The organism is Leuconostoc rapi (assembly GCF_016908715.1).
In the GTDB taxonomy this organism is placed as follows: domain Bacteria; phylum Bacillota; class Bacilli; order Lactobacillales; family Lactobacillaceae; genus Leuconostoc; species Leuconostoc rapi.
Genome location: NZ_JAFBEK010000009.1, coordinates 1 through 56,160, shown reverse-complemented (window position 1 = coordinate 56,160; position 56,160 = coordinate 1). Strand labels below are relative to the sequence as shown.

Here is a 56,160-nt window from a genome sequence, read left to right as displayed (position 1 = left end):
ATTAATTTAAATTCATTTGAATATTTAGACATAGAAAAAACCCAATAACTTTCTGGACATTTTTTTATTTTGTCCAAGTTATTGGGTTCACTTCACCGCAGAGATGCTTTTTTATGTGGTTAATGTTGTTTATGCTGCTTCTGGAACATCCTTGTTAAAGAAGTTAGCGACAAAGGCAGCCAGAACACCACCAAGTAGGTCAGCAACAATGTATACCCAAACATGTCCTAAGGCTTTACCTTGAACAAAGATAGCAGGAGAAAGCGCACGTGCAGGGTTAAAGGCACCACCAGTGATTGGCAAGGCAACGATAATCAAGACAGCCAACCACAAACCAATAATGATTGGTGCTGGAACATTAGCCAATTTTGTGACGATTGAAATAACCAAGATGAACAAGAATGTCAATACGAATTCGAACAAGAAGGCTGACAAAGCTTCACCATCGGCAAAGTTAGTCTGACCTAGACCAGCTAAATTAACGAATTGTGAGACTGTCATTTTTTGACCAGACAAAGCTTGTGAAACGGTTGGGGACTTCAAGTAAGTAGCAACACCACCAAAAACAGCCGCTGAGGCAACAATAGCACCAAGCAATTGTGCTATGACGTAACCACCAAATTCAGCCCATGACAAGCGTTTTTGAATGGCCATTGATAGTGATACAGCAGGGTTAAAGTGTCCACCTGAGATGTGCCCAAAAGCAGCAATGGCAACAGCGAGTGCCAAACCAAATGACAAAGCAATTGTTAATGGTGATGGTGTTGTAGCGGCTGAATAAACAACGCTACCAGTTCCAACGAACACAAGAATAAATGTGCCGAGGAATTCTGCGATATATTTACGCATGAATATATTCTCCTTAATATGTATGTAAAATTACCAATACATATTATTATACACTTTTACATTAACTGACGTTTAAATTATGCAAAAAGGTTAAGTTGTGGTAAATATATTATGATTATTTATTCACAATATTATCAGTTAAAATGAGTGATAACAAAATGGTAGCATTTTGTTTTGACGTATGATAACATAAATCAAGAAAGCGTTTACATATCAAGTAAATAGGTGCTTTTGAACCGAGAACAAGTACGCTAAAGTTGTTTATGACAACAAGCACAGCCAGCGTTTAATCATAGATTGGAGATGATGATATGATGTCATTTGTTGTACTTGCCGTGGGAATTATATTTTTATTATTACTCATTATCAAGTTTAAAATTAATACGTTTATCGCCTTAATTTTAACTTCTGTTGTCGTGGGTGTTGGATTAGGCATGAAATTAGATCAAATCCCAATTTCAATACAAAATGGTATTGGTTCATCGTTAGGTGAATTGGCGATTGTGTTTGGTTTTGGAGCGATATTGGGCCGTCTGGTGGCAGATGCAGGTGGTGCTTATCGTATTGCACATACATTAATTTCAAGGTTCGGTAAAAAACGTGTGCAATTGGCTATTATGGTGGCAGCGTTTATTATAGGAATTGCGCTATTCTTTGAAGTCGGAATGGTGTTGCTAATTCCCATTGTGTTTGCGATTGCTTTGGAAGCCTCAGTGCCATTGTTGTATCTAGGCATCCCAATGGCGGCCGCGTTGTCTGTTACACACGGTTTTTTGCCACCACATCCAGCACCGACCGCAATTTCTGGTGCTTTAGGTGCTAATCCAGGAACGGTTCTCGTTTATGGGTTGATTATTGCAGTGCCAGCAGCGATTATAGCAGGACCGGTTTTTACAAAATTAGCCCAAAAATTTGCACCTGACGCGTTTGTGATTAAACGACAACTGAAAGCTTTTGGTGAGCAAAAGTCGTTTGCTTTGGAAGATACACCCAGTTTTGGCATTGCCGTTTTAACATCGTTATTTCCTGTTTTGATGATGGGGATAACAACTGTTTATACGATTGTCTTTAATGATGGCCAGCCATTTAGCAAACCAACAGGTTTTGATGCTTTTATCACCATGATTGGTAATCCTGTTGCTGCTATGATTATTTCGTTGGTGTTTGCGATGTGGTCAATGGGTTGGCACCAAGGTAGAAAAACCACTGACATGATGGGCACAGTTGAAGAAGCAATCAAATCAATTGCTATGTTATTACTCATTATTGGTGGTGGCGCAGCGTTTAAGCAAATTTTGATTGATGGTGGTATTTCTGAACAAATTTCTAACTTATTTATACATTCAGCTATATCGCCATTGCTGCTAGCTTGGATTATTACTGTGGTATTACGTGTTGCTTTGGGGTCAGCTACTGTTGCTGCGTTAACTGCAGCAGGCCTTGTTCAGCCGTTAATGGTTGCCTCCAGTGTTAATCCAGCATTAATGGTCTTAGTTATCGGTGCTGGCTCATTAGCTGCCTCGCATGTCAACGATGCAGGATTTTGGATGTTTAAAGAATATTTTGATCTAAATGTGAAACAGACCCTGTTGATTTGGACAGTACTAGAAACAATTATTGCTGTTGTTGGTCTTGTTATGGTATTAATATTGAGCCTGATAGTTTAAATTTCTGCAATTTAGTTGTATATCAATAAAGCCGTTGTCTAACACTATGTTAGGCGACGGCTTTATTTGAGTTAGTATTTTAATGTCATGGCATTAAATGCCACAATAATTGTTGAAAGAGACATCACAATGGCACCAACCATTGGATTAAGTGTGATACCGATAGGGGCTAAGATACCGGCAGCTAGCGGGATAGCAATGATATTATAACCGGCTCCCCACCACAAATTTTGTGTTTGTTTTGTAGTTGCATTTTTAATCAAGTGTAAGAAATTAATGATTTTAGGTAATTGATTGGCAATGAGGACAGCATCAGCAGATGCTTGTGCCACCTGTGTTCCTGCACCAATTGCGATGGAAAAATTAGCTTTTGCTAACGCAGGTGCATCATTAATACCATCCCCAATCATCATGACATCCCCGCGCTTTTGGTACTCAGCGACCAAGTCAATTTTTTCTTGTGGTGAAACTTGCGCATGAATATCTGTAATACCTAGGTCATTGCCGACCACATGTGCTGCGTTGTGATTATCGCCAGTGACTAATATCGGTTGAATCCCTTGCTTGATGAGTTGCTTGATAAAGTCAGGCGCGGTGTCTTTAATTGTATCTCCTTGTACAATACCTGCAATAACATGCTGATGTTCTAGTAAATAAGAGATTGAGCCATTATCGTCTAGGGGTGTAAAGATAATGTTGTTTTCAGTTAAGTAACGTGCTGATACTAATAAATAGTGTGCTCCGTTAACCATACCTGATACGCCGTATCCAGCAATATTTTCGACGTGTGTTGCTTGTAACTTTGGTGCTTGACGCGTTTTGGCATAAGCCACAATCGATTTGGCTAGGGGATGAGTGGACTGAGAATCGAGTGCTGAAGCAATTGCGATAGCCTGTGTCTCATCGAAATCATGAGTCACCACACGTGTGACGTTAAATGCGCCATTGGTGAGTGTGCCTGTTTTATCCATTAGTGCGTATTTTAAATGGTTGGCAGCTGTTAATGCTTTACGGTTTTTAATTAGAATACCTTGTGCCGCAGCAATGGCTTTTGTCCGTTGAATAACGAGAGGCACAGCTAAACCAAGTGCATGCGGGCAGGCAATGACTAATACGGTAACAGCAATATTGATGGCAGCGCCAAAGCCAGTGATATTAGTCCAAATAACTAGTGCAGCAAAGGCAAATATTAATGCTAACCAAAATAGGTAAGCTGCTACGCGGTCAGCGAGCGTTTCAACGCGTGATTTTTGATCCTGTGAGGTGGACAAAGCAGATTGTAATTGTCCAATAAATGATTGCGAACCTACTTGAGTCAAACGGACATCCAATGAACCATTTCCGTTTATTGTCCCCCCCACGACACGACTATTTTCAGCTTTGTCGATGAGTTTGCTTTCACCAGTCATGAGTGATTCGTCAACTTGGCTTTGACCAGATATCACCGTGCCATCAGCGGGGAAAGCTTCACCAGCTAGCACTTGAATAACCATATCATTTGTTAAAGTATCAATTGGCATATCCATGACCATATCACCATGTTTGACGTGAGCAATGTTTGGCAGCAGGGCGCGTAATTTATCGGTGGCATCACCTGCTTTCATCGTTGCAGCCATCTCAATGCGATGTCCTAATAGCATGATGACGGTTAGTGTGGCAAATTCCCAGAAGAAATCCATGATATGATCGCCATGAAAGAATTGATTAACCACTAAGGCATATATAGAATACCAGAACGTGACAATTAATCCCATACTAATTAAGCTCATCATTGCTGGCTTTTTTGCTTTGAGTTCGTTTTTTGCACCGTCAAAGAAAGGTTTTGTTCCGACAATGTAAAGTAGAAGTGATAGAAGTGCTGTGAGCCAGATACTACCTGGGAAAGTTAATGTCCATGGCAAAGACATACCCATGAAGGGCGTGATGATAATAATCGGTATCATCACGCCAAATGACCACCAAAAACGACGTTTCATATCAGACATATCCATACTTGCCATGCCGGGATCATCAGACATGTGCATATGATGTGACATACCGCTCATGTTCATACCATCATCGTGTTGATGTTCAGAATTCATTGACATGTCGGCCATATGATCATCATGTTGGTGTTCTTCTGATGGCATTTTGTGTGAATGGTTTGAATCTGTATGATGCTCATGGTTCATGCTGTGATGTTTTGTTGTTGTCATTTTAATTCCTCCCAATGATTAGGCATACAATTACATGCTACGCTTTCAGGTGCCGTGGCATATTTTGCCTTTAATACGTCTTGTAAATTCAAAATATCTCTTTGAGATAATTCTGTTGTTTCTATGACATTTGCCATAGCGTCGCCAACACACATCGCACACATCGCTTGAATTGTGTGATTGAGTGCATAAGTCATAGCGTCATGTTCGTCAACTGTAGGTGTATACAAACGGTCACGCACTGCGCCATTGTCTGTCAAATAACCCTTTTTTTGTAGACGCGTTACAAGCGTTTTGACGGTAGAGGGGGCCCAATCTTTTTTAAGCGTCATCACACGAATAATTTGACGGCTTGTTGCCTCACCTAGTGTCCAAATCACACGCATAATTTCCCATTCACTAGTTGTCATTGTTTGATTATGTTTTATCATACCTATAGTTTACAATTGTAAACTTAAAAAAGCAAGGCATATTTTCCAGTAGGGGGTATGGTAATATAGTTATTAAGAGGTTTTAAAATGGAGAATTGGTTAACAAAACGAGCGCGTCTAACGCCAGCGCGTGTGGCTGTTACTGATGGTCAAAAACAAATGACTTTTTCAGAAGTCGCACAAGCAGCGGCAATCATGGCAGGTCGAATCGCAGCGCTAAAGAGTACACGGACGCACGACCGTATCGCGCTTCTCATGGTCAATAACATCAGCGGTTATTTAGTTATTATGGCATTACAGCAATTAGGCAAAACAATTGTTTTTATAAATCACCGTTTATCTGTAGCGGAGATTAATTATCAATTATCAGATGCAGATATTGATATTCTGTTGACAGATGATGCTTACAAGCAAAAATTATTTGTACAGCAACAGGTGAAATTTTCTGATTTACCGAGTGGTGAGCCAATAACACCTGTTAATGACTATCCAGATGATTTTGTAACAAGCATCATGTATACGTCAGGCACAACAAATCACCCTAAGGGCGTCATGCAAACATATCAAAATCACTTTATGTCTGCAATGGGAAGTGCGCTTAATTTAGGTCTCACTGCAACCGATGCTTGGTTGGCTGTTGTGCCTATCTTCCATATTAGTGGTTTTTCAATTTTAATGCGAAGTCTGCTATATGGGATGCGTGTGGTGCTGGTTGAAAAGTTTGAGGCTTCTAAAATAAATGATTGGCTCATTCATGATACAATCACGACGATGTCGGTTGTGCCAGTGATGCTAAAAACATTATTAGCTGAGTTACCTGATGATGTTAATTACAATGACCATTTTCGAGCGATGTTACTAGGTGGTGGGCCAACTGATCAACAGACATTACAACAAGCACAAGCGCATCACTTACCTATTATTCAATCTTATGGTATGACTGAAACATCTTCGCAGGTCGTGGCACTCGCGCCAGAAGATATTCAATCAAAATTAGGCTCTGTTGGTAAACCGCTTTTCCCTGTAACTGTTGATATACGAGATGATCAAGGACAATCAACGTCAGTTGGTAATATTTGGCTTAAAACGCCAACTTTGACACCTGGTTATTTAAATCATCCCAAGCAATTAAATCACCAAGTGTCATCAGGCTGGTTCAACACTGAAGATTTTGGTTATTTTGATACGGATGGCTTCTTATATATTCAAGGTCGTCAAGGTGATATGATTAGTTCTGGTGGTGAAAATATTTTCCCAGACGAAGTGGAATCAGTGTATGCCAAAATGCCCGGACTAGAAAATATTGTCGTCATTGGCGTTCCTGATGAAAAATGGGGTGCTATTCCTGTAGCTGTTGTATCGGGAACGCATCTCTCGCTAGCTGCTCTCCGTGATTATGGACGCGAACGGTTGGCACATTATAAGGTACCAAAACAATTTTATCGCGCTAAAACATGGTATCGCACTGCTAGTGGCAAAGTACAACGTCACCGTTTTGCACAGGTATTAACTGAATTGCCAGCATTAAAATAATATAGGAGAAATACGTAACGAACTGATGTTACGTTTTAAAATTATGACACGATCACCAAAAAATACTGATGTTCAGGCACTGTTTAATAAAATTGCACCTGAATATGACAAAATGAATAATATTATTTCCTTCGGTACGCACAAGTTGTGGCGCCAAAAAGTGATGTCTAGAATGACATTTCCGATTGGGGCTGACATCATTGATGTCGCAACGGGAACTGCTGATTGGGCGTTGGCGCTGGCAGAAAAGAGCGATGAAACAGCACACGTTACTGGGTTAGATTTTAGTGAAGAGATGTTAGCCATTGGACAAAGTAAGGTTGATATAAGTGATTACTCTGAAAAAATCACCTTGGTTCAAGGTGATGCTATGGCGCTACCTTTTGACGATGCAGCATTTGATATTGTGACTATTGGTTTTGGCTTGCGTAACTTACCAGACCCGGTGACAGGATTAAAAGAAATGTATCGGGTATTGAAACCAGGTGGACAGCTTGTTATTTTAGAAACTTCACAGCCTGATAATCCTATTGTGAAACCATTATGGCAACTTTATTTCGGAAAAATCATGCCAGTGTTTGGCAAGGTATTTGCTAAAGGTAAGTATACTGAATATAAATACTTAGACGAAACGACAGAGCATTTTATGGATTATATGACACTTGGTCAAGTGTTGTTGAAAACAGGGTTTAAAAAAGTGACCATTTCGCGTTTCAATTTAGGTGCGGCAGCGGTACATTATGCCACGAAATGATCGTTGACTATATTTTTTTTGATGTCGTAGAAAAAAGCAATCGTCCGAAAGTTAGCTTGCTTTCGGACGATTGCTTTTAATTTTAATACTGCTCCACCTGGGATCGAACCAGGGACCTTCACATTAACAGTGTGCTATTCTACCGCTGAACTATAGAGCATAAGTTGTTTTGTCAACTATTAAATTATATCAATATTAAAAATAAATGTCAATATATATTTTTAAGAAAGGTAATTTTTAATTTTATCAAGTGATTCTAACAACTGTTCTGTTGGTATTGTTAAGGGCGGTAACAACCGTAGCGTGTTATGTCCGGCAGATAAAGTAATAATATGTTCATTTAACAACCCAGAGACAACATTATTGACAGGAACAGTTAATGTGATACCAGCCATCATACCGAGACCATGAATAGATGTGACAGACGCTAACGTGTTAAATTCGGACAATTTTTGCCAAAAAAGGGCGATTTTGGCATCGAGTTCAGGTAACGTATCTTCTAGGACAGTTAAGGTTGCATTGGCAGCTGACATGGCTAACGGGTTTCCGCCAAATGTTGAACCGTGTGTACCATAGGCTAAGGTAGGTGCCAGTTTGTTTTTTGCGAGCATGGCACCAACAGGAACACCGTTGGCTAAGCCCTTGGCGCTAGTAAAAATGTCAGGTTCAAAGTCATAATTTTCAAAGGCAAATTTTTTACCTGTACGACCGATGCCAGTTTGCACTTCGTCAACAATGATTAAGATGTTGTTTTCATGAGCGAGTTTGACAAGTGCTGCAACGAATTCGGTTTCTGCTGGAATAACACCACCCTCACCTTGAATGAGTTCGAGTATAATTGCTGCAACATCATCGTTAATGAGCGTCTGTACGCTATTAATGTCATTAAAAGTTGCGTAGTTAAAACCTGTTAACATAGGTAACCCAGCATGAATACTGTCTTGTCCAGTGGCCGCCATGGCTGCGTAAGTTCGTCCGTGAAACGAATTTGAAAATGAAATAATCGTTGATTTGCCAGTGGCTAAGCGTGCTAATTTAATTGCTGCTTCATTGGCTTCGGCACCGGAATTGGCAAAGTAAGTGGTGTAGGTATCACCACCAAGCTTTTGGGCGACTGTTTCCTGTAATGGATTTTGGTACAAATTTGGCACGTGCCAAATCTTTTCCGCCTGATTAGTCAAAGCAGTTAGTACTTCAGGGTTATTTGCACCAACATTATAGACACCAATGCCACTGCTCAAATCGCTGTACGTTTGATTATGATCGTCAACCCAAGTGGCATTTTTGGCAGAAATAAATGTGACAGGTGCACGATGATAATTTGGAAATAAAGACATAATGGTTCTCCTTGACTTGTTAGGTTATTACAACGTGATGATTGTACCTGGATGTGTCACTGTATTCGTAATGTGAACATTGTGAACACCGCGTTCAACGGCGTGAATGGCGCTGCTGATTTTTGGCACCATGCCACCAGTAATGACATGTGATTCTTGTAGTTCAAGGGCTTTTTGTGGTGTGATTTTTTGTAAAATATTGCCGCTGACCTTAACCCCTGATACGTCAGTTAATAAGTAGAGTTCGTCCGCCTGCATATACTTGGCAATTGCAGTAGCTGCATGGTCAGCATTAACATTAAGCCATTGCCCATCATTTGATATGGCTAGTGGGGCAATGATAGGCACGAGGTTTTGTTGCCACATCTTCTGAATTAACTGGCTGTTAACTTGGTGAATAGCACCAACATACCCATAAATGTCTTGATCTAACATATGACCTGTTAATAATTGATTACTACCCGCATTTAAGCCAATAGCAGCAACCGCATTTAAACGAAAAGCTTCGACTAAAGCAGGCTGCACTTGGCCAAGTAAAGCCATTTTAGTGATTTCGATACCTTTTTGAGTTGTAAAGCGAATGCCATTAATTTTTTGGACAGGTTCGTTTAATTGTGTCATGAGAGAAGAAATATGGTCACCACCACCATGCACAATAATGATTTTAGCATGCTGTTTTTGCCAAGTTTTGATTGTCTCAAAAAAAGCTGGTGATAGTTGTGTAGCGGCGGTACCGCCTATTTTGATGACGATTTTTTTTGTCATGAATGATTCCCCACGTTAGGTTGTGGTGAGTTCATGATCAGGTTGTGTAGAGTGCATTGATCTTAACATATTCATATGTTAAATCAGATCCCCACGCCTGACCACTAGCTTCACCGGTGTGTAAATTGATATCTATAGCAATATTTTTTTGTTCTAATGCCTTGACCATGTTTTCTTGATTGAAGACGGTTGGTGCGCCAGCTGTCATGACAGGTATGTTGTTGAGTGCAATATCAATGACATCAGGATCAACGGCAACGTCACTGGCACCAATAGCAGCAATAATGCGCCCCCAGTTGGGGTCTTTGCCAAACATGGCAGTCTTAACCAATGATGAGCCCACAACCTTCTTGGCAATCATACGTGCGGCAAGGGATGATTGCGCATTGCTCACCGTAACAGCTAACAACTTGGTAGCACCTTCACCGTCACTAGCCATTGCAATGGCTAGTGCAGTGGTTACAGTATGTAACATGGCTTTAAAGTGATCATAGTCTGTAGAGGCTGTGGTTATTTTTTGATGATTGGCCTGACCATTTGCCAAGACTAGGACAGTATCGTTCGTACTGGTGTCACCGTCAATCGTAATTTGATTAAAACTTGTTTCGACATCTTCTGATAATGCTTGTTGTAGTAATTCAGATGAAATATTAGCATCGGTTGTGATAAACCCAAGCATGGTTGCCATGTTTGGATGAAGCATGCCAGAACCTTTAGCTACGCCACTCATCGTGACAGTTTGATTGCCAATCTGACTTTGGATGGTAATTGATTTTTCCACGGTGTCTGTTGTCATAATTGCATGAGCAAATGCTTTTGAATCACCTGAGATATGAAGTTGGTGGATACCATGGATAACTTTATCAATTGGCAAAACTTGACCAATGATACCAGTTGAGGCGACAGCAACTAAGTTTGCGTCAATGTTTAAGCTATCGGCAGCCGTCTGTTGCATCATTTCAGCGTGTTCATAACCAATTTTGCCAGTGACAGCATTTGCATTACCAGAGTTAACGATAATGGCTTGTAATTGGCCATCTTTGATTGTCGCTTTGTCTAGTTTGACGGGTGCTGCCTGAACTTGATTAGTTGTAAATACACCAGCTGCTGCCGCCGGAACATCGCTATAAATCCAACCAAGATCTTTGGATTTATGTTTAAGGCCGACATGTTGTCCATCAGCGTGAAAACCTAATGGTGCAGCAATATCGGCATCTGCTAACTGCTTAATTTTTTGAAGTGTATCTGTCATAGTTTCCCCTTGTAATGGTTCTGGTATTATGCGTATTGCGCAATGAGTTGTAAGCCTGTTGTTTCATCGAGATTAAACAAGTGGTTCATGTTTTGAATGGCTTGACCAGCGGCGCCTTTAATCATGTTGTCAATGACACTGACGGTTGTGAGGTATTTTGTATCCGGGTTGTAGGTTAGACCAATATCTGCAAAATTAGTACCCACCACTTGTTTAATATTTGGCAAGTGATCTTTTGGCATGATCCGTATAAACGGTTTATCTTGGTAAGTTGTTTCGAAAATATCTTGCAAAGTATCGGCTGATACCTGCTTGTTGAGCTTGACGTAAGCACTGACAAAAATACCGCGGTTAATTGGCAGTAAAGATGTTGTAAATTGAATATGATTAATATCTGGTTGCCATTGTTTGAGTTGTTGTGTAATTTCTGGGATGTGTTGATGTTGATTTGGCTTATACATGCTGAAATTTTCATTGACGTTGACGAAGTGGCTAGATAAATTGAGTGACTTACCAGCGCCTGAGAGACCGCTTTTAGCATCAATGATAATATTTTCTTGGTCTAACAATTGTTGTTGCGCCAGCGGTGCCAAAGCTAACAATGTTGCAGTAGCGTAGCACCCAGGGTTTGCAATATAATGACGATCATTTTGGTAAAAATCAGCGAGACTATAATTGGCTTGATCTAATAAAGCTTGTGTCGCAGGCGCTTTTTTATACCAAGTCTTATAGTCGGTAGCATTGAGTCGAAAATCACCGGAAAGATCAATTACAGGGAAGTTAGATTCAATGAATGGCTGTGCTAAATCCTTGGAAACACCACTTGAAGTCGCAAAGAATACTAAGTCAGCGGACTGCATAATATGCACAGGGTCAAAAGGCGTTGGCGTTATTTTATACATTGATTTGAGATGCGGATAACTGATACTAATATCTTCTGCACTGCTTGAGGTATTATGAATTGACACAACATGAACAGCAGGATGATTATACAATAATCGCAACAACTCAAGACCGCCATACCCCGTGATACCGACGATAGCTACGTTAATTATCTTTGTGTTCATGTGATGTCTCCCCGTTTAGTTAATGTTATAAATATAAACCTATATGTATTTAAATACAATTAATATGCAAAAAATGACTGAATATCGTTTTTTAAATGTATAAAAATACATATGAATTAACCAGTATCGTATACAATTCTAAATAAAAAACACTTCCGAAGAAGTGTTAATTGCGAGCAGGTAGTTCTGAAATAGCCATAGCTAAGACATGACCATTACTTTTGGTGCGTAGTTCGTTGAGAAAAAATCCGTCCGCAATGTCTAATTTTGTGTCTAGCGCGAACACACTGAGGGTATAATTGTGCGTTTGATCTGGTGGCATAGGCCCAATGTAGGCTTGATTAATGTCGGGATTTTCTGGCTCATTAGCTTTTTGAACCATATGCCAGGTTGAATTAGTACCGGAGATACCTTGTTTTGTCGCACGAAGATTTTCAGGAATATTGCTGACAGGTAAGTTAGCGGCCAGCCAGTGAATCCAAGGAAATCCAGTTACCGGTACGGCATCGTAATCAATTAGGCTGACTGATAACGATTGTGTGCCCTCGGGGATGTCAGTAATCGTCACAGGAAAGTTGACGGTTGGCATGTCGTTGGTACGGTAGTTATTAGGGGCAAATTTAGTGTAGTTGTCTGGTATGAATCCGTTCTCTAATGTGACATGAATGTCCATATTATTCTCCTATTAATCTCTTTTTCGTTTGAGCTAAATGCGTGCGAACATCGATATTCATTTGTTTATTATACACGCGTATCTTGCTAATCGCAGTGATAATGGCTGCTGTGCGTTCATCCATATCAGCAATCGATGCTGTTTCAGATTGTATCTGCTTTGCAAAACGATCAATAAATGCGATTTGTAAGGTGGGTTCGTTTGCACGTAGTGTTTCAGCTGCAGCAGTCTTACCATCAGTTTCTAACTGAGCAATAGTATCATGATACCCAGTAAAAAAGTCATCAGGAATCGTTGTATTTTCCCAGGTGATTGGGTCAGATGTTGGTGTTTCGGTATTGGTGTTGTCAGCGCGTTGTGTCTTCTTTTTGAATAAATTAAAAAATGACATATTTTAAACCTTTCGTGTAAAATATTTATAACTTTATTGTACCGAACATTTGTTTTATTTGGTACAATAAATTTAACTTTTAAATCTTGGGGAAAAACATGACAGCACGTAAAACGGTATTTAATGATAAACAACGTATTCTACGACTTTATTCGGCATTGATTAGCCGACGAGCGTTATCAATTGAAGAAATTGAAGATATGTTTTTTATTGGCCGTAAAACAGTGCAACGTGATATTTCCGAAATTCGTGATTTTTTACATGATTTACAGGTGGGGGAGCCGATACAATCTGAGATAGTCTATGATCGCAATTCAAAAAAATACAAATTAACTGAGATGGAGAACCTTTTCCATGTCTTTGATAAAATTAATCAGATTGATGAAGATGAGGGTTGACTAGCTTGCATGGCATTTAAATTTTTGATTCAAAAGTTCATATATATAGCGGCTTTTGTAGATTGCGTCATGTTTTGATATACTAAATATAATTCAAAATAATTGATTACTAGGGGGGAATATTTTGGACGCAGTCAATCAAACAAAATTTAATGCACAAATGGCATTTTTAAAAACAGCAAACTTTGGTCAATATTTATATAAATGGCGTTGGTTTTGCATGACGATACCGTTAATTAGTTTGGTATTTAATTTTGATGCGAACTTAATTGTGTTTAATGTTTTAAGAATGGTGATCATTGAAATTGTTGCACTATGGACCATCTATTCAATGTATCTATTTTTCAAACCTTTGGCTTCAACGCACACGGTAATATTCTCTAAAATGAAACTGTTCTTAATGTATTTTGTTAATATGACAGTGATGTGGTTTCTTTTAAATAGTCATCTCAATACAAGTCACTTCAGTATGCGAAATTTTCTAATTGAATTAGGTATTTCAATCGCCTTTGGTTTAATATTTTCTGGGATTATGGCTTCTTGTATGAATGAAAATATTAAGGTGTTTGTCCGAAATAAGAGGCATCAAATATGAGATGAAAAATGTGTAGACTGGGTAGATATGATTTGCTTTGATAAAAATTTAGCGCACCCAACAAAATGACCATGTATATATTCATACATGGTCATTTTGTTGAGAGAATTTGTTCTAAAGATAGTTTTCGAAGATCGGCCATAAGTAAATTAATTGCTTTTTGTTCAGGTAGTTTGCTTAAAATGATTAATTCTTCTGCTTCTATAGGTATATTTTACGACAATTATACCAGTTTTTATCATATATTGTGAATGTGCCGTTCAATAATTATTTTTTAAAAAGTAAAACCATGCTATATTAGTAAGGTTATTTATTTTTTAGGAGAATAGAGATGATTAAGAAAGTTGTGCTTTTTGTTGTTGTGTTGATTGGTGTGTTTGTGATGGATAATCATAAGGTTTTGGGAGATACGATGGGTGAATATAGTCAAAATTATCATTTGAATGCCAAATCAGGTTTTATGAATGATATTCAAAGTATTATTTTTGATGAAAAAACTCAGGAATACAAGTTCTATTATTTGCATAACCAGGATTTTAATGTTGGTGGTAATGGCACGGAATGGGAAGCAGTGTCTACGAAAGATTTTGTACACTATAATAGCTTAGGAACAGCTATTAAAAAGTATACGACACCCAATGGGGATATAGCCTCCGGAACGATCTATAAAGACTATGATAATACGTTAGGATTTGGTAAAGATGCGTTAATTAGCTACGTCACTAGCTATGGCGAAAAAGGGCAAACACAAAATATTTGGTTTTCTGTAGATAATGGGTTAACTTTTCAAGCTTATAAAAATAATCCCATCATGACACCTGATAATAAAGATGCTAATTTCAGAGATCCGTATGTTTTCAGATTAGATGGTACGTTTTATATGTATCTCGCTGAAGGTAATAAAATTGGTGTTTACAACTCCAAAGATGGGATTCATTTTAATTACAAATCTGGTATTTATAATAAAATTGATCAATTAGGACTGTTAGAGTGTCCTAACTTATTCAAATTAAAAACAACAGATAGTCATGAAGATAAATGGATCATGTTGTTTGGTGGTAATGGTTATCAACGTCAAGAGACCACAGGTACTTATTATGTTGTCGGTAATCTAATTGATGGGGTCTTTCAACCAGAAACTGATGCCAGAAGAGTGGACGATGGTAGTGACTTTTATGGCGCTAAATTTATGCAAACCAACGATCATCAATTGCTTAGCTTAGGGTGGCTGGGTAGTTGGGACTATAATAAGCAGGTGAAAACTAATACCGGCAAGGTCGGTTCTATGAGTATGGCACGTGTCTTGTCATTAACGCAAAAAAATAACTATCATTTAATAACAAATCATTTTTTAACTTCGACTTTATTTAAAAACAAAGTTGATGAGCAAACGGTCTATACAAAAGAGACCACAGCTGATGCTTTAGGGTATAAAACTGTTGTTGATAAAAATATACCATTGAAGAGTTTTGCATTAAATTTAAACACCGTTAAAGATAACGAGAATTTTCCGTCACATATACATATTGAAATCGACAATCAGGACAGTTTTTTCAAATTCGATTTGGATACAACTAATGGTTACTATATGGTCTCTAGAGATGGCACAAACATCAAAAATGAGGAAGGTGCTTATGACCATTATGCCAAAGCGCACGTGGCTAAAATAAATGCGGTTAATCAATTGAACGTGCAATTATTTGTTGATGCAGGTAGTATTGAAATGTTTTTCCCCGAAACTGGGGAAACCTACTCATTAGCTAAGTTTTCTGAGGCATCAAACAATCATGTCACAGTCAAAGTAAATGGTGATACGAGAATAGCTTATAGTGTACTCGAATAAAGTAAGTAGAAGCGCAAAACACGATTTCGTGTTTTGCGTTTTTTGGTTGATAAGAAACTTAAAAAGACAGTAATAAATTTTTAAGTTTCTCTTTTGTTATTTATTGATCAATTTTATAGTATAATTCGTTGTTTATGTGTCTATCTATTTTTAAAGTGTGTCATTTCTATTTGTAAATAAAATAATGTTTTCAATCTAATTAACCGAATAAATGCATTAATATAAGTTTTTCAAGTATTGATGATTTTTAATCACACGGTTTTCATAATTTTTCATGATTTACATTTTAAAACTTTCATGTTAATATAGTTCATATTGATATTGTGATTATTTTATCTATCAAACAATAATATTAATATTTTTTTGCGGAATATAATTTTAATAATTAACGTACCATATTAACTTCAAAACAAGGAATCACTTTCAAAGCGAGAAAGTATGAAGCGAGCATTAAAATTGGCAGTAATCGGATTGTTAGCAGCTGGATGCGTTTATTCAGCTTTTCTCACACGTGCTGAGTATATTGGCACCGGATATATCGCACATGGTAATTAAATATGACTGAACTATTAAGAATAGATGAATTGAGCTATGCGTATAAAAAAGAGACATCTATTTATGAATCCGCACAGATAACTATTGATAGTAATGACGTTATTGGATTTGTTGCGCCCAATGGGGCCGGTAAAACAACATTATTCAAATTATTATCAGGAAATGTTAAAAGTGATGAAATTAGACAGATTAACAAGAAAAATAAAGTGTCTATATCTTATATTGGTGACCAGTCCATACTTTTCGATAATTTTACCGGATTAGAATTCTTAAATTACATGGCTCATGGCACTGATAATCAAAAAGAGAAGCTAGAAAAATTTTTAGCTTTTTTTGATGTTGATTTTCTGAGCAAAAAAATAGGTAAATTATCGTTAGGACAACGACAAATTATTTTTATAATTTCTTCATTTTTAACGTCTGCTCAACTAATATTGTTAGATGAACCTTTTAACGGATTGGACCCTCTAAATACGACTTTGGGTTCTAAATTCATAAAAAAATTTGGTGCAGAATATAACCAAACGATTATTGTATCGTCCCACATTATGTTGGGTCTCTCTGGTCTTGCAAGTAAGGTTTGGACAATAGAAGACAAAAAAATTAGTATACACAATGTAGAAAATTGGAGTGAACAACGGCTAGGAAATTTGTTTATAGAAAGTTACTCCAAATAGAGAGAAAGTGTGTGTAATGGAAACTTATTACGAAATAAAACGAATTTATCGATCCAAAGTGGCTTATTTTCTTATAGCATTACTGGCATTGCTAATTACACTACCTTTTTTTGAATTGCCAGCATCTGAAACGGATGTGATTACTTCACAATATAGCTTACAGTTGAATTCTCAGAAATCTACTTACAATTCTTTAAAAAATGGACACAGTAACGCTGAAAAAGAAGCAGTTAAGAAAGCAAAAGTAAATTATGATTTGATTCAAAAAATATCTGAAAATGCTACAGATGGCCAGATAAAATCAGCAGAAAAAAATATTTATCAATTTGAAAAAAATAATTTAAATGAAATGGAAAACAAATCTATCGTTGGTGGTAATATTTTTGGTCAACAAATGATGGTAGAACAGTACGGAAAAAATATAAAAAATACGGGTAAAATTAATTTACCTGCGCGTGATTTGACTGCTACAGCGTATATTAGTTACTTACTTACTAACCTTTTGCCAAATTCAATGATATATATTGCGTTTGCTTTGATCACATTCAATTTATTTTTACCTACTTCTGGACTATTAGGGAAACGATTAATTTTAAATAGAAAATTTTCAAAAGTGTCATATTTAATAAGCAAGTATTTAGCATCAGTTGGTGTCTTTGTAGGTATCATAGCTGTTATTTTGTCGGCAGTTTTCATCGTAATAGGCATCAAAAATGGTTTTGGGTCGTTTAATGTTGTGTCTGCCTTTACTGTAGACTTTGATAAGGTAGTTATGCTTAATTTTGGGGATGTTATATTTAAATTTTTTGGCATCACTATTTTAAATCTGAGTGTGATGTTCAGTATTGGTTTGCTGTTCCAACAGTTCGCTAATAATAACTTAATTCAAGTTGTATTGGAAATGATGCCATTTTTATTTGTAGGGCAAAAAGAAATATTAGGTTTTCTACAGTCTTTTCTACCAACAGCAAGTTTTGATTTACGTAAAACGGCATTTGGCTATAGTTGGATGGATGCACTTGGAAGTAGTCAAAATATTACTATTGATAACTCAAAAATAATTGTAATTAGTCTTTTATGGATTATCGTGATTGTATTGATTCATTTGTTTTTAAAAAGCCGGACCAGTAAGAAGTTAATTTAGTTTATACACATATTGGATAGGATCACTACACCAAAGCGCACGTGGTTAAAATAAATGCGGTCAATCAATTGAACATGCAATTATTTGTTGATGCTGGTAGTATTGAAATGTTTTTCCCTGAAACTGGGGAAACCTACTCATTAGCTAAGTTTTCTGAAGCATCAAACAATAATGTCACAGTCAAAGTAAATGGTGATACGAGAGTAGCTTATAGTGTACTCGAATAAAATAATTAAAAGCGCAAAATACGGGACAGTGTTTTGCGCTTTTTGATTGGTAAGCAGTCGGAGTTAGGAACACTGTGACTTTCGATATCGTTGGCTTAGAGGTAAATGGTAATGATAGATTTCGTTAAACACGATATAGTCATTATGTTGCAGCACTTTTAGCATGTGTATAAATTCATAGCAATTAGCTTCGTCATTTTTTTGATCTGATCCTAAATAGAGAAAAATGACCAATCTAGCAAAATCCATAGTGAGCTTAGCCGTAAAATCGGTTATTGCACTGTAGTAAGAATTATCAGTAATTTTCCTAAAACTGTTTGAATCATAGTTGAAATTTGTGAGTTCAATTTGAACATAATTAAGAACAATACTAGCGACGCTTTGTTCTATTATATAAGAATATTCTGTGAATTCTTTATATTTTTTATATAAATCATGAACCTTAGTCATACATTCACGTAATTTTACTGGGTCTTTTCTAAAAATAAAAATACCATCAACAAATGCTCTTAATTCGAACACAGACCAATATTTAGTTTCGGTTAAATGTCTTTTTAATGGGTATGCAGGATCGACATCCATTCTTAAAGGGTTATTGCCAATAATATATACCTTGATGTATGCAATAGCAGCGAGAATTTGACTTTCTAGAGATGGATCCTTTTTTAATGCAATATGTTTCTGCATTAACGTGGCTGTTTTCTTCATATTAGCATCACTGTCAATTTGGTTCAAAATGCTATTAAACCGATATTCGGAGTTATTATAGTGAATAAATTGAAATTCATTTGGAGAGACTTCTAATCTTTTGAGAATGGCAAATAATTTTTCGGATTCAACACTGTTATGCCCATTTTCAAATCGTGATGCGAAATTTCTAGACATAATTCCCATATAAACTTCTTTTTGAGTGAGTTTTTTTTGTTTTCGAATTGCTTTAATGGTGTCTCCAAGTGTTTTCATAATTCGTAGTTGTCTCCGCTTATATCCAATAACGTAAACTATACTACACATATTAATAAAATGTCTAGATATATTTGATGATAAATTGGAAACAAGGAAAGGGCGTACGATAATGTTCAATACAATTATAAAGACATCATTAATTAGCCTCGTTTTTAATTTATCGATAACCTCTTTAAATTTTTTTTTCGGATTGTACTTTTTACAAATAACTCGGTCAGCTTTCATTTTTGGAACACTAACAATTATTGGACCATTGGTCAGCCTATTACTGACACCGATTATGACTAGAATTGTAGACACAGTTGCACACAAAAAGATACTATTAACAGCTCAAATAGTTTCGTTAGTATTTCTTTTAGCTTATTGGGTCGTAGTTAGTGATCATTTAGATGTTGGTACACTCGTATATGTCTATATTTTGATGATTATTATTCGGGTTAGTGAGGAATTATTTATCGTCACGTTAAAAGCGTCTACTACACAGTTGGTTGAAAAGCACAAATATCAAAGACTGAATGCATCAGTTCAGTCCGCTACTTCGGTTGCAAATATTCTTGGTCCTATTGTAGGAGGACTAGCATTTAGCTTGCTCACACTGCCATTCTTTGTTTTTCTAATAATTATTCTAGTTGGTGTGTCAATCTTATCCACCAGTACGTTAAAACTAGATCCGTTACATAGGATAGCAGCCACTGGCAAAAATTCCTTTTTGTTGGTTATAAAATTTATTAAAGGCCGGCCAGAAATTTTATCTCTTGTTATTATTGCGATGTTTATCAACTTATTCGCCTCAGCCATAACGATTGGTTTACCTGTACTTGTTATTAACCAATTGTCTCTGTCAAAATTAGTTTACAGTTTTTTGGAAAGTTTAACTAGCGTTGCAATGGTAGTAGGTGGCATCATATTGACTATTCACACCATTAAAGATAACTTAAAAATTATGTATCAGTCAATGTTTTACTTTACTATAATCATTATTTTGTTCGGGTTTCCAGAATTAATAACACATAGTGATTTAATAATTATTGGACTTCTAGGGGGATTAGTAGTTGCTTTCGGACTGATAGTCGTATTTGCTAATACAGCAATGACAACTTATTTACAAATGGAAGTGCCAGAAAATAAGCAGGGTGGTGTTTATTCAATCATCAATGCGGTTTCTCAACTGTTTGTCCCTCTGGGAGGATTATGTTACGGTCTCTTGTTTGATCATTTTGAAAGTTACCAAGTGTTTATTTCATCTGGATTTTTAGCCTTGGTTATTATAATTGGATTATTACTACTGACGAAAAAAAGGATTATTAAAAGGATATAATGGTGCTAGTCTAAAAGCAGTGACGCATAAAAGTCACACAGCTCCCCTCAAAATCCTATACAAATGACAACATTAAAAGACTTGAAAAGCGTGCCTTGAAAGCTGAATTAGAGTTGGATATCTTAAAAAAAATCAGATTTAGTCCAATTCATTGCAGGTTGGTATAATCGCAAACGTATTCACGGGCAATTCCAGTGGCCTTTGAGCAACAATAGCTAGTCAAAGTAGAACGTATATCCAGTTTACTGACTAGTCTCGCGTCATATAGTAGTGTGGTGCTAGTCCTTTTTGTGTCAGTGTGCCAGAAAAATAGTCTTCTACGACTGCTACCTTCAGTTTTTTTTTGTATATAAATTAGGGTATAATAATGTATGGTTGTTGTGTGGTAGCCGCTGAAAGGTGGTGGTGCTTATGGTTTATCCATGTGTGTTGCTACTAGAAAGGTGGCACAATGTCAGGTTACGAAGTAACTATGATTGTGTTAGGCTCTTTGAGTTTAATGCTATCAATGTTGGCATTTGTTGTTGTATTGATTAAAAGTATTAAAAAATAATCAATAAAAAAACAGCCACAATTGAATTTGACCGTTCAAGGCTGTTTCTTTATTGAAATAAGTAGTGGCGGTTATCTCAAGACAACCATGGGACTAGTTAGCGCTAGTCCTTTTTATGTGCCTTTATTATAACATATTCGCAACTTTTTCATCAAGTAATTGCGCAATAGATTGCTAGACCAATCAAGATTAACGTAATGTACATTATCGAAATTAATGGTTTATCAAGGCTTCAAGAACCTAAATTTTATCTTGTGAAATATAAAACCTAACAATTCTGTTTTAAATCCATTTTTACACTTTACAAATCACCTGATTTATCAGATTTTACAAAATAAAATATGTGTCTGATTTATTGACGTAGATCCGCTATAGCTAAGTCTGTTTTTTTGGAAATTATTTCAGAAAATTAGTGACTATAAAAAGTGGCCTAAATGACATGAGTTTATGGAAATATTTTTTTCTTAAATATGCGTTCTAATGACTTTATGAAATGTGAAGGGCTCCAAGAAAGTTAGATTTGTGTCTAACTTTCTTGGAGCCCTTTTATTGTGACAAGATATTGATTTTCAACATGTAGCGATATAAAACCAACAGATGTCAACGACAAAGCCAATTATTATGCGTATCAATCTATACCACATCTAACTATATTGTATGCGAAGAAAATATTGACAAATAATAAAAAATTAGCGTATGCTTGTTTCATGACATTAGAACAAACAGATTTACAGAGAACAGAAATTTTCAAAGTCCTTTCAGATATTAATCGCTTACGTATTATCCGGGTTTTGCATCATGCCCAACGCGAAATGACTTGCGGAGAGATTGGTGAAAAATTAAATATTAGTAAGTCTACAGTATCGTATCATTTCAAAATGTTGCGTCAGGTAGGCTTAACGAATACTAGAAGGGCATCGCAAAGTAAATACTTATCGCTGAATGATCAAACATTTAACGATTTTTTACCAGGATTTTTGGATTCACTTTGAATCTTTTTATTTTTAACTATTAGTTCTAATGTTATAAAACAATCGAATAAATAACAAAGCATAATATTTCGGGGCGAAAACTTGATAAAAGAAAATAGAATAACAAACAATAAAAATTTTATTATGATGGCTATTTTGATTGCAACGTTCATGACTTCGGTTGAAACGACAATTATAACGACCGCATTGCCCACAATTGTCAGCCAACTCAATGGCATATCACTACAAAGTTGGGTATTTGCTACATATCTGTTACTGACAGCAGTTACGACACCTATTTATGGCAAATTTGCTGATCGAATTGGCAGAAAACCAGTATTTTTAACAGGTCTTATTATTTTTACAATTGGATCATTTTTGTGTGGTGTATCAAACAACATGACTATACTAATCATATTTAGAGCTTTGCAAGGCATCGGTGCCGGTGCAATCATGCCTATTACGTTCACAATGATTGCAGATTTGTTCGACTACCGGAAGCGATCAAAAATGTTGGCTATGAATAACACAGCTTGGGGAATATCAGCATTGTTAGGACCCTTTTTGGGTGGCTACATTGTTGATAAATTAAGTTGGCATTGGGTTTTTTTTATCAATGTACCAATTGGCATTCTCGTGATATTAATCATTTCATTTAAGTACAAGGAAAAGAGCAAAAAATATATCAAAAAGCCCTTAGATATTAAAGGTATTTTGTCATTATCAGGACTTTTGATCATGATTTTAACGCTTTTCCAAACATTAAGTCAGGCTAATTTTTCATCGATTCAAATATTGGTTATTTTATTCCTAATTGTTATGTTTGTTATAGCGTTTATTATTTTCGAACGGCAGGCAAGTGACCCAATTATACCGTTCACGTTATTTCATAACAGGTTGTTTTCAATTCAGATTACAACGGCCTTATTGTTAAGTGCGATTCAAATAGGTTTTCAAACGTATTTTCCGATGTGGTTACAGAGTATTTATAAAACAACAGCCACTGTTGCTGGGTTATCGGTATCACCTAGTCCGATATTTTGGTTACTATCTTCTTTTTTTGTCGGCACACTTGTTAAACGTCGGTCACCAAAATATATTACTTTACCACTCATTGCATTGATGATGGTAGCCTATTTACCGCTTCTTTTTATTGGTAGTCGCTTCAACCAGACAATTTTCTTTGTTATTTCTGGCATAACAGGCGTGACGTTAGGTATAACCATAACAATGAACACACTTGTTGCTCAGAGAATTGTTCCTGAAGAAAGTTTAGGCATTGCTTCATCAATGATCACTTTAGGCAGAACGCTAGGACAGACATTAGCAGCAGGAATTTTTGGTTTAGTATTCAATATGAGTTTAAATTCGGGATTAAAGAAACATGCCACTGTTGATCAGAATATGATTAACCAGTCCATAAAAGGCGCGTATCAATCGCCATCGATTGCAGATGAGGACACAATCAATCAAATCATTTTAACAGGCATGCATACAGTATTCAGTGTCGCGCTCATATTGTTTGTCATTGTGTTGATTGTTAATTTAGCAGATCGAAATCGGGAAGTAATCAAGTGACGAATAATTGTTTGTCAGCGAAAATCTAGTCATTTCAAAATAATTGAGTAAAAGAGTGGCATTTGGCTAAATCATGTGTGTTGACGCAATTTTATACCTAACTTACCCCACCTATCCCAAAGCTAATTCATGTCACTTCATTCAAATCAGTTTATACTATAGGTAACGTGAACGCTAAACAATTTTGTGTTTAGCGTGAGTTCTTAGTATGCCATTGGAGGTTAGTGAATGACAAAGCAATATGATTATGATGTGTTATATCTTGGTAGTGGGCATGGTACGTTTGACGGGGCGATTCCGTTGGCACAATCCGGTGTCAAGGTTGGCATCATTGAAGCTGATATGATTGGTGGTACGTGCCCTAATTATGGTTGCAATGCTAAAATCACACTTGATGCACCTGTAACACTAACGCGAGCTGCCGAGCGCCTATCGGGTATTGTTCAGGGGAATCTGACAATTGATTGGACGCAGAATGAGGCTCATAAGGAAACGGTCATTAATGATTTGCCAGATATGATTGGTGGGTTATTGGATCAGTCTGGTATCGACGTGATTCACGGACGTGGCGTGTTTGAAGATAATCATACAATCATTGTTGACGGTAAGGCAATAACTGCTGACAAGATTGTCATTTCAACTGGGCTACGTCCGCATCGTTTGGATATTCCTGGTACGGAATTGGCACATGACAGTCGTGATTTTATGGCATTGAAGACTTTACCACAAAAGATAGCCATTATTGGTTCGGGTTATATTAGCATGGAATTTGCGACCATTGCGAATGCAGCTGGTGCTGAGATTACTGTGCTCATGCATGGTGACCGTGCATTACGACAATTTCACGCGCCTTATGTTGACAAAGTCGTGACCGACTTAAAGCAACGTGGCGTCACGTTTGTGCCAAATGCTGATGTTACTGCCTTTGAAAAACATGGGGATCAAACGCAAGTGGCATACAGCGATGGTCAGTCTTTGTTAGTTGACTGGGTGTTGGATGCTTCAGGGCGAATTCCTAATGTAGAAAACATTGGTTTAGAAACAATTGGCGTCACTTATAATCAATCAGGTATTCCTGCCAATGATTATCTGCAAACAAACGTTGAGAATATTTATGCATCAGGGGATGTGCTTGATAAAACGCAACCTAAGTTAACGCCAACAGCTATTTTTGAATCAACGTATCTTTTCAAACAATTCTCTGGTCAAACAAAATCGCCAATTCAGTATCCTGTTGTACCCTCAGTTGTCTTTACATCACCAAGAATTGCACAAGCAGGGGTTTTGGTAGCAGATGCTGAAAAAGGGGATTATGAGGTGCAACAAACTGACCTCACCAAAGATTGGTATCGTCAAGTTGACAACGAAACGATTGCTGATAACACGTTGATTTTTGACAAGCAACATCATTTGGTGGGTGTGACTGAAGTCAGTGAACAAGCTGAAAATGTCGTTAATACATTATTACCAGCCATTGAATTTAAGTTTGGACCAGATGAAATTGGCCGATTAATTCATTTATTCCCATCTATTGGTATGGCAACTTGGGGACAATTATAAAATAAACTGACAGCGTGGCTTTTGTCGCGCTTTTTGTATTAATTGTTGAATACAATCATAAAAAGGCCCCCTCGGTTGAATCTTTCCAACTGAAGGGGGCCATTTCGTCTAGGCATATGTTGCGCCCGGGAAGCCATGGTTATTTAAAATCAATCATCATCTCATTAATTACTTCAGCAACTGATTGAATGCTATGAATGGTTGAAATACCAGTACCAACTGACACATAGCCATTATCAAAGTCACCATCAAGCATGCCAATACGCATACCAGAAGTGCCGTTCATTAGTGCACCATTTTCACGCCAAACAGATGCTTTATCTAATTGTTGGTCATTGTTCACTAGTTTATCACGTAATTTTGTTGGTAATGAGCGGTAGAATGCAGGCGCTACTCGGAATATTTCTAAGTCTTCTGCGGTACTATTAACAATTAATTCTTTTGTGATCTGGGCGGCGGGATTTTCAACTGTTGGAATTAAGCGTGACCCAACATAGACACCTGATGCGCCCAGTGCAATAGCTGCGCGAACTGTTCGTACATCACTAACACCACCTGCAAGCACGACGGGAATAGACACAGCATCAGAAATATAAGGCACGATGCTATATGATCCTGTTATTTGTTCAGGTAGGGTACCACCCTCATCAAATCCAGTCACAACATAAGCAGCAGCACCTTGGGCTTCCACAGCCTTGGCATCAGCAATGGAAGGTTGCCAAGAGCGAACAATCATCTTAATGTTGTTCGCTTTAACAACTTTCAACAATGCAGGGTCAATGCCGTAGCTACCATTGTTGAGCAAACCAACGCTATTGATCAATACAATTGGTACTTTTTCTTCAATAACAACATCCAAAATTTTCAAGGTGAAATCTGAAGTGGCATCGCCTTGACCACCGATCAGTGTCACGGCAAACGGATTATTAGTTAAGTTTTTCACTTTGCGAATCTCTGAACGCATGCGCTCAGCAGTTTCGATCGGATCATTAACAATTTCATGTTGCCCAGCATTCGGTCCGAGAATACCTAAACCACCAGCATTGGAAACGGCAGCCACAAATGTCGCATCAGTTAGCCACGACATGGGACCTTGAATAAGGGGTAACGTGATGCCCAGAATATCAGTTAGTTTACTTTTCATGATTAACGCCTCTTTTATTTTTATAGTATTTCAGCAATATTATAACACTTCATGTGATTTTGTGATCAAAAACATTGGCTTTTTTGGATAACGTTTTTTTATGATAAAAAATAGCTTATTTGGGCGTATTTGTGTGAAATTGGGTGTCAAAAAAATCAAGCAATCAAAATCGCTAGTTGATAAGAAACAGCTGATGATCAAAAAAATAACATGCAAATGATTAAATTGATACAGACAAATATGCATGAATGATCGACAGAAATGTCAAATCGCATTGATAACATTAATGTCGTGTATAATAAAGATAACAAACAAGTGGAGGATATGTTGATGGTAATGAAGGGTAGAGAGATCATTTTAGGTATTTTACAAAGTGGTCCCCATACTGGTTATGAAATTAATGACATCTTACAAACACGATTAAGCCACTTTTTTGATGCCACTTCTGGTATGATTTATCCAACCTTAAAAAAGTTGGGAACGGAAAAATTAGTGACTAAACAGCAAATATCACAAACTGATCGGCCGAATAAGAATATTTATACAATTACAAAAGCAGGAAAAACAGCATTTTCAAAGGCTATGAGCGAACCAACGTCTGATGAAATACTTAAATCTGATGTTCTGATGCGACTTTACTTAGTCAAGATTTACCGACCGAACGGGTATCAGAATTTCTTCAGGAAGAAATTGAACGTAAGGAAACCAAATTGGCGACGTTACAAGAGCAGTTGGCAACCTGGTTGGCAGATGGCATGACAGCTCAACAGAAAATAACTTTTGATTATGGGATTGCCTATTACACAGCAACATTAGCGGTTTTAAAGTCTGCTCAAACGAAATTTGTGGCATCACAAAAAGATTGACAAAGTGCTAATGAATTAACGAAAGGGATGACGAAATTGACAAACAAACGGCTATATCATACTGAAATTGAAAATGCAGAGGGATTGGTTGGTCATGTTCGAACTATTGATGGGAGTGGGTTAGATGTAATGACGAGTGGCCCATTAAGCGCATCGCCTGGCACAAATCCTGAACAGCTATTAGGAGCGGCTTTTGCCACCTGTTTGAATGCGACTATTGAGGCAGAAGAAAAGCGCCGAAAATTAACCCATGAAAGTATTGTCCGCGTTGGTGTTGATATGGCACCAGATAGCGAAGGATTTCAGTTTTTTGTGCATGCACAGGTGAAAATACCCCAGGTCAATGAACAGGCGGCGTTAGATATTTTAGCAATTGCTGAGAAACGGTGCCCAGTATCTAAATTATTGGCGGGTAGTTCAAATGTTGAGATATCATTAGTGGATGTGTTTGACTTATAGTAGACAAATTGAGGAAAAGGCTGTTACATTTTTGTGTAGTAGCCTTTTTCTTGCTTACTTATAGTTAGTTAACATAGTTTTAATATTGATAAGATATAATTTAGTCAGCCATGATGCTAAGAATTTAAGGAGGTGTCAATGTGAAAATTTCTAGAATTATTAAACTGATCATTGTCATCGTCGGTATCACGTATTTGATCCAAAACCCTAGCAAAGTTGCTGAAGGTAAGGTTTGGGTAGGTAATCAAGTGCAACAATGGGTGGCCCTCTTTGATACAAATACTAACCTGCCAAATGATCAAGGAACTGTGGAACAAGGAACCGGTAATACAACAACAGAGCATCAGGACGCGACGCATTTAAACGGCGCAGTATGGGCAAAAAAAACGCTTAATATTTATTTTGATGTATCAGCTGACCAGCAACCTGCTTATTTACAAGCCTGGCAGCAAGCATTTGATAACTGGAATGCCGTTCAAGTGTTAACATTAGTGCAGGTTCAAAATAAAAATCAGGCAGACATTGTATTAACAACTGAAAACCGTGGTGATACATCACAAGCGGGTATAGCAGAAACGCGCTTTTTGGTAAATCCTTTAACTGGTAAAAAAGTCATGACCCATGTTGTTGCGAAGCTGAATAGACATTATTTAGATGATTACACCATGACACGAAAAGTCAACACAGCAGAGCATGAATTGGGGCATGCGCTTGGATTAGACCATGTATCTGATCGTATCTCAGTCATGCAGCCTCAAGGTTCAGATTATGGTATCCAACAATCAGATGTCAGTCAGCTACAGGCACTTTATGCACATTAAAAAAACATAAGGCTTGACGAGTTAAAAAAAAGATGGTAATCTACACATATGGAAGCGCTTTCACGTGTGTAGATTAGCAACTTTTATTTTTTTGAACAAAAAGTAAAACGTTTTACCTAAAAGGAGAATCATTGTGAAAAAAAACGGCATTATAAATTCTAAAGTCGCGGCTGTGGTCGCTGATATGGGGCACATGGATTGGCTGGCAGTTGGAGATGCTGGGACACCGGTCCCAAAAACTGTCCCAAAAATTGATTTAAGCGTTGTACTTGGGAAACCTGAATTTATTGATGTGCTAGACGCTGTATTATCGGAATTGGCAGTTCAAAAAATTTATTTGGCAGAAGAAATCAAACTAGAGAATGCCGCGATGTTGGAAAAAATATATGAGCGGTTTTCTGAAGATGTTGAGATTGATTTTATATCTCATGCGCAACTCAAACAACAGTTAAAAGAGAGTAAGGCGTTTGTAAGAACCGGTGAAGCGACACCTTTTGCTAATATTATTTTAGAAAGTGGTGTTATTTTTTGATTTAGCAGTGAGCGAATGGAGGAATTATGAAAATAGATATGATTGGTATTTCTAAGTCGTTTGGCAATAATCATGTGCTCAGAGATGTTAATTTTCATTTGGGAGATGCCGAGGTTCATGCGTTGATGGGCGAAAATGGTGCTGGCAAATCAACACTCATGAATATTATGACAGGACTATTGCCTTTAGATAGTGGTCAAATCATGGTCGATGATAAAGAAGTATCGTTTAAAGGACCAAAAGATGCTGAAGAGCACGGCATCAGTTTTATTCACCAAGAGATGAATAATTTTGCTGAAATGACTGTCTTAGAAAATATGTTTTTAAATAAAGAGGAGAAAACAGGTTTTGGATTAATTAATGACAAAGGCATGCGAGCCAAAGCTGAAAGTATATTTAATACACTGAATATTAATTATGATTTAGACACACCAGTTGGTAATTTAAGTGTTGGTGCTCAGCAGATGATTGAAATTTCAAAAGCGATGATGACTGATGCCAAAGTGATCATTATGGATGAACCGACGGCTGCTTTAACACGTTCAGAAATCCGTTCGCTTTTTGAGACCGTTAATCATTTAAAATCACGGGGTGTGAGCTTCATTTATATTAGTCACCGTATTGAAGAAAACATGGAAATCGCAGATAAAATAACAATTATGCGAGACGGGCATACGGTGAGTGAGTCTAAGATTGTGGATACAAGTGTCGCTGAAATTGTTAAAAACATGGTGGGCCGGGATATTGGTGAATTTTATCCTGATAGACACCCAAATTACGGGGAAAACGTTCTTGATGTTTCTAATTTTACCAGTGATAACAAATTTCATGACATTAATTTCTCTGTTCGCCAAGGTGAAATATTAGGATTCTCAGGTTTAATGGGTTCTGGACGCACAGAAGTCATGCGTGCCATATTCGGCGTCGATCGGAGAGATTCAGGCGATATCAAGGTTGATGGTGCACCAGTCAAAATTATTAAACCGTCCGATGCCATTCAGCAAGGCTTCGGATTTGTTACAGAGAATAGAAAAGATGAAGGGTTAATCTTAGATTTCTCAGTAGCAGAAAATATCATTATGCCCAGTTTACAAGAGTTGGTCAAAAATCATATGATCGACGAAAAAGTTAAGACAGACTTTGTTGATCTTTTGATAAAACGTTTAACCGTAAAAGCTGATGGGCAAGATATTAATACTGGTAGTTTGTCTGGTGGTAATCAGCAAAAAGTTGTTTTGGCAAAATGGATTGGCGCGGGTAGTAAGCTGCTGATTTTAGACGAACCAACACGTGGCGTTGATGTTGGTGCTAAAAGAGAAATATACAATTTAATGAATGAATTAACTGACAGAGGCGTGGCAATCATTATGGTATCCAGCGATCTGCCAGAAGTGATTGCCATGAGTGACCGCATTGCAGTGATGTATGAAGGCGGGTTAATGGCTGTTGTCGATAATAGTAAGCATGTCCAAGAGTCAGACATTATGACACTCGCAACAGGAGGAAAAATATAATGGTTAATACGAAGCACACAGCAAAATCATCAGTAATCATGAAGGATCAAAGTTTGATAAGCAAGTTGTCAGGTTTGGGCCCTGTGTTAGCATTGATTGTGTTGGTTATCATCACGACGATTATGAATCGCAATTTTTTAGATCCAAATAATTTACTTAATTTGCTGCGACAAGTATCAATTAATGGTCTGATTGCCTTTGGTATGACATTTGTTATTTTAACTGGTGGCATTGACTTGTCAGTTGGGGCGATACTAGCCTTAACGTCGGCTTTGTCAGCCATGATGATCACAAGTGGCGTCCCTACGGTAATTGCTATGGTTATTGGTATTGCTATTGGTGGCTTATTAGGTGGTGTGAATGGCCTCATTATTACAAAAGGTGGCGCAGCACCTTTTATTGCATCCCTTGCAACAATGACGATTTTCCGCGGTGCAACTTATGTCTTTACAGATGGTAATCCCATTACTGGTAAAGTCATGAATGACAGCTTTATTTTCCAATTTATCGGGCGTGGCTATTTCTTTGGTATACCAGTGCCTGTGATTATTATGTTGATTGCCTTTTTTATCCTCTTTATTCTGCTACACAAAATGACGTTTGGTCGAAAAACCTATGCTCTTGGTGGCAACGAGAAAGCCGCTTTTGTGTCTGGGATTAAAGTTAATCTCACAAAAACTTGGATATATGTCATTTCAGGTATTATGAGCTCGGCTGCCGGAATGATACTGATTTCGCGTTTGAGTTCGGCGCAACCAGATGCCGGAACTGGTTTTGAAATGGATGCGATTGCAGCCGTTGTTTTGGGTGGTACTTCTTTAGCAGGCGGTCGTGGTCGGATATTTGGGACACTGATTGGTGCATTGATTATTGGTACGCTAAATAATGGCATGAACTTGATTGGTATCTCTAGTTTTTATCAGCAAATCGTCAAAGGTATTGTGATTATTATAGCAGTATTACTTGATCGTAAGAAAAAAGCATAAAGGCGGTAATTAAAATGACTAAAAAAATTATTGGTAGTATTGTCCTCGTTGCAGTATTCGTTTACGGTATTTTCTTTGTCACGTCAGGACGGCCAATTTTTTCGATTAGCAATCCTTTCCAGAGTAATACTGTAGTGCAACATAAAAAGCCAAGTGAGTTGACAATCGGCGTCTCACTGTCAACCCTGAATAATCCGTTTTTTATTTCAATAAAGGATGGCGTTAATGAAACGGCAAAAGCATCAGGGTCAAAAGTACAAGTTTACGATGGTCAAAATAATACAAACAAGCAAAGCAATGATGTTGAGGATTTGATTCAAAAAAAGGTTGATGTGTTAATTATTAATCCCGTGGATTCTTCTGCAATTACGCCTGAAGTCAAATCAGCTAATGAGGCAGGAATTCCCGTTATCACTATTGACCGCTCGTCTGACGGCGGGAAGGTACTCAGTCTAGTCGCATCAGATTCTCGAGAAGGTGGTAAAATGGCGGCTGATTTTATGATTAAAACATTAGGTCAAAATGCCAAAATTGCTGAATTACAAGGTACACCAGGTGCCTCTGCAACGCGTGAGCGTGGGGCTGGATTTGATCAGACAGCAAAGGGACACTTAGATATTGTGACCAAGCAATCGGCGAACTTTGACCGCACGGCTGGGCTCAATACCTCCGAGAATATCGCACAAGCACACCCCGATATCAAAGGCCTCTTCTCGCAAAATGATGAAATGGCATTAGGTGCGGTTCAAGCTCTAAAATCTAACGAAGATGTTATTATTGTTGGATTTGATGGATCGGAAGATGGTATGAGTTCTGTCAAAAAAGGACAAATGGCTGCCACGGTTGCTCAAAAACCGAAAGAAATGGGTAAATTAGCCGTTCGTGCAGCATATGATCATTTTCAAGGACAAAAGGTGGCAAAAAATATTAAGTCACCATTAGAATTAGTGGTAGCAGACAAATACAAATAGGTTGTGTGTGGTCGTTAAACGTTATGTATTTTAATTCACAAAATGATAAAAACACGATATAAAATTGCATTTAATGTCATAAAAGTGCCCTAAGTCTATTAAAATATACATTTTTAAATCCAAAGTGGTATAGTGTAAATATAATATATTTTGGATATTTTCAAGATATAAATTTTTGGGGGCTTATTATGACTACTGTTCAAGAATTGACAGAGATTGTTGGTAACAACCATATCATCACCTCAGCCGCAAAATCATTGCGTTATCGCAAAGGTTATAGGAGTGGCCGCGGGGATGCATTAGCAGTTGTTCTACCAGGCAATTTGATGGAATTATGGCAGGTATTGAAAGTGCTCCATGCCCATAATATTATTATTATTATGCAGGCTTCTAACACGAGTTTAACAGAAGGTTCAATTCCAGCGCCAGGATATGATCGTGAGTGTGTTGTGGTTAACGGCACACGAATCAAGGGTGTCCAATTGATCAATAAAGGTCAAGAGGCCCTTGCTTTTCCAGGAACAACACTATTTAAACTGGAAAACGCACTAAAAGCAATTAACCGTGAACCACATTCTGTTATTGGTTCGTCTAATTTAGGCGCATCAGTGATTGGTGGTATTAACAACAATTCAGGTGGCGCTTTGATTCAGCGCGGCCCAGCATATACAGAGTTATCACTATTTGCTCAAATTGATGCCAATGATGAATTACATCTGGTCAACCATCTCGGAATTGATTTGGGTAATACACCAGAAGAGATGATTAATAATCTCGAAAACCGTAACTTTGATATTGATCATGTTAAACAAGACGGCAAACGAGTGGGTCATAATCGCGATTACGAGGCTCGTGTCCGTAATATTGGATCGCACACACCAACACGGTACAACGCTGACCCCAATGAACTATACGAAGTTTCAGGTTCGTCGGGTAAGTTGGCAGCATTCGCTGTCCGATTAGATACCTTTCCAAAAGAGGGCGCATCACAAGTATTTTATATCGGCACGAATGATCCTGGCGTATTAGAAAACCTACGTCGGCACATTTTATCTGAATTTAAAAATCTCCCTGTATCCGGCGAATATATGCATAAAGAAGCCTACGATTTGGCCAAAAAGTATGGGAAAGATTCGCTTTTGGTCATTGATACAATTGGCACTAATATGTTGCCTTATTTGTTTGGCATGAAGTCAACAGCAGAACGAATATTAGCTCACATTCCGACCTTTAAGCCCTATTTCCCCGATCGTGTGTTGCAACACTTGGGACAAGTATTTCCTAATCAGTTGCCAAAACGCATCGAAGAATACAATGAAAAATATGAACATTATTTGCAGTTGAAAATGGTTGGCGAAGGCATTGATGAAGCACGTCAGTATCTGAAAGAATTTTTCAAAACAGCATCTGGTGATTACCTAGAATGCACACCTTCAGAAGCAGATAGAGCTGCTACGCATCGTTATGTGACAGCTGGTGTCGCTATTCGTTACCAAGAAGTTTTTCAAAATAAGAAGTTGGATATTTTACCATTAGACATTGCTTTACCGCGTAATGAGTTTGATTGGTTTGAACACTTGCCAAAGGAAATTGAAGATAAGATTGAACATAAGTTATATTATGGCCATTTTCTTGATCACGTTATGCACCAAGACTATATTTTGAAGCCGGGCGTTGATCCACACGAACTCAAGTTAGAAATGTTGAAGTTACTTGACAAGCGTGGGGCAATTTATCCCGCTGAACATAACGTTGGGCACTTGTACCATGCTGCCTCAACGTTAGTGAGCCACTACAAGCGTAATGATCCAACCAATAGTTTCAATCCTGGTATTGGTTTAACAACTATGGAAAAGTATTGGGGTAATTATTAATAAAAAAATACCAAAAATGTTAATATACATTTTTGGTATTTTTTATTGACTTATTTATTTGTCATTTGATCAAAATCATCAACCATGTCTTTTGGACCAACGACAGATAAGATGTCTTTGTTGTGTATTTCATATTTTGAATCAGGTGCTACGATGACTTCGCCGTCATGACGTACGGCAATCACGTTTAATCCAAATTTTTTATGGATATTAAGTTCCGAAATCGTTTTCCCAGCAAAAGCTGGATTGACAATTTGTACTTCTGCCATGGAATAATCGTCGGACAGCTCAATAAAATTGAGCATATTTGGCGCTAATAATTTACGCCCGATACGTTCTCCCATTTCACGTTCAGGTTGAACAACTAGGTCGGCGCCGATTTTTGTGAGAACACGTAAGTGGGTGCGATTTTCTGCTTTGGCAATGACATTTTTAGCACCAAGATCTTTCGCGTTGATGGTTGCTAAAATGCTTGCTTGCATGTTATGTCCAATGGCAATTACAACATGATCAAAACTGGCAATATCTAATTTTCTTAAAACGTCATCTTCTTGTGCATCAGCAATGACAACTTGCGTTGCAATATCACGATAATCGTTAACATGTTCCTCGTTGATGTCAATGCCAAGTACGTCTTGACCATTTGCAATGAGCGTTTCAAGTAGTGCCCCACCAAAACGGCCGAGGCCAATGATAGCATATGTTTGACGCATAATGAGTTTCTCCTAAGTTTGGTATGATGTTGTGATTAGGTTAACCGATAATAACTGTTTCTTCTGGGTATTGATAAGGTGCGTGATCGGCGTGTACATTTAGAATTGAGAACATCACGGTGTAGACACCCACACGACCAATGAACATCGTTAACATGATAACACATTGTCCAAAAACATTTAAGTGTGGTGTGAGCCCAAGTGTCAATCCAGCTGTTGCGAAGGCGCTAACCACTTCAAAAATGATATATTCTAGCCCGTATTTGGAATCAGTGCCTTGTGTGAGCATGAGTAAAAACGACAGAACGCCTAAGAAAAGCAAGGAGACAAATATCAACAAAAGTGATCGTGAAATGTTTTCGTTGGTTAGCCGACGATGTGCAAAGGTAACGTCTTTTTTACCGCGCAAAGCAGCATGTGTTTTGAGTAGTAAAACGCCTAATGTTGTTGTTTTGATACCACCAGCTGTTGACCCTGGTGTACCGCCGATATACATCATCATAATGGTTAATAGGATTGTAGCCGGCGCCATTTGACTGAAACTAAATTGTGAAAAACCGGCTGTACGATAAGAAATTGACATAAACAAAGTGTTGGCAATGCGATTAAAGCCAGATAAATGTGATGCAATGGCTAAATTACTTTCAGTTAATTCAAACAATAACCAACCGCCAACAATGAGTGCCCCAGTCATCATAAGCGCGAGCTTTGAATGTAAAGTCAATTTATGGGAATGATGATACAGTAGGACATCACGCCAGACTAGAAATCCTAAGGAGCCGGCGATAATCAGGGCGGCAATAATGAGTAAAATCCAAGGCTGGTTGGCATATGCCATATCACCAGCTGGCAAAATAGAAAAACCAGCGTTACCAAATGCTGAAACAGCGTGAAAAACAGCATAGAATAGGCCACGTTTGATACCAAAATCATGGACGAAAAATGGGGTTAAGAGTATAGCGCCAACAATTTGAATAATAACTGATAATTTAATGACATAACCAAAGACAGCTCTGGTATCATAAAGGCTCTCTAAGCTGTAAACTTCCTGTACCATCATTTTATCGCGGAGATTCATTTTTCGGCGTGTTGCCGTAAATAATAGGACGGAAAATGACATAAATCCCAAAGCACCAATTTCAATCAGGCACATGATCACAATTTGTCCAAAAGTTGTCCAATGTGTTGCGGTATTAACAACTGTCAAACCCGTAACAGAGGCTGCTGAAGTCGCTGTGAATAGGGCATCCATGAATGAATGGCCCATGTCGCCATTATAGCTAAAAGGCAGCATGAGTAATAATGCGCCAACCGTAATGACGGATAAAAAACCTAACGTCAAACGTTGTGGCATAGAGAGTCGTGACAGAAATGTGCGTCGTTGAGATTGGTTATGAAATTTTTTCATCTCCGCTTCAGTAGGGAGTTCTATTTTCCGTGACATATTTTGTGTAATTTAACTTCCTTTATATCAAAAGTGAGGATTTAACCATTTTAACATGCTTTATTTCATTATACACGGTATAGAACTGTTGATTGATCTCACGGCACATAGTATGTCAATTTAAATCTCGAATATCAAGTGAGTTGATGCATAAACATTTGAAATTGATCGTCAATTTGCTGCTCTTTTAGTGTACCAGTCAATGCCATGATACTCATACCTTCAATGAGCAGCATGAAGCTATCAGCAAGTGTTTTTGTATTGTGATTTGTTATTTTATGTTGTTTGACACCAAGATCTAAAATGGATCTCACTGTTGCCTTTGTGGCATTCATTTGTTTTTGTTTTAAACTCGTATCACGAGCATCATGATGAGTAAAAGAATACTCATACATGGCGCGGAGTAGCGATGGGGCACCCTGTATATGATTGATTAGTCGACTTTTATGTTCACTGAGGTAGTCGCTGAGTAGGTCATCGAAAAGTGGTTCATTGATAACAGCTTTACGAATATCATCAAATTGGCGCACAGAACGCTGTGTTATCGTTGCAAAAAAAATATCATCAGTTGTATGAAAATATAGATAAATACCACCACGACTAATGCCGCAGGCATCAATAATATCTTGCATGGTCACATTCAGAAAGCCTTTTTCTGAAAAAACTTTTTGAGCGCCAATTAAAATTGCTGCTCTTTTTGTTTCACTTCGTTTGTTGGAAACATTTCTATTCATACACACACGCTTTCTAAATTTAATATGACACAGATGTCATTATGTAGTATAATTCATTTTATGAAATGACACAAGCGTCATTTTAAAGAAAGAGGGTTTGACTTCATGAATTTATCGATTCAAAAAGTAACAGGGGTTGCAATGTTAATTGCAATCAACATCATACTTGGAAAACTTAGTGTTGGGCCTGCATTTGCTGCTGTGAATTTTGGTTTTATCGCTTTAGTGTTAGCTGGCTACCTATATGGCGTCAAACTAACGATGTTGGCTGCCGTTTTAGCTAATTTGCTGACTTTTACGATTATGGGTAGTGGTGCTTTTTCATTCTGGTTTGTTATACCAGCGGCCTTGGCAGGAGCAACGTACGGTTTATTGTACCATCCATCTCTACTTCGTATTTTTATGGTTAATATTGTTGTTGTCGTAGGTATTAGTTTTTTGTTGAACACGAGCTTAATTGCCTATGTTTACCATTTAAATTATGAGTTGTTATTGACAACAAGAATATTTAAAATGATTGCTAGCCTTATTGTGCAAACGATAGTTACTTATGTATTATTGAAACACACGGCTATTATTAACTTAAAAAAACAACGATAGTAGCGGTATTGTAATACACAACTAAAAACTGCAGAAGCTCTAAGGTTATTGTCAACAATAACCCTGAGTTTCTGCAGTTTTTATTTTAGAATGTCTTGAATCACGCGAGCTAGTGAGATGGTTTTCATTTGGTTATACGCAGCGGATTCAATGTCACCATAAAATTGGTTTAATGTTTCTTGAATATGGCCACCCACTAAACAGTTTGGGTTTGTTTTGGGGTCAATGTTGAGTAGGGTATGTGGCATATTAATAGCGCAATAAACATCATAAATGCTAATATCATCCGGTGATTTGGCTAGTTGTGGTGTAGCGACACCTTGATGCGTTGTGAGTAGATTGGCCGATCTGAGATCAAGCATTAAATTACGTACAACACTAGCGTTTGCACCAATGCTAGCTGCAATCGATTTACTGGATAAATCCTGATGCTTTAATATTTCAATGTAAGCTAAAATGTGTATCGCATCACTTAATTTATATGAAAGTCCCATATTCCTATCCTATCAGTTGGTTATTCAAGCATTATAGCATAATTCAAGAAACAAAAAAGGCATCTAAATAATGATGCCCACTGATAACTTTAGCTGCGTGCTAGAATTTCTTTGAGTGCTTCAGGTAATGGTGTTAAATCTCGACCTAAAACATCAGGTAAGTCATTTGAAGGGACATCTAATGAGCCTTCGTCAATTGGTGATTGGAAAGAGGCAAACAAAGCAGCTAAGTCATGAGACAAATCGCTTTTTTCCAATGTGGCAATATAGTCATCTCGCGTTTCTTTTGTTACTGTAATTTGTTCTCCTGTCGCTTGCGTTAAAGCTAAGCCCAATGACTCATAATCATTGATAGACCCAGAGAATTCGTAAACAGTTTTTGGCGCATCACTGACAAGCACTTTAGCAGCAGCTTCCGCATATTCACGTTCCAAAGCCCAGCCGGCACGACCAGTTGCCCAATAAGATGTGGCATGTTGGTTAGCACCTGTAGTGATAAAGCCCATCTCATTTTCAAGATACCAATTATTTCTGAGTAGTGAATATGAAAGACCCGATTTTGATAAGGCTTTTTCAGTTGCTAAGTGGTCACTTGCTAGGGCACTAACTGATTGATCTGCATGAATGAAACTTGTGTAGGCTACAAAGGATACGTTGTTAGCTACCAAAGCATCAACGACATGTTGATGTTGTGTCTCACGTGGTACTGGGCCACCTGGTTGAGAAGAAATAAACAAGACGCGATCGACACCAGCTAGGGCGCGTGTCATTGCGTCGGTATCGTCGTAATCTGCTTGGCGGACATCAGCACCGGCAAATAATTCCTGTGCCTTTTCTAAGTTTCTAGCAATGACGACAATATCTTGAACGTCGACTAATTCTTGTAAATAATGGTAAGCTAATTGGCCAAAGTGACCTGTTGCAGCGGTAATTGCATATTTCATAGTGGTTTTTCCTTTTCTGTTTTCTATACAAGTATTATAGCACAACTTGTTGTTTATAAAACAACAAGTTGTAAAATGATGCGTGGTTTATTTTTTATTGACTTTTAGCCAACAATTCATCTATAGTTGATAGTAGATTAAATAAGGCATATAGCGTGTATCAAAGCTGAACGACCAAATATGGGAGATCAGTTTTTATTTTGGGTATCAAGGAGTTCATGTTATGAAAGAAAACACATCGTTAAAAATAACTTTAAATATTGTGGCAGTGGCCCTTGTGGCATTCTCGGGAATCATGGCGGAAACTGCAATGAATGTGACGTTTCCCGCTTTGTCGCATGAATTTCATACTAATCTGAATGCTATTCAATGGGTGACCACTGCTTATCTACTTGCTGTGACGGTCATGATAACAACCAGTTCGTATCTTATTAAACGCTATAGCAGCCGTCATCTTTGGCTTGCCAGTATTATCTTCTTCGTAATTGGGACATTAATCTGTGGGCTGTCATCCAATTTGACGTTCTTAATTTTAGGGCGCGTATTAGAAGGCATTGCTGCTGGTATTGCTATGCCATTAGTCTTTAATATTGTTGTGGCAACAGTACCAGCTGCTAAAATTGGCGCTTGGATGGGCATCGCCTCGATGATAATTAGCTTAGCCCCTTCATTCGGACCAACATATGGTGGTGCTTTGGCTGATACATTTGGCTGGCGATCAATCTTTTTTATTTTACTCATTGCGCCAACAATATCTTTGATTTTAGGTTGGAAAACAGTTTTTGCAATAGAGCGGCATGAAGTACAAGGCTCATTTGATGTGTTAGCCTTTTTATCATTGGCCATATTTTTAACAAGTTCGCTACTGTTAGTCAATAAATTAGAAAGTGGCAAGGTTGATTGGACATGGTTCATGATAGCAGTCGTCACACTCATTCTGTTTGTACTGCGGGGGACCACTTCCAAGGCTAATTTTCTAAATCTCAAGTTATTTACACATCCAAAATTCATCGCGTTATTGATACCTATTGCTTTTTACATGTTCATTTTACTTGGTTTAAATCTCATTATTCCAACGTATTTGCAGTATTTTTTACATGTTTCCAGTTTTTGGGCAGGATTTTCATTATTGCCAGGTGCATTAATTGGTGCACTCTTGGCACCAATTTTTGGTCGATTATACGATCTAAAGGGTGCCAAATTACCTCTGTACTTGGGAAATGCTATTTTTACAGTAATCATCATTATGATGACGCTCTGGATTCCGAGATTATCGCTACCGCTCATTATTACCCTTTACATTTTGTTTATTATTGGTCGCAACATGGCATATACAAGCGCACAAACTGCTGTTATTGTCGATGAAGATCCACTTGAAAAAGCTGATGCCATGGCTATTGTACAGACCTTACAAATGTTTATGGGTGCACTGGGCACAACTGTGGGTGCGCTTTTACAAGCAAAGTATGGTGCTGTTAATGGTTTGCAGCATTTTTCTTGGTTATCAGTGGTTTTGGCCATACTGATTTTTGGATTGTTTGCTGTTTACTTTTCTAGAAAACTTCAAGTTAAGCGCGTTTAAAAGAGATTAAATTGTATCAAGATTCTTATGGGTATTTAACGATTATGATCGTTCAATACATGTGCCTCATCTGGCAGGGCGGGCCTTTTCCTAAAAAAACGATATTAATATCAATATAGAAACAAGGTAAAATTAAGAAAAATAGGTGGATTGAGTTAACGTGATTGATTTATTGGGAATGATTGTCATATTTGCTGATGAGCTATTTGATGTGGATGATAAAAAACCTTTTAGCTTTAAATTTTGGTTATCTGTGATTGTGTGGCTCGTTTCTTTGGTCTTTTTAATGACAGCCATTATTTTTGCGCTGGCCCTATTACCCATGCTAAAATCAGACATATGGTGGGTCATTGCAATCGTAGATAGTCTACTCATCGTATTTTCTTTTTACACTGGCAAAAGAGTGATCTTATGGGCATATGCCATCATCAACAATATCAAGTCACATACTTAAAATAATAAAACCCGATAACTTAAACGCCGTAGACGGCTAAGTTATCGGGTTTTATGTCATGTTCATGCGATTAATTCGTCACACGCCTATCTGAAAATAAAGCAATAGGGGAACAAATCACTAACAGCAGGGCACAAATGAGATAGGTTTTACTAAAGGCTTGGCTCATTTGTGTATTTTTGTGTGCATTAATTTGATGTAATGCGTCTTGCAATTCATCTTTCTGTGCTAAAAGTTGAACTGCGGTTGATGTTTTGTTTTGACCCTGTTCGAGCGTAGTGCTACCATTTATGAGCGAGCCAATGAGTGTCATTACTTGTGGATTTGAAGCTGTCAAATGATGCGTTTTTTGAAGTGCTTCGGTTAATTGATTTGTACCTGCACTTAGTTTTTGTGTGGCGTCGTAGAGCTTTCTATAATCTGTATCTGCTGCAGGGATAGGAAGATGACTTTGATCTGAAGCAGCCGTTTTAAGTTTATGCGTGAGCTGTTTTTGTTTCGCCGCATAGTCCATGTTTTTACTGTCATCTTTTGAAAAGAGCGTTTTAATTTCGGTCGTTGCGACATGACGCGTATGGTCAGAAATGTTTTTACTGTTAACAACTGCAATCGCGGTGTCGCGTATATCATTTTTAGCTGTCGCAACATTGGCATTGAGTATGGTCACCAATACGGCAATCCCTAAACACATACCAATTTGACGTGCAGAATTAGCAATGCCAGATCCGGTACCGGTTTTTGCTTGTGGTAAATGCTTAACTGAGGATACGTAAGATACAGTGGAAAAACCAAATCCGGCACCACTAATAATCAAGAATACGATCATTACTGTTCGAGAAGTATCTGTGGTGATTAATGATAGCGTCAGAAAGCTCGCTGATATGAGTAATATACCAACAAAATTAACCGGATGAGCACCAATTTTATCAGCTAATCGTGTACCTAATGGCATGGCGACAACGATTACCAGAGATACTGGGATAATTGTTAATGCGGCATGCAGCGCAGTATAGTTTAAAACGTTTTGTAAATAATAATTAAAAATCACACTTGGGACAACTAAAGCAAAACCAGTGATCAAATAGACAATGCTTGAAGCTGTGAATGTTTTCTCACGAAACAGATTGAATTCAACGATAGGGGATGACACTTTGAGTTCAACAAAGATAAATAAGATGAGACCAACGATACCGGCACCAAAACTGGATAAGATTAGGGTTGAAGTCCAGCCGTATTCTCTGCCCTCTAATAGACCAAATGTCAAACCACCTAAGGTCAGTGTTAACATGAGCATACCCAGTATGTCGAATTTGCCGACTAAGGTGTCATCATAAGATTCCCTTGTAAAGATGAGTACAAGTAGGAAAGCAATCACACCAATTGGGACATTTAAGCCGAAAATCCAATGCCATGAGGTGTATTCAAGAATGATACCACCGGCAGCAGGCCCACTGGCAGCAGATAGCGCCGTAAACGCACCCACCACCGCAGCAATCTTAGAGATGTTTTGTTTTCCTAAGAGATTAATCCCTATGGGTAGAACAAGTGGGGTGATAATTGCTCCGCCAATGCCTTGGAAAAATCTAAACACGAGTAACATAGATAACGAGTTGGCGTACATACAAGCTGCAGAAAATAGGGTAAAGAAAGCCAATCCTAATAACATGATCTTTTTACGACCAAATTTGTCAGCGAGTTTAGTCGCCGAAATCATAAATACCGCCAGTGCTAAGGCATAAATTGTTGCCACCCAACTCGCACCAGATAAATTAGTGTTAAATTCGGTCATCAGTTTAGGTAAGGCGATGTTAACAATTGTGCTATCAAGCGTGCCCATAAACATGGCTATGATCAGACCTGAAAAACCTAATATTTTTCCTGTTTTACTCATGAAAACTCCCTGCCTTTTTGAATATCATTGTTCATTTCCTCCTTTTTGACAATTTATAAGTGCCATAATTTTTGTCACTTGTGTGACATCAGTGTATAGTGTACGCTAAATACAGTGAATGAAACGTGATGTGAATACTATTTTAACTAGTGACGCATTTTTCAAAATGTGTGTCGAGAGTCAAAGGAGAGTAACATGAAAAACAGAATAGCGGTACAAACTAAGGGTAGAATTAGGGATGCCTTGCTGACATTATTAAAAGAAGAACAGAATCTGGGGATGATAACCATAGCAGCATTGAGTGACCAGGCAGGTATTTCTCGTAGAACTTTTTATCGCTATTATGCATCTAAAGAAGAAATCTTGACAACTTATATCACCAGTTTGATCAATGAATACATTGTAGAATTGAAGCAAAGTCGTCCAGAAAAATTCGAAGATTTGGTCATTTTTTTCTTCAACTTTTGGACGCAGTATGCTGATGAATTATCTGTTTTTCAGCAAGCAGGATTATTTTCGATCATTGTGGAAACAAGCAACAAGGTGCTGCCTGATTTATATCTGACTGTTGGTGCACCATGGCAGATTGCATCAAAAAATCATCAAGATATTGTGTATGCAATAAGATATGGCATTGGCGGATTCTGGAATGTGTTGAGTCAATGGTTAGCATGTGATAGAGAAAATGTTAGTGTGCCAGAGTTGTCACGTATGTTGTTGAATGCTATGAATTCAGCTAGGGGATGATTGAAGGTAAAATGAGAAAAATGATTAAAATATTATTTATTAAATATTAAAGTTCGGTATTTTTTTTGATACTATTGATTTTAAAATTAAGAGTCGATTGAAGGAGAGAATATGTTAGTAAGTTTAGAAGCAGTGCATCAGGGACAAATACCGTCTGAAAAATGGCAAGTTGACGCATTAAATGCGGTTCGGAAAAGTTTGGAAACGCAAGGATTTCCTTGCGTTTTTGGCGTCAGTGGGTATCGAAAAAATACGCATTTCTTTTCATTTTTGGATTTCCCATACAGAATAGATGAACTGAAATTAGACATGGTATCATATTTGGAAAATATAAAGGACACTGTCAAGGACGTTAAGAAAACAGGAATAGCTGGTCTAATGATTATTTTTCAACCTATTTCGCCACGTATGTCAATAAATCAACGTCGCTTTTTAACATGGCAAACTCTTACGGAAATGAAAAAGAAGTATGAGCCAAATCAACCATTCAATCCAGAGAATGATGATTTTGCGTTTGAATTCTTAGGAGAAACTTGGTTTGTGAACTTTAGTAGCGAAGCCTACCAACATCGAAATTCACGTAAAATAGGCGTCTTTGCTGCATTGATTACACAGCCATTAAGTATGTCTGATGCGTATTTTGAACATAGTAATGTTAAAAAAGCTAAGGGCCAAAAGGCCGTCAGATTATTAGCAGAACGCTTTGATAAAATGCCAGTTCATCCAGGACTAGGACCTGTTATTGGGGAGTCGGAGAAACCATTTCCAATGAAGTTATCTTACTACGTTGGAGATAGAACCGAAGATCCTTCATTTGAACCATGGAAATATCAAAGTCTATCTGGGTTACCAATTTATATTGACGAACAATTACTGACGGATAGTCAACTAAAAAACGATGTTAGTGTGCTTCTGGAGTACAAAAAAGTAGAACTAATAAATATTAGTAAAGTCCCTGAATTCGATCATGATGTGTTAATAGTAAGTTCCCAAAAATTAATGCGTGCTCATGTACATTCGGTGGTGCTTGATGAAAATAGTGAGGAAAGTATTACTCATGTTAGTACTTTAATAGACGTGCTAGGGGCATTCGAGGAGAAAGTAATATGACGACTGCAAGTGTTGTTTTTTCTACTATTACAGGCAATACGGAGGCAATAGCGGATATTATTGTTGATCATTTACGTAATGCTAAAATTGTAGTAAAGAAAACAGAAATATCACAAACAGAGGTGAGTGATATACTAGCATCTGATATTATCGTAATTGCGCCATACACTTACGATTTAGGCGGTTTACCATGCTCCTATACTGAAATTCCGGACTACTTTCTTTCTAGGGCAGAATCCGAGATAATATCGTATAGGAGCTTTTATGAAAAAATATACCCCAGAATTTAAATCGTCAATTGTGACCTTGTACAACCAAGGTCGTTCGGCTAATTCATTGGCCAATGAATACCACTTAGCTGTCCAAACCGTCACGGGTTGGGTTAAAAAAGCTGAAGTCATTGGCATTGATGATCAGGGTCAACCAGTGACTCGCGCGCAATTCAATGCCTTACAAAAGGAAAATAATCGTCTCAAAGAAGAAAATGATATCCTAAAAGTAGCGGCCGTTTTGCTAGGCGAGCATCGCAAGTAACGCGTAAGACCCATCTGCCAGTCATTCAAACTCTTTTAAGCAAAGGTTTTAGGTTAGTCACGGTGTTAAAAGTATTAGTGATTCCCAAAAGCACTTATTTTGATTGGACGCATTATCACGAGTCGACTCGCCAACGTGAAGATACCATTTTAACAGATTTATTACTTGAAATTTGGCAGAAAAACTACCACGCCTATGGTGCACCACGCTTGAAAATTGCCTTAGCTAACTTACATTTACACCATGGCATCAAGCGTATTAGACGTTTAATGAAAGCAGCTGATATTTATTCTGTGATGGTCAAACGCTTTAAACAGCCAACAACAACAGTTGATTACAAACAACGACCAAATTTGATCAAACATCTCACGTCAGTGAATGCTTGGAGTATGGACATTACTTATTTAAAATCAACTGATGGGCAATGGGTGTATCTTGCGTCCGTTTTGGATCTAACTAGCCACAAAATTTTGGCTCATCAAATCAGTGCTACGATGGACACAAAGTTAGTGGTATCAACATTACAAAGGGCTTTATCGCAACACGCTAAACCAGATTATTTGCACACCGATATGGGCAGTCAATTTACCAGTTTTGGCTTTGAACAAGTATTACAACAACAAGCTATTGCGCATTCTTATTCAAAATTAGGGCATCCTTATGACAATGCTAAAATTGAAAGTTTTCACTCACTTTTAAAGCGAGAAATGATTTATCAATTCCGCTTTGCCTCGCTGGCACATTTAATTTTAGCTGTTTCAAACTATTTAGACTGGTACAATGACGAACGTATCAGTGTGGTCCATCGCAAAATGCAAGTCGCTTAACCGAACGGCCCTAGAGAAAAAAGAGTCCGAACTATTGACTTAGGAGCACCAGAAGAGGGTTTAGATTTCTATGAAGATATTGTAGACTATGATTTTTCTGGAAAAATTGTCGGTGTTGCAGGATCTGGTGAAGAATTCTACGGAGATGATTTTGGAAAAGCAGTTTTATTATTTGAAGAACAGCTCCGACAAGCAGGGGCTGTCATTGCAAGTCCAGGTGTTATCATTGATCTATTTCCTAACGAGGAAGATGACTTAAAAAAAATAAAGTCACTTGCTCAGGCACTTATTAACAAGGAAGGTGAAATCAATGGATAAAAAAGTCTCGCCTGTCCTATTACTAGCAATTTTGGCAATAGGCATACAAGGATTTGTTGACATTTTTTTAGGAACCGCTCTAAACGTCTCGTTCCATAACATTGCAAACGATTTCCACAAAAATTTAAGTACGGTTCAATGGTTAAGCAGTGGTGTCATGATTACGGCGACAATTACGACATTGATGGGGCCGTGGCTGACGCAACGTATTACGATTAAGCAACAATTTTTCATTATTAGCATCATTTCTATGATTGGTGTTATTTTAGATGCTGTTGCCACACAATTTGGTCTAATTTTAATCGGGCGCCTTTTTCAAGGGCTAGGCGGTGGATTGGGGATAACTTTAATGTTTAGCGTGATTTTCCAGCAGGTGCCACTTGCTAAAAGAGGCGCAATGATGGGATTGGGCGGACTATTAATTTCTTTTGCGCCCGTTTTAGGTCCAGCACTGAGTGGTTGGCTCAATGATCATTGGTCTTGGCATGCTGTATTTTGGCTTGTTTTGCCTCTACAAGTTATTGCGCTGATAGTTGGTAGTTTAACGATTAAACAAGTAGTTAGTACTACGCGTCCTTTTTTTGATGCACGTGGTTGGTTTATTTTAGTAGTATTCTTTATTACAGGTTTGGTTGGTATTGAACGCTTAATTTCATCAGGCGTTACATTGTATAATATTATTTTTATAGTGCTATTTTCTCTTTCTGGAGGTTTTTATTATTGGCATCAGCGTGTAATCAAAACGCCAATTATTAATATTGATGTCTTCCGACAAAACATTTTTACATTAGGCTTTATTGCAGCATTCGGGGCACAATTAGTATTATTAACTTATATTGCAACAACACCTTTACTGATACAAACCTTAACAGAAAGGACTGCGACATTTTCGGGATTAATTGTCCTCCCAGGTGCAATTGGTAATGCGGTAATGTCCTATATCGGCGGCATTTTGTATGACCGTTTTGGCATGCAATTACCCATAATGATAGGTACATTTTTATTACTCACTGGGACTGTTATGGGACTGCTATTTAATACAACGTTGTGGACCATTGTATTATCTATAACGCTGTATCAGTTTGGTGCTGGCTTTTGGTTTAGTACTAATATGACTGAGTCGGTTAGTCGACTTCCAGAAAATCTTCAAAGTACCGGAAACGCATTATTTAATATAGGGAACAACTATGCAGCTGCCATTGGTACAGCATTGGCCATTGGTATGTTAAATGTAGTTAATGTCAATAATATATATTATTTGAATGTTCTCAGGTTGGTTTTAATTGTGATCACTAGTATTTTAGTGTTTGCCAGTATGCGATTACAGCGTCAAAACTGAATAAAATAAACAGATTTATCTAGTGGGCTGTTGTTAAAAATTTCAACAACCCCAACAATTGTCCAGTAAATTAATTGAAACAATTAGATTGTAGCAAACATGATATAATATTCTTTAACGGAAATGCCACGAACAATGTGTGTTCGTGGCATTTTTAAAAATATTTTAGAAAGTAGAATTGCGTGAATTACAGCATAGTTCACGCTTTGGTAAAATATAATGACCGAATCAACACCAGTCATTGAAATGCAACATATTATCAAAAAATTTGGTGATTTTGCAGCCAATGATGACATTAACCTACAAGTCCAACAAGGTGAAATTCACGCGTTACTTGGTGAGAACGGTGCGGGAAAATCAACATTAATGAATATTCTAACAGGTTTGCTTCAGCCAACATCAGGAGAAATCCTGATTAATGGCAAAAAAGTGACGGTTGATTCACCATCAAAATCTGATGCACTCGGGATTGGTATGGTGCATCAACACTTCATGTTGATTGATGCCTTTACCGTAACAGAAAATATTATGTTAGGGTCAGAAATTACTAAGGGTTTGACTTTGGATACTAAAACAGCAGCACAAAAGATCAAACAATTATCTGAACAGTATGGGTTACAAGTCGACCCTTATGCTAAAATTTCAGATATTTCAGTTGGTCAACAACAGCGTGTTGAGATCCTAAAAACACTATATCGTGGCGCTGATATTTTGATATTTGATGAACCAACAGCTGTGTTGACACCACAGGAAATCGATGAGTTAATCACAATTTTCCACAATTTAGCCAAAGAAGGCAAATCAATTATTCTAATTACACATAAACTCGATGAAATTCGTGCTGCTGCGGATACGGTGACGGTCATTCGTGCCGGTAAGTCAATTGAGACCTTCCCAGTGGCAGGTGTATCGTCTCAGGAATTAGCTGACTTGATGGTCGGTCGTGAGGTACATTTTAAAACGGTTAAAGATACAGCTGAAGTTGGTAAAACCATTCTTAAAATAGATAAGATTGAAGTTCAAAATGCCCGTGGTGTTGCGGCTGTCAAAGATTTCTCCTTAGACGTTCAAGCGGGTGAGATCATCGGTATTGCCGGAATTGATGGTAATGGGCAAACAGAATTAATCCAAGGAATTACTGGACTAACGAAAGTGCAATCCGGGGCGGTACTGTTACATGGTAAAGATATGACGAATAAAACACCACGTCAAATTACTGAAACGGGTGTTGGGCATATCCCAGAAGATCGCTTACGTTTTGGCATGGAAGTCGATATGACTTTATCTGAAAACTTAGCATTGCAAACATACTACAAAACACCACTGTCAAAAGCTGGGGTGCTACAACCAGCTGAAATGGATAACTTAGCTCAAAAGTTAGTTAAAGAATTTGATGTGCGTTCAGCTGGTATCCAAGTGACTGCGGGCTCAATGTCTGGTGGTAATCAGCAAAAAGCAGTGATTGCACGTGAACTCAATCGTGATAATGACCTTATCATTGCTGCCCAACCCACACGTGGATTAGATGTTGGCGCTGTTGAATATATACATCAACGTCTTATTGCGCAACGAAATGCCGGCAAGGCAGTCTTGGTTGTCAGCTTTGAGTTAGATGAAATATTGAACTTATCAGATCGTATTGCTGTGATTAATGCCGGTCAAATTGTTGGCATTGTTAATGCAAAAGATACAAATAAACAAGAATTAGGGTTGTTAATGACAGGAATGAGTTTGACAGATGCACGCGCAGCACTTAAAGAAACGGTGAACGCCTCATGACAACACAAAAAAATTCGCTTTCAATTGCCCTATTTTCAGTTCTTTTTGGTCTTATTATTGGTGCCGTTATTATGTTGGTATTTGGTTATAATCCGATTGCGGGTTATATGGCACTACTTGGTTCAGCTTTTGGATCAATGCAAGATGTTGGTGGTGTTTTGACGCAAATGACGCCATTAATTTTAACAGCTTTGGGTTTCACAGTGGCTCAAACAGCTGGCTTCTTTAATATCGGGTTATCTGGTCAAGCCTTGGCTGGCTGGGTTGGTGCAATTTGGTATAGCCTTAGTTTCCCAAATATGCCAGCTTATCTCATGATTCCCAGCGCGCTGATTATAGGTGCAGGATTAGGTGCCTTAGCAGGTGCCATTCCAGGTTGGTTACGGGCACAATTTGGTGCCAGTGAAGTGATCGTCACCATTATGATGAATTATATTTTACTATTCTTAGGTAATAACATTTTACAAAACACGATGTCTAAAGGCATTAAAGAGTCTGCAGAGACCACAAAACAAGTGGGCGCCAATGCTTCTTTGCAAATGAAATGGTTAACTGATTTAACCCAAGGTTCTAGTATTTCGGCGGGTATTTTCATTTCATTAATGATGATCGTTGTGGTGTGGTTTATCATGACAAAAACGACACTTGGTTTTGAAATCCGTGCGGTTGGCTTGAACCCGGATGCAGCAAAGTACGCAGGTATGTCAGCTAAACGCAATGCCGTTGTTGCCATGGCTATTTCTGGTGGTTTGGCTGGTTTAGCCGGCACAATTGAAGGGCTAGGCAACTATTTGAATTTCTTCACTCAAAATGGGTCACCTTCCATTGGATTTGATGGTATGGCCGTTGCGCTATTAGGTGGCGGATCTTATCTCGGTATTCTTGGCGCTGCGGTGATTTTATCAGTGCTAAAAATTGGTGGTTTAGGCATGCCAATGTCTTCTGGGGTACCATTTGAATTAGTTGATATTGTGACTGCGTCGATTATTTTCTTTGTGGGTGCCAGCTATTTGATTAAGCTTATGCAAGCACGTATCAAAGCCATGGATGAAAAAGCCGCACAAACAACTAAAGCTAAAAAACAAGTCGCTATTGGTTCGGCAAACGACAGTAATCAGAAGGACGGTGAATAAATATGTCATTAATGGCGATGTTAGCACTTATTATTTCTAGTACATTAGTCTATTCTGCACCGTTAATTTTTACATCAATCGGGGGTACTTTTTCGGAACGTTCTGGCGTTGTTAACGTTGGTTTGGAAGGCATCATGGGCATCGGTGCTTTCGCATCAGTTGTTTTTAACTTAACATTTGCAGATACTTTAGGCGCTGCAACACCTTGGTTAGGATTACTAGCCGGTGCGGTTGTCGGATTATTGTTTTCATTACTGCACGCAGTTGCGACAGTCACATTACGTGCCGATCATATTATTTCGGGTACAGTGATTAACTTAATGGCACCAGCATTGGGTGTCTTCTTAATCAAAGTACTTTATGGTAAAGGCCAAACGGCACCAATTGCACAGGATTTTGGTTATACATCTGTACCTGGTTTGTCAAAAATTCCTTTCTTAGGACAATTATTTTTTGAAAAGACTTCTGGACCAGCATGGTTGGCAATATTTGTTGCAGTTATTTCATGGTATATCATTTTTAAAACAAAATTTGGTTTACGTCTAAGATCAGTTGGTGAAAACCCGCAAGCAGCTGACACACTTGGATTAAGCGTGGCACGGTTACGTTATTCAGGTGTGATGATTTCTGGTCTACTGGGTGGTGTTGGTGGTGCCGTTGTCGCACAATCGATTTCCTTGAACTATTCTGCTAGTACCATTGTCGGACAAGGATTTATGGCGATGGCGGCCATGATATTTGGTCGTTGGAATCCTATCGGGGCGCTATTTGCTTCACTTTTCTTCGGATTGTCACAATCATTAGCAGTGGTTGGTGCACAATTACCAGGATTGAACAATATACCATCTATATGGCTACAAATTGCACCGTATGTCTTCACAATTATCGTGCTTGTATTCTTCTTTGGTAAGACACGGGCGCCTAAGGCTGATGGTGTGAATTATATTAAGGCAGCTTAGTTGTTGGTATGTGAGTTAAAAGACGTTATATTTTTTAACAAAAAAATTGCAATAAGGCATGATGATTTTGATTTGTGAATCAAAACTATCGTGCCTTATTTTTTTAGTTTGATTCAGCGAAGTATACGATGTTAATTAATAATCTGTTTTTCCCTTAATTTCTGAATGAATTCTGAAATTTCAGATGTATCATAATAGGTATTTGAACAGAGAATAAGAAATGTGATCTTACGAGAACAGAACGTGGTATGTTCATTGCGTGTCTTACCTGTATAATTAGTTGAGGTGGTTACATGTATAAAATTTTAATTGTTGATGATGACTTAGAAATATTAAAACTAATGAAAACCGCATTAGAAATGAAAAATTATCGAGTTGATATTATGAATAAAGTTTCTGTTCCATTGCGCTTAACTGATTTTCAAGGATTTGATCTTATTTTGTTGGATATTATGATGCCTAATATAGAGGGAACAGATATTTGTCATGCGATCCGTAATCAAATTTCGACACCCATAATGTTTGTGAGTGCTAAAGATTCTGAAGAAGATATTATAAACGGTTTGAATGTCGGTGGAGATGATTATATGGTCAAACCGTTTAGTTTGAAACAACTTACAGCAAAGGTTGAAGCTCATTTAAAACGCGAAGAAAGAAAGAAAAAAGCTACTGATGAGTTCAATAACATTCGTAGAGATAGTGGTCCGGTTACATTTTATTTGGAAGAAAAACAAGTACTTATAAATGGTCAGATAGTTAGATTAACCAGTAGAGAATATTGGATTACCAACGATATTTGGCACAACGACTCTAATTTAGTTTAAAGTGTTTACGCACGCAACTGTGTTTCAAATGTCATGGGTGCTAAATAATTAAGCGACCCATGCATACGACGACGATTATACCAGCTTTCAATGTATTCAAACAACGACAACTTAGCTGCCGTTAAGTTGCGATAATGCTCATGATGTACTAACTCTTTTTTCAACGTCGCATGAAATGATTCGATGACGGCATTATCGTATGGCACATCAGGTCGGCTATAGGAATGCCGGATGTTTAATGCTGTTAGGGTCTCTTCATAGCTTTGAGATAAGAACTGTGATCCTTGATCTGTATGCAAAATAACTGGGGCTGGGCGATTGTTCAGTGCCTTTTTTAATGCCTGTAATGTTAATTCAGTGGTCATCTTACTGCCATAGGCCCAACCAATAATCGCACGTGAATGCAAATCCATGACTGATGCCAGATAGGTCCAACCATCATGCACCGTGTGAATATAGGTCATATCAGTTGTCCAAATGTGATTTAGGGTATCAGTCTTGAAATTCTGATTCACAAGGTTAGGTCGGTTTTGACGTCCTATGCTAGGTTGCGTCGCGCGCCATTTCTTGATGATGTTGGATTGAATGCCCAAAGTTTTCATTAACCCACTGACACGACGGTCACTGAAGTTCATGTGATGAACGGTGTTAATTTGACGGGTGATTTTGATGACTCCATAACGTTTTTTGGCAGCCTGAAAAACACGTTGAATTTCAGTTTTAAGCCAGTCATTTGTTTGTTCATGCTTTGTCGGCACTTTGTCCCGATCATTGTAAACCGTACGCCGAGGGATATTCAGTACACGACTGGCCCGAGACACGGGTAAGTTAGCGTCATTAATTAGCTTGACCAACTCATTTTTGCTAACTACTTTCTTTTCGACAAGAGGGTCAAAGCTTTTTTAAGATATCATTATCCGCGCGCAATTCAGCCATGTCATGTTGCATGGCCAGGATGTCTTTTGGTGACAGATTTTGTATGGTGTCGGTTCTATCTGCGGCCAGCCAGTTTGAGATGGTTGCCGTACTGACCCCATAATCTTGTGAAATTGAAGCGAGGGTGTGATGATCTGATTGCGCCAGTGCAATAATCATTTGTTTGAAATCGTTATCGTATTTTTTAGACATTGGTGTTAGTCTAAAAACATGGACACGGTTTCTACTACGATATAATAGACGTAGGAGAATAACCCATGACGCAAAAATTTACCCCTGAATTTCAACAATCAATCATTGATCTTTATCATGCTGGCACGTCTGCTAGTCAATTGGCCAAAGATTATGGTGTGTCTGTCGCAACGATTTACAAATGGACCAATAAAAGTCACACTGCCCCCTCAAAATCCTATACAGACGACGATATCAAAAGGCTTGAGAAACGTGCCTTGAAAGCTGAATCAGAGGTTGATATCTTAAAAAAAGCCTTAGCCATCTTCGGAAGAATCGACAAATAAAAACGTCCGATTTAGTCCAATTCATTCAAGATGGCGGGTTTGAAGTCAAATTATCGACAACCTTGTTAGGTATTGCACGGTCAACTTTCGACAGTTTAGTTAGTGCTACCCCTTCGCAACGCAGGATTGAAACACAATCCATCACGCAAGCGATTGATCAACTTTATCATGACGCTAACGGTATCTATGGTGCACCTAAAATTCAATTTCTACTCAAACAAGACTACGATTTAACCGTTGGTATTAAACGCGTGCAGCGGATTATGGCTGCACATGGTTGGCGATCAATTACCGTTAAAAAATATCGTCCGGCAAGCAATCATGAGGTTGTTTTCGACCGCTCCAATCTATTGAATCAAGACTTCAAGACGACAAGTATGAATCAAAAATGGTTAGCTGATATGACCTATGTTTATACCATTAAAGAAGGTTGGACTTACTTAGCCAGTGTCATGGATCTTTGGAGTCGACGCATTATTGGTTACGCGTATGCCACTAAAATGGATGCTAATCTGGTGATTAAAGCGCTGAATAACGCGACATTGAATCGCCAGATTAAAGGGGAACCGATTATTGTGCATACCGATTTAGGGAGTCAATATACAAGTTTTGCTTTTGAAAACAAATTACATGAGTTGGGATTGATCCAATTCGTACAGTCGTAAAGGGACACCCTACGACAATGCCGGGATTGGGTCATTTCATGCCACGCTTAAGAAAGAAGAAGTTTATGTGAGTAGTTATCAGACGGCTAAACAAGCCAAAATGCAATTATTCCAATACATTAAAGGTTGGTATAATCGTCAACGTATTCATGGTGCGATTGGGTATTTAACCCCAGTGGCCTTTGAACAACAATAGCAAATAAAAGTAGCATGCGTGTCCGATTTATTGACGTAGATCCACATAGCGTTTGCGCCTTAAGTTTAATTATAGAGCCTGTGCCAAAAATTGACTATAGTCCAATAGTCCAATAAAGAGTATAATTAATATTATTGAATTTCTATGGAGATATATATGGAAAATATAATAATCAAAAAAATAGACCTTTTAATCAAGCTGCGTACTATACACAAAATCAATAAGGAAAATTCTATTCTATATCAGGAAAAAATAGATAAAAATTTACGTTTTATTAGAAAGTTGTATAAAACTAGAGAAAAATATGCTAACGATGTTGAATACTACAATCACCGTAAGAAAGAATTTTTAAAATCAAAATATATAGCAAATAAATTTAAGTATTTCGGTAGAGAAGCACATTATAAAATTTATACCCAGTTAATTTTATTATTTGCTTTTGTCTATTTAGGACATTTCCTTTTAGGTAAGTCTTTACTGATGTTTCTGAGTATGGGGACGAATGATATAGATTCAATAAATAGAAATATGAGTTCATATTTATTCATTACTTTAAGTTTATCCATTGTGATAGCTATATTCTTTTATCCAAAAATCCGTGATGTAATCAGTAATAATAGAAAAAGAACAGAATTTAACGAAAAGACAAAAAATAGTATTAACAAAGTAGACGCTATTATAGATGAAAAAGAAAAGTATCTACAGAATATTAATCCAAAAATTGAAGATGCTGAAAATAAAGTTAAAGTAATCAATCAAGAAATTGTGAACATAATTGATGAGAACGTTAATTGCTCCTAAGTCAATAGTTCGGACTGTTTTTTCTCTAGGGCTGTTCAGTTAAGCGGCTTGCTTGTCGCGATGCACGACACTGATGCGTTCGTCATTGTACCAATCTAAATAATTTGAAACAGCCAAAATTAAATGTGCTAGCGAGGCAAAGCGGAATTGAT

At 37.7% G+C, this 56,160-nt stretch carries 55 protein-coding genes, 1 tRNA gene and 3 pseudogenes; 38 read left to right on the top strand and 21 right to left on the bottom strand.

Annotated elements, in window-relative coordinates; genetic code table 11:
* Positions 1-129: 129 nt before the first annotated feature.
* Positions 130-855 carry an MIP/aquaporin family protein gene (locus JOD28_RS08330; RefSeq protein WP_338087907.1) on the bottom strand — a complete coding sequence of 242 codons (726 nt, stop codon included), beginning with the start codon at positions 853-855 and terminating at the stop codon, positions 130-132.
* Between the two features lie 305 nt (positions 856-1,160).
* On the opposite strand from JOD28_RS08330, the gene JOD28_RS08325 reads away from it, so the two are divergent.
* On the top strand, positions 1,161-2,516 hold the full coding sequence (locus tag JOD28_RS08325; RefSeq protein ID WP_275587494.1) for a gluconate:H+ symporter: 1,356 nt from the start codon (positions 1,161-1,163) through the stop codon (positions 2,514-2,516).
* A gap of 71 nt (positions 2,517-2,587) precedes the next feature.
* Here JOD28_RS08325 and JOD28_RS08320 read toward each other — a convergent pair whose 3' ends face one another.
* The gene (locus JOD28_RS08320; RefSeq protein WP_204770362.1) at positions 2,588-4,645 is read right to left on the bottom strand and encodes a copper-translocating P-type ATPase; all 2,058 of its coding nucleotides are present in this window, start codon (positions 4,643-4,645) and stop codon (positions 2,588-2,590) included.
* 62 nt (positions 4,646-4,707) lie between these two features.
* A complete protein-coding gene (locus JOD28_RS08315) occupies positions 4,708-5,142 on the bottom strand; it encodes a CopY/TcrY family copper transport repressor (protein ID WP_204770355.1) in 435 nt (144 codons plus the stop codon).
* Between the two features lie 87 nt (positions 5,143-5,229).
* Between JOD28_RS08315 and JOD28_RS08310 the strand changes: the two genes are divergently transcribed.
* Both JOD28_RS08310 and ubiE read left to right on the top strand, forming a co-directional pair.
* Positions 5,230-6,675: an o-succinylbenzoate--CoA ligase gene (locus JOD28_RS08310; RefSeq protein WP_204770354.1), complete on the top strand. Its 1,446-nt coding sequence runs from the start codon at positions 5,230-5,232 to the stop codon at positions 6,673-6,675.
* A 43-nt stretch (positions 6,676-6,718) separates the two neighbouring features.
* Positions 6,719-7,429, top strand: coding sequence for a bifunctional demethylmenaquinone methyltransferase/2-methoxy-6-polyprenyl-1,4-benzoquinol methylase UbiE (gene ubiE, locus JOD28_RS08305; RefSeq protein ID WP_204770353.1), 711 nt, complete (start codon positions 6,719-6,721; stop codon positions 7,427-7,429).
* 88 nt (positions 7,430-7,517) lie between these two features.
* On the opposite strand, the gene JOD28_RS08300 is transcribed toward ubiE, so the two are convergent.
* The 7 genes from JOD28_RS08300 to JOD28_RS08270 all read right to left on the bottom strand — a co-directional run bounded on the left by JOD28_RS08300 (position 7,518) and on the right by JOD28_RS08270 (position 12,914).
* A tRNA-Asn gene (locus JOD28_RS08300) sits at positions 7,518-7,589 on the bottom strand.
* A gap of 61 nt (positions 7,590-7,650) precedes the next feature.
* On the bottom strand, positions 7,651-8,766 hold the full coding sequence (locus JOD28_RS08295) for an aminotransferase class III-fold pyridoxal phosphate-dependent enzyme (RefSeq protein ID WP_204770352.1): 1,116 nt from the start codon (positions 8,764-8,766) through the stop codon (positions 7,651-7,653).
* Between the two features lie 27 nt (positions 8,767-8,793).
* Positions 8,794-9,531 (bottom strand): acetylglutamate kinase, encoded by a 738-nt coding sequence (argB, locus tag JOD28_RS08290; protein ID WP_204770351.1) that lies wholly within the window; start codon positions 9,529-9,531, stop codon positions 8,794-8,796.
* A gap of 37 nt (positions 9,532-9,568) precedes the next feature.
* The gene (gene argJ / locus JOD28_RS08285) at positions 9,569-10,783 is read right to left on the bottom strand and encodes a bifunctional glutamate N-acetyltransferase/amino-acid acetyltransferase ArgJ (RefSeq protein ID WP_204770350.1); all 1,215 of its coding nucleotides are present in this window, start codon (positions 10,781-10,783) and stop codon (positions 9,569-9,571) included.
* Positions 10,784-10,809: 26 nt separating this feature from the next.
* Complete coding sequence (argC, locus tag JOD28_RS08280; protein ID WP_204770349.1) at positions 10,810-11,850, bottom strand: N-acetyl-gamma-glutamyl-phosphate reductase; 1,041 nt, start codon at positions 11,848-11,850, stop codon at positions 10,810-10,812.
* A gap of 166 nt (positions 11,851-12,016) precedes the next feature.
* On the bottom strand, positions 12,017-12,523 hold the full coding sequence (locus JOD28_RS08275) for a YbhB/YbcL family Raf kinase inhibitor-like protein (protein ID WP_204770348.1): 507 nt from the start codon (positions 12,521-12,523) through the stop codon (positions 12,017-12,019).
* A 1-nt stretch (position 12,524) separates the two neighbouring features.
* A complete protein-coding gene (locus JOD28_RS08270; RefSeq protein ID WP_204770347.1) occupies positions 12,525-12,914 on the bottom strand; it encodes a GTP-binding protein in 390 nt (129 codons plus the stop codon).
* A 98-nt stretch (positions 12,915-13,012) separates the two neighbouring features.
* On the opposite strand from JOD28_RS08270, the gene JOD28_RS08265 reads away from it, so the two are divergent.
* The 6 genes from JOD28_RS08265 (at position 13,013) to JOD28_RS08240 (ending at position 18,353) form a co-directional block, all read left to right on the top strand.
* Entirely contained in the window at positions 13,013-13,312 is a 300-nt protein-coding gene (locus JOD28_RS08265) for a kinase (RefSeq protein ID WP_204770346.1), read from the top strand.
* Positions 13,313-13,436: 124 nt separating this feature from the next.
* A complete protein-coding gene (locus tag JOD28_RS08260; protein WP_204770345.1) occupies positions 13,437-13,907 on the top strand; it encodes a hypothetical protein in 471 nt (156 codons plus the stop codon).
* 331 nt (positions 13,908-14,238) lie between these two features.
* Positions 14,239-15,750: a glycoside hydrolase family 32 protein gene (locus JOD28_RS08255; RefSeq protein WP_204770344.1), complete on the top strand. Its 1,512-nt coding sequence runs from the start codon at positions 14,239-14,241 to the stop codon at positions 15,748-15,750.
* A 557-nt stretch (positions 15,751-16,307) separates the two neighbouring features.
* Positions 16,308-16,982 carry an ATP-binding cassette domain-containing protein gene (locus JOD28_RS08250; protein ID WP_204770343.1) on the top strand — a complete coding sequence of 225 codons (675 nt, stop codon included), beginning with the start codon at positions 16,308-16,310 and terminating at the stop codon, positions 16,980-16,982.
* Between the two features lie 16 nt (positions 16,983-16,998).
* Positions 16,999-18,126 carry a hypothetical protein gene (locus JOD28_RS08245; protein ID WP_204770342.1) on the top strand — a complete coding sequence of 376 codons (1,128 nt, stop codon included), beginning with the start codon at positions 16,999-17,001 and terminating at the stop codon, positions 18,124-18,126.
* Between the two features lie 74 nt (positions 18,127-18,200).
* Positions 18,201-18,353, top strand: coding sequence for a hypothetical protein (locus JOD28_RS08240; protein WP_239531165.1), 153 nt, complete (start codon positions 18,201-18,203; stop codon positions 18,351-18,353).
* Between the two features lie 63 nt (positions 18,354-18,416).
* On the opposite strand, the gene JOD28_RS08235 is transcribed toward JOD28_RS08240, so the two are convergent.
* On the bottom strand, positions 18,417-19,316 hold the full coding sequence (locus JOD28_RS08235) for a helix-turn-helix domain-containing protein (RefSeq protein WP_204770341.1): 900 nt from the start codon (positions 19,314-19,316) through the stop codon (positions 18,417-18,419).
* 112 nt (positions 19,317-19,428) lie between these two features.
* Between JOD28_RS08235 and JOD28_RS08230 the strand changes: the two genes are divergently transcribed.
* The 4 genes from JOD28_RS08230 to JOD28_RS08215 all read left to right on the top strand — a co-directional run bounded on the left by JOD28_RS08230 (position 19,429) and on the right by JOD28_RS08215 (position 25,299).
* The gene (locus JOD28_RS08230; protein WP_013103328.1) at positions 19,429-20,637 is read left to right on the top strand and encodes an MFS transporter; all 1,209 of its coding nucleotides are present in this window, start codon (positions 19,429-19,431) and stop codon (positions 20,635-20,637) included.
* Between the two features lie 1,260 nt (positions 20,638-21,897).
* Positions 21,898-22,182, top strand: coding sequence for an ArsR/SmtB family transcription factor (locus JOD28_RS08225; RefSeq protein WP_204770340.1), 285 nt, complete (start codon positions 21,898-21,900; stop codon positions 22,180-22,182).
* Positions 22,183-22,263: 81 nt separating this feature from the next.
* On the top strand, positions 22,264-23,739 hold the full coding sequence (locus tag JOD28_RS08220) for an MFS transporter (RefSeq protein ID WP_239531164.1): 1,476 nt from the start codon (positions 22,264-22,266) through the stop codon (positions 23,737-23,739).
* Between the two features lie 228 nt (positions 23,740-23,967).
* On the top strand, positions 23,968-25,299 hold the full coding sequence (locus JOD28_RS08215) for a dihydrolipoyl dehydrogenase family protein (RefSeq protein ID WP_204770339.1): 1,332 nt from the start codon (positions 23,968-23,970) through the stop codon (positions 25,297-25,299).
* A 139-nt stretch (positions 25,300-25,438) separates the two neighbouring features.
* Here the strand turns inward: JOD28_RS08215 and JOD28_RS08210 are convergent, their stop codons facing one another.
* Positions 25,439-26,443 carry an NAD(P)H-dependent flavin oxidoreductase gene (locus JOD28_RS08210; protein ID WP_204770338.1) on the bottom strand — a complete coding sequence of 335 codons (1,005 nt, stop codon included), beginning with the start codon at positions 26,441-26,443 and terminating at the stop codon, positions 25,439-25,441.
* A 261-nt stretch (positions 26,444-26,704) separates the two neighbouring features.
* On the opposite strand from JOD28_RS08210, the gene JOD28_RS08205 reads away from it, so the two are divergent.
* The 8 genes from JOD28_RS08205 (at position 26,705) to dld (ending at position 34,466) form a co-directional block, all read left to right on the top strand.
* Positions 26,705-27,202, top strand: a complete 498-nt coding sequence (locus JOD28_RS08205; protein ID WP_239531163.1) for a PadR family transcriptional regulator — start codon at positions 26,705-26,707, stop codon at positions 27,200-27,202.
* A 143-nt stretch (positions 27,203-27,345) separates the two neighbouring features.
* Positions 27,346-27,768: an OsmC family protein gene (locus JOD28_RS08200; RefSeq protein WP_204770360.1), complete on the top strand. Its 423-nt coding sequence runs from the start codon at positions 27,346-27,348 to the stop codon at positions 27,766-27,768.
* Positions 27,769-27,908: 140 nt separating this feature from the next.
* Positions 27,909-28,589, top strand: coding sequence for a matrixin family metalloprotease (locus JOD28_RS08195; protein WP_204770337.1), 681 nt, complete (start codon positions 27,909-27,911; stop codon positions 28,587-28,589).
* A 133-nt stretch (positions 28,590-28,722) separates the two neighbouring features.
* Positions 28,723-29,121: a D-ribose pyranase gene (gene rbsD / locus JOD28_RS08190; protein ID WP_204770336.1), complete on the top strand. Its 399-nt coding sequence runs from the start codon at positions 28,723-28,725 to the stop codon at positions 29,119-29,121.
* Positions 29,122-29,147: 26 nt separating this feature from the next.
* Entirely contained in the window at positions 29,148-30,635 is a 1,488-nt protein-coding gene (locus JOD28_RS08185; RefSeq protein WP_204770335.1) for a sugar ABC transporter ATP-binding protein, read from the top strand.
* The gene (locus JOD28_RS08180) at positions 30,635-31,621 is read left to right on the top strand and encodes an ABC transporter permease subunit (RefSeq protein ID WP_373306176.1); all 987 of its coding nucleotides are present in this window, start codon (positions 30,635-30,637) and stop codon (positions 31,619-31,621) included. Before JOD28_RS08185 ends, JOD28_RS08180 begins: the two co-directional genes overlap by 1 nt.
* 14 nt (positions 31,622-31,635) lie before the next feature.
* Positions 31,636-32,592, top strand: coding sequence for a D-ribose ABC transporter substrate-binding protein (locus JOD28_RS08175; RefSeq protein ID WP_204770334.1), 957 nt, complete (start codon positions 31,636-31,638; stop codon positions 32,590-32,592).
* A 188-nt stretch (positions 32,593-32,780) separates the two neighbouring features.
* Positions 32,781-34,466: a D-lactate dehydrogenase gene (gene dld / locus JOD28_RS08170; protein WP_204770333.1), complete on the top strand. Its 1,686-nt coding sequence runs from the start codon at positions 32,781-32,783 to the stop codon at positions 34,464-34,466.
* 50 nt (positions 34,467-34,516) lie between these two features.
* Here the strand turns inward: dld and JOD28_RS08165 are convergent, their stop codons facing one another.
* The 3 genes from JOD28_RS08165 to JOD28_RS08155 all read right to left on the bottom strand — a co-directional run bounded on the left by JOD28_RS08165 (position 34,517) and on the right by JOD28_RS08155 (position 37,357).
* A complete protein-coding gene (locus JOD28_RS08165) occupies positions 34,517-35,179 on the bottom strand; it encodes a potassium channel family protein (RefSeq protein WP_013103341.1) in 663 nt (220 codons plus the stop codon).
* A 40-nt stretch (positions 35,180-35,219) separates the two neighbouring features.
* Entirely contained in the window at positions 35,220-36,623 is a 1,404-nt protein-coding gene (locus JOD28_RS08160; protein ID WP_204770332.1) for a TrkH family potassium uptake protein, read from the bottom strand.
* A 134-nt stretch (positions 36,624-36,757) separates the two neighbouring features.
* Positions 36,758-37,357 (bottom strand): TetR/AcrR family transcriptional regulator, encoded by a 600-nt coding sequence (locus tag JOD28_RS08155; protein ID WP_204770331.1) that lies wholly within the window; start codon positions 37,355-37,357, stop codon positions 36,758-36,760.
* Between the two features lie 105 nt (positions 37,358-37,462).
* Between JOD28_RS08155 and JOD28_RS08150 the strand changes: the two genes are divergently transcribed.
* Positions 37,463-37,957, top strand: coding sequence for a folate family ECF transporter S component (locus JOD28_RS08150; protein ID WP_204770330.1), 495 nt, complete (start codon positions 37,463-37,465; stop codon positions 37,955-37,957).
* 80 nt (positions 37,958-38,037) lie between these two features.
* On the opposite strand, the gene JOD28_RS08145 is transcribed toward JOD28_RS08150, so the two are convergent.
* Positions 38,038-38,451: an Rrf2 family transcriptional regulator gene (locus JOD28_RS08145; RefSeq protein ID WP_204770329.1), complete on the bottom strand. Its 414-nt coding sequence runs from the start codon at positions 38,449-38,451 to the stop codon at positions 38,038-38,040.
* A gap of 89 nt (positions 38,452-38,540) precedes the next feature.
* Complete coding sequence (locus tag JOD28_RS08140; RefSeq protein ID WP_204770328.1) at positions 38,541-39,395, bottom strand: NAD(P)H-binding protein; 855 nt, start codon at positions 39,393-39,395, stop codon at positions 38,541-38,543.
* A gap of 223 nt (positions 39,396-39,618) precedes the next feature.
* Between JOD28_RS08140 and JOD28_RS08135 the strand changes: the two genes are divergently transcribed.
* Together JOD28_RS08135 and JOD28_RS08130 are read left to right on the top strand one after the other, a co-directional pair.
* Positions 39,619-40,977 (top strand): MFS transporter, encoded by a 1,359-nt coding sequence (locus JOD28_RS08135; RefSeq protein WP_204770327.1) that lies wholly within the window; start codon positions 39,619-39,621, stop codon positions 40,975-40,977.
* Between the two features lie 160 nt (positions 40,978-41,137).
* The gene (locus JOD28_RS08130) at positions 41,138-41,431 is read left to right on the top strand and encodes a hypothetical protein (RefSeq protein ID WP_204770326.1); all 294 of its coding nucleotides are present in this window, start codon (positions 41,138-41,140) and stop codon (positions 41,429-41,431) included.
* 70 nt (positions 41,432-41,501) lie between these two features.
* Here JOD28_RS08130 and JOD28_RS08125 read toward each other — a convergent pair whose 3' ends face one another.
* Positions 41,502-43,322 (bottom strand): MFS transporter, encoded by a 1,821-nt coding sequence (locus JOD28_RS08125; RefSeq protein WP_204770325.1) that lies wholly within the window; start codon positions 43,320-43,322, stop codon positions 41,502-41,504.
* A 195-nt stretch (positions 43,323-43,517) separates the two neighbouring features.
* Between JOD28_RS08125 and JOD28_RS08120 the strand changes: the two genes are divergently transcribed.
* The 10 genes and pseudogenes from JOD28_RS08120 to JOD28_RS08075 form a co-directional block, all read left to right on the top strand.
* Complete coding sequence (locus tag JOD28_RS08120; protein ID WP_204770324.1) at positions 43,518-44,069, top strand: TetR/AcrR family transcriptional regulator; 552 nt, start codon at positions 43,518-43,520, stop codon at positions 44,067-44,069.
* A gap of 111 nt (positions 44,070-44,180) precedes the next feature.
* The gene (locus JOD28_RS08115; RefSeq protein WP_204770323.1) at positions 44,181-45,179 is read left to right on the top strand and encodes a YqcI/YcgG family protein; all 999 of its coding nucleotides are present in this window, start codon (positions 44,181-44,183) and stop codon (positions 45,177-45,179) included.
* Positions 45,176-45,469: a flavodoxin domain-containing protein gene (locus JOD28_RS08110; protein WP_204770322.1), complete on the top strand. Its 294-nt coding sequence runs from the start codon at positions 45,176-45,178 to the stop codon at positions 45,467-45,469. The genes JOD28_RS08115 and JOD28_RS08110 overlap by 4 nt, the downstream gene beginning before the upstream one ends.
* Positions 45,444-45,713, top strand: coding sequence for a transposase (locus JOD28_RS08105; protein WP_204770321.1), 270 nt, complete (start codon positions 45,444-45,446; stop codon positions 45,711-45,713). The genes JOD28_RS08110 and JOD28_RS08105 overlap by 26 nt, the downstream gene beginning before the upstream one ends.
* Before the next feature lie 14 nt (positions 45,714-45,727).
* Positions 45,728-46,540 (top strand): IS3 family transposase, encoded by an 813-nt coding sequence (locus tag JOD28_RS08100; RefSeq protein WP_204770358.1) that lies wholly within the window; start codon positions 45,728-45,730, stop codon positions 46,538-46,540.
* A 310-nt stretch (positions 46,541-46,850) separates the two neighbouring features.
* Positions 46,851-48,197 (top strand): MFS transporter, encoded by a 1,347-nt coding sequence (locus tag JOD28_RS08095; RefSeq protein WP_204770320.1) that lies wholly within the window; start codon positions 46,851-46,853, stop codon positions 48,195-48,197.
* A 219-nt stretch (positions 48,198-48,416) separates the two neighbouring features.
* Entirely contained in the window at positions 48,417-49,976 is a 1,560-nt protein-coding gene (locus tag JOD28_RS08090; RefSeq protein ID WP_204770319.1) for an ABC transporter ATP-binding protein, read from the top strand.
* Positions 49,973-51,109 carry an ABC transporter permease gene (locus JOD28_RS08085; protein ID WP_204770318.1) on the top strand — a complete coding sequence of 379 codons (1,137 nt, stop codon included), beginning with the start codon at positions 49,973-49,975 and terminating at the stop codon, positions 51,107-51,109. The genes JOD28_RS08090 and JOD28_RS08085 overlap by 4 nt, the downstream gene beginning before the upstream one ends.
* Before the next feature lie 2 nt (positions 51,110-51,111).
* A complete protein-coding gene (locus JOD28_RS08080) occupies positions 51,112-52,068 on the top strand; it encodes an ABC transporter permease (protein ID WP_013103354.1) in 957 nt (318 codons plus the stop codon).
* 293 nt (positions 52,069-52,361) lie between these two features.
* A pseudogene (locus JOD28_RS08075) lies at positions 52,362-52,847 on the top strand (response regulator transcription factor); the annotation flags it as partial.
* Positions 52,848-52,897: 50 nt separating this feature from the next.
* Here JOD28_RS08075 and JOD28_RS08070 read toward each other — a convergent pair.
* Both JOD28_RS08070 and JOD28_RS08065 read right to left on the bottom strand, forming a co-directional pair.
* Positions 52,898-53,752, bottom strand: a pseudogene (locus tag JOD28_RS08070) (IS3 family transposase); the annotation flags it as partial.
* A gap of 31 nt (positions 53,753-53,783) precedes the next feature.
* Positions 53,784-54,020, bottom strand: coding sequence for a transposase (locus tag JOD28_RS08065; protein ID WP_204770315.1), 237 nt, complete (start codon positions 54,018-54,020; stop codon positions 53,784-53,786).
* A 65-nt stretch (positions 54,021-54,085) separates the two neighbouring features.
* On the opposite strand from JOD28_RS08065, the gene JOD28_RS08060 reads away from it, so the two are divergent.
* The 4 genes and pseudogenes from JOD28_RS08060 (at position 54,086) to JOD28_RS08045 (ending at position 56,008) form a co-directional block, all read left to right on the top strand.
* A complete protein-coding gene (locus JOD28_RS08060) occupies positions 54,086-54,346 on the top strand; it encodes a transposase (RefSeq protein ID WP_204770314.1) in 261 nt (86 codons plus the stop codon).
* A complete protein-coding gene (locus JOD28_RS08055; RefSeq protein WP_259650406.1) occupies positions 54,343-55,011 on the top strand; it encodes an IS3 family transposase in 669 nt (222 codons plus the stop codon). Before JOD28_RS08060 ends, JOD28_RS08055 begins: the two co-directional genes overlap by 4 nt.
* Positions 54,998-55,207: pseudogene (locus JOD28_RS08050) on the top strand (integrase core domain-containing protein); the annotation flags it as partial. The gene JOD28_RS08055 and the pseudogene JOD28_RS08050, both read left to right, overlap by 14 nt.
* A gap of 156 nt (positions 55,208-55,363) precedes the next feature.
* Positions 55,364-56,008: a hypothetical protein gene (locus JOD28_RS08045; protein ID WP_204770312.1), complete on the top strand. Its 645-nt coding sequence runs from the start codon at positions 55,364-55,366 to the stop codon at positions 56,006-56,008.
* Positions 56,009-56,047: 39 nt separating this feature from the next.
* Here JOD28_RS08045 and JOD28_RS09915 read toward each other — a convergent pair.
* The coding region (locus tag JOD28_RS09915) for an IS3 family transposase (protein WP_204770357.1) at positions 56,048-56,160 on the bottom strand (113 nt) is incomplete at its 5' end.

Bases quoted from the DNA above. Each gene is read 5' to 3' on its own strand.
- JOD28_RS08255 (WP_204770344.1), top strand. From the start codon at position 14,239: ATGATTAAGAAAGTTGTGCTTTTTGTTGTTGTGTTGATTGGTGTGTTT.
- JOD28_RS08275 (WP_204770348.1), bottom strand. From the start codon at position 12,523: ATGGACATTCATGTCACATTAGAGAACGGATTCATACCAGACAACTAC.
- JOD28_RS08150 (WP_204770330.1), top strand. From the start codon at position 37,463: ATGAATTTATCGATTCAAAAAGTAACAGGGGTTGCAATGTTAATTGCA.
- JOD28_RS08245 (WP_204770342.1), top strand. From the start codon at position 16,999: ATGGAAACTTATTACGAAATAAAACGAATTTATCGATCCAAAGTGGCT.
- JOD28_RS08080 (WP_013103354.1), top strand. From the start codon at position 51,112: ATGTCATTAATGGCGATGTTAGCACTTATTATTTCTAGTACATTAGTC.
- dld (WP_204770333.1), top strand. From the start codon at position 32,781: ATGACTACTGTTCAAGAATTGACAGAGATTGTTGGTAACAACCATATC.
- JOD28_RS08270 (WP_204770347.1), bottom strand. From the start codon at position 12,914: ATGTCATTTTTTAATTTATTCAAAAAGAAGACACAACGCGCTGACAAC.
- JOD28_RS08235 (WP_204770341.1), bottom strand. From the start codon at position 19,316: ATGAAAACACTTGGAGACACCATTAAAGCAATTCGAAAACAAAAAAAA.
- JOD28_RS08120 (WP_204770324.1), top strand. From the start codon at position 43,518: ATGAAAAACAGAATAGCGGTACAAACTAAGGGTAGAATTAGGGATGCC.
- JOD28_RS08090 (WP_204770319.1), top strand. From the start codon at position 48,417: ATGACCGAATCAACACCAGTCATTGAAATGCAACATATTATCAAAAAA.
- JOD28_RS08265 (WP_204770346.1), top strand. From the start codon at position 13,013: ATGACAGCACGTAAAACGGTATTTAATGATAAACAACGTATTCTACGA.
- JOD28_RS08210 (WP_204770338.1), bottom strand. From the start codon at position 26,443: ATGAAAAGTAAACTAACTGATATTCTGGGCATCACGTTACCCCTTATT.
- JOD28_RS08160 (WP_204770332.1), bottom strand. From the start codon at position 36,623: ATGTCACGGAAAATAGAACTCCCTACTGAAGCGGAGATGAAAAAATTT.
- JOD28_RS08325 (WP_275587494.1), top strand. From the start codon at position 1,161: ATGATGTCATTTGTTGTACTTGCCGTGGGAATTATATTTTTATTATTA.
- JOD28_RS08215 (WP_204770339.1), top strand. From the start codon at position 23,968: ATGACAAAGCAATATGATTATGATGTGTTATATCTTGGTAGTGGGCAT.
- JOD28_RS08175 (WP_204770334.1), top strand. From the start codon at position 31,636: ATGACTAAAAAAATTATTGGTAGTATTGTCCTCGTTGCAGTATTCGTT.
- JOD28_RS08105 (WP_204770321.1), top strand. From the start codon at position 45,444: ATGAAAAAATATACCCCAGAATTTAAATCGTCAATTGTGACCTTGTAC.
- argC (WP_204770349.1), bottom strand. From the start codon at position 11,850: ATGAACACAAAGATAATTAACGTAGCTATCGTCGGTATCACGGGGTAT.
- JOD28_RS08165 (WP_013103341.1), bottom strand. From the start codon at position 35,179: ATGCGTCAAACATATGCTATCATTGGCCTCGGCCGTTTTGGTGGGGCA.
- JOD28_RS08225 (WP_204770340.1), top strand. From the start codon at position 21,898: ATGACATTAGAACAAACAGATTTACAGAGAACAGAAATTTTCAAAGTC.
- JOD28_RS08250 (WP_204770343.1), top strand. From the start codon at position 16,308: ATGACTGAACTATTAAGAATAGATGAATTGAGCTATGCGTATAAAAAA.
- JOD28_RS08125 (WP_204770325.1), bottom strand. From the start codon at position 43,322: ATGAGTAAAACAGGAAAAATATTAGGTTTTTCAGGTCTGATCATAGCC.
- JOD28_RS08320 (WP_204770362.1), bottom strand. From the start codon at position 4,645: ATGCCATCAGAAGAACACCAACATGATGATCATATGGCCGACATGTCA.
- JOD28_RS08110 (WP_204770322.1), top strand. From the start codon at position 45,176: ATGACGACTGCAAGTGTTGTTTTTTCTACTATTACAGGCAATACGGAG.
- JOD28_RS08155 (WP_204770331.1), bottom strand. From the start codon at position 37,357: ATGAATAGAAATGTTTCCAACAAACGAAGTGAAACAAAAAGAGCAGCA.
- JOD28_RS08065 (WP_204770315.1), bottom strand. From the start codon at position 54,020: ATGTCTAAAAAATACGATAACGATTTCAAACAAATGATTATTGCACTG.
- JOD28_RS08060 (WP_204770314.1), top strand. From the start codon at position 54,086: ATGACGCAAAAATTTACCCCTGAATTTCAACAATCAATCATTGATCTT.
- JOD28_RS08315 (WP_204770355.1), bottom strand. From the start codon at position 5,142: ATGATAAAACATAATCAAACAATGACAACTAGTGAATGGGAAATTATG.
- JOD28_RS08140 (WP_204770328.1), bottom strand. From the start codon at position 39,395: ATGAAATATGCAATTACCGCTGCAACAGGTCACTTTGGCCAATTAGCT.
- JOD28_RS08310 (WP_204770354.1), top strand. From the start codon at position 5,230: ATGGAGAATTGGTTAACAAAACGAGCGCGTCTAACGCCAGCGCGTGTG.
- JOD28_RS08180 (WP_373306176.1), top strand. From the start codon at position 30,635: ATGGTTAATACGAAGCACACAGCAAAATCATCAGTAATCATGAAGGAT.
- JOD28_RS08135 (WP_204770327.1), top strand. From the start codon at position 39,619: ATGAAAGAAAACACATCGTTAAAAATAACTTTAAATATTGTGGCAGTG.
- argB (WP_204770351.1), bottom strand. From the start codon at position 9,531: ATGACAAAAAAAATCGTCATCAAAATAGGCGGTACCGCCGCTACACAA.
- JOD28_RS08230 (WP_013103328.1), top strand. From the start codon at position 19,429: ATGTTCAATACAATTATAAAGACATCATTAATTAGCCTCGTTTTTAAT.
- JOD28_RS08205 (WP_239531163.1), top strand. From the start codon at position 26,705: ATGTCAAATCGCATTGATAACATTAATGTCGTGTATAATAAAGATAAC.
- JOD28_RS08145 (WP_204770329.1), bottom strand. From the start codon at position 38,451: ATGGGACTTTCATATAAATTAAGTGATGCGATACACATTTTAGCTTAC.
- JOD28_RS08295 (WP_204770352.1), bottom strand. From the start codon at position 8,766: ATGTCTTTATTTCCAAATTATCATCGTGCACCTGTCACATTTATTTCT.
- JOD28_RS08045 (WP_204770312.1), top strand. From the start codon at position 55,364: ATGGAAAATATAATAATCAAAAAAATAGACCTTTTAATCAAGCTGCGT.
- JOD28_RS08115 (WP_204770323.1), top strand. From the start codon at position 44,181: ATGTTAGTAAGTTTAGAAGCAGTGCATCAGGGACAAATACCGTCTGAA.
- argJ (WP_204770350.1), bottom strand. From the start codon at position 10,783: ATGACAGATACACTTCAAAAAATTAAGCAGTTAGCAGATGCCGATATT.
- JOD28_RS08240 (WP_239531165.1), top strand. From the start codon at position 18,201: ATGCAATTATTTGTTGATGCTGGTAGTATTGAAATGTTTTTCCCTGAA.
- JOD28_RS08085 (WP_204770318.1), top strand. From the start codon at position 49,973: ATGACAACACAAAAAAATTCGCTTTCAATTGCCCTATTTTCAGTTCTT.
- JOD28_RS08185 (WP_204770335.1), top strand. From the start codon at position 29,148: ATGAAAATAGATATGATTGGTATTTCTAAGTCGTTTGGCAATAATCAT.
- ubiE (WP_204770353.1), top strand. From the start codon at position 6,719: ATGACACGATCACCAAAAAATACTGATGTTCAGGCACTGTTTAATAAA.
- JOD28_RS08095 (WP_204770320.1), top strand. From the start codon at position 46,851: ATGGATAAAAAAGTCTCGCCTGTCCTATTACTAGCAATTTTGGCAATA.